This window comes from Pontibacter actiniarum (genome assembly GCF_003585765.1).
GTDB classification, from domain to species: Bacteria; Bacteroidota; Bacteroidia; order Cytophagales; family Hymenobacteraceae; genus Pontibacter; species Pontibacter actiniarum.
Genome location: NZ_CP021235.1, coordinates 4,083,030 through 4,139,854, shown reverse-complemented (window position 1 = coordinate 4,139,854; position 56,825 = coordinate 4,083,030). Strand labels below are relative to the sequence as shown.

At 54.1% G+C, this 56,825-nt stretch carries 54 protein-coding genes and 3 tRNA genes (2 of these 57 cut by a window edge); 17 read left to right on the top strand and 40 right to left on the bottom strand.

The features are described 5' to 3' along the window. Positions 1-507, bottom strand: partial view of an AsmA-like C-terminal region-containing protein gene (locus CA264_RS17860; protein WP_036777435.1) — the 5' portion only. 1,980 nt of this gene lie to the left of the window's left edge; only the first 507 of its 2,487 coding nucleotides appear in the window; the start codon lies at positions 505-507; its stop codon lies off the left edge, out of view. Between the two features lie 210 nt (positions 508-717). On the opposite strand from CA264_RS17860, the gene CA264_RS17855 reads away from it, so the two are divergent. Together CA264_RS17855 and CA264_RS17850 are read left to right on the top strand one after the other, a co-directional pair. After that, a tRNA-Val gene (locus tag CA264_RS17855) sits at positions 718-792 on the top strand. A gap of 140 nt (positions 793-932) precedes the next feature. Continuing rightward, positions 933-1,007: transfer RNA gene (locus CA264_RS17850), tRNA-Val, on the top strand. 185 nt (positions 1,008-1,192) lie between these two features. Here CA264_RS17850 and coaE read toward each other — a convergent pair. From coaE to CA264_RS17810, 8 genes are all read right to left on the bottom strand, one after another. Continuing rightward, complete coding sequence (gene coaE / locus CA264_RS17845; protein ID WP_025608758.1) at positions 1,193-1,789, bottom strand: dephospho-CoA kinase; 597 nt, start codon at positions 1,787-1,789, stop codon at positions 1,193-1,195. Then, entirely contained in the window at positions 1,789-2,727 is a 939-nt protein-coding gene (locus CA264_RS17840; protein ID WP_025608757.1) for a YbbR-like domain-containing protein, read from the bottom strand. The genes coaE and CA264_RS17840 overlap by 1 nt, the downstream gene beginning before the upstream one ends. Positions 2,728-2,768: 41 nt before the next feature. Continuing rightward, positions 2,769-3,074 carry a preprotein translocase subunit YajC gene (gene yajC, locus CA264_RS17835; protein ID WP_025608756.1) on the bottom strand — a complete coding sequence of 102 codons (306 nt, stop codon included), beginning with the start codon at positions 3,072-3,074 and terminating at the stop codon, positions 2,769-2,771. Positions 3,075-3,100: 26 nt separating this feature from the next. After that, the gene (locus tag CA264_RS17830) at positions 3,101-3,637 is read right to left on the bottom strand and encodes a DUF1573 domain-containing protein (protein ID WP_025608755.1); all 537 of its coding nucleotides are present in this window, start codon (positions 3,635-3,637) and stop codon (positions 3,101-3,103) included. Between the two features lie 15 nt (positions 3,638-3,652). Further along, positions 3,653-4,651, bottom strand: coding sequence for an isocitrate/isopropylmalate dehydrogenase family protein (locus tag CA264_RS17825; protein WP_025608754.1), 999 nt, complete (start codon positions 4,649-4,651; stop codon positions 3,653-3,655). 2 nt (positions 4,652-4,653) lie between these two features. Then, positions 4,654-4,959 carry a YtxH domain-containing protein gene (locus CA264_RS17820; RefSeq protein ID WP_025608753.1) on the bottom strand — a complete coding sequence of 102 codons (306 nt, stop codon included), beginning with the start codon at positions 4,957-4,959 and terminating at the stop codon, positions 4,654-4,656. A gap of 84 nt (positions 4,960-5,043) precedes the next feature. Next, positions 5,044-6,216, bottom strand: a complete 1,173-nt coding sequence (gene nusB, locus CA264_RS17815; protein ID WP_025608752.1) for a transcription antitermination factor NusB — start codon at positions 6,214-6,216, stop codon at positions 5,044-5,046. 194 nt (positions 6,217-6,410) lie between these two features. Further along, positions 6,411-7,511, bottom strand: a complete 1,101-nt coding sequence (locus CA264_RS17810; RefSeq protein ID WP_025608751.1) for a Glu/Leu/Phe/Val family dehydrogenase — start codon at positions 7,509-7,511, stop codon at positions 6,411-6,413. 152 nt (positions 7,512-7,663) lie between these two features. On the opposite strand from CA264_RS17810, the gene CA264_RS17805 reads away from it, so the two are divergent. Together CA264_RS17805 and CA264_RS17800 are read left to right on the top strand one after the other, a co-directional pair. Beyond that, entirely contained in the window at positions 7,664-9,448 is a 1,785-nt protein-coding gene (locus CA264_RS17805) for an ABC transporter ATP-binding protein (protein WP_025608750.1), read from the top strand. Positions 9,449-9,595: 147 nt separating this feature from the next. Further along, entirely contained in the window at positions 9,596-10,006 is a 411-nt protein-coding gene (locus tag CA264_RS17800; protein ID WP_025608749.1) for a hypothetical protein, read from the top strand. Positions 10,007-10,018: 12 nt separating this feature from the next. Here CA264_RS17800 and CA264_RS17795 read toward each other — a convergent pair whose 3' ends face one another. The 6 genes from CA264_RS17795 to CA264_RS17770 form a co-directional block, all read right to left on the bottom strand. Next, positions 10,019-10,630 carry a TetR/AcrR family transcriptional regulator gene (locus CA264_RS17795; RefSeq protein ID WP_025608748.1) on the bottom strand — a complete coding sequence of 204 codons (612 nt, stop codon included), beginning with the start codon at positions 10,628-10,630 and terminating at the stop codon, positions 10,019-10,021. A gap of 91 nt (positions 10,631-10,721) precedes the next feature. Continuing rightward, the gene (locus tag CA264_RS17790; RefSeq protein ID WP_025608747.1) at positions 10,722-11,240 is read right to left on the bottom strand and encodes a GyrI-like domain-containing protein; all 519 of its coding nucleotides are present in this window, start codon (positions 11,238-11,240) and stop codon (positions 10,722-10,724) included. After that, positions 11,237-13,006: an ABC transporter ATP-binding protein gene (locus tag CA264_RS17785; protein ID WP_025608746.1), complete on the bottom strand. Its 1,770-nt coding sequence runs from the start codon at positions 13,004-13,006 to the stop codon at positions 11,237-11,239. The genes CA264_RS17790 and CA264_RS17785 overlap by 4 nt, the downstream gene beginning before the upstream one ends. Before the next feature lie 797 nt (positions 13,007-13,803). Further along, on the bottom strand, positions 13,804-15,111 hold the full coding sequence (locus CA264_RS17780) for a cystathionine gamma-synthase family protein (protein WP_025608745.1): 1,308 nt from the start codon (positions 15,109-15,111) through the stop codon (positions 13,804-13,806). A 20-nt stretch (positions 15,112-15,131) separates the two neighbouring features. Further along, the gene (gene truA, locus CA264_RS17775) at positions 15,132-15,884 is read right to left on the bottom strand and encodes a tRNA pseudouridine(38-40) synthase TruA (RefSeq protein WP_025608744.1); all 753 of its coding nucleotides are present in this window, start codon (positions 15,882-15,884) and stop codon (positions 15,132-15,134) included. Between the two features lie 147 nt (positions 15,885-16,031). Further along, positions 16,032-17,231, bottom strand: a complete 1,200-nt coding sequence (locus CA264_RS17770) for a thiolase family protein (protein WP_025608743.1) — start codon at positions 17,229-17,231, stop codon at positions 16,032-16,034. A 66-nt stretch (positions 17,232-17,297) separates the two neighbouring features. Between CA264_RS17770 and CA264_RS17765 the strand changes: the two genes are divergently transcribed. Beyond that, positions 17,298-17,798: a DUF4293 domain-containing protein gene (locus tag CA264_RS17765; protein ID WP_025608742.1), complete on the top strand. Its 501-nt coding sequence runs from the start codon at positions 17,298-17,300 to the stop codon at positions 17,796-17,798. A gap of 242 nt (positions 17,799-18,040) precedes the next feature. Here the strand turns inward: CA264_RS17765 and CA264_RS17760 are convergent, their stop codons facing one another. From CA264_RS17760 to CA264_RS17725, 8 genes are all read right to left on the bottom strand, one after another. Beyond that, positions 18,041-18,778 (bottom strand): DUF4476 domain-containing protein, encoded by a 738-nt coding sequence (locus CA264_RS17760; protein WP_025608741.1) that lies wholly within the window; start codon positions 18,776-18,778, stop codon positions 18,041-18,043. A gap of 70 nt (positions 18,779-18,848) precedes the next feature. Beyond that, on the bottom strand, positions 18,849-19,538 hold the full coding sequence (locus CA264_RS17755; protein ID WP_157593737.1) for a hypothetical protein: 690 nt from the start codon (positions 19,536-19,538) through the stop codon (positions 18,849-18,851). 12 nt (positions 19,539-19,550) lie between these two features. Continuing rightward, positions 19,551-20,249 (bottom strand): outer membrane beta-barrel protein, encoded by a 699-nt coding sequence (locus CA264_RS17750; protein ID WP_025608739.1) that lies wholly within the window; start codon positions 20,247-20,249, stop codon positions 19,551-19,553. A 263-nt stretch (positions 20,250-20,512) separates the two neighbouring features. Then, positions 20,513-21,682: an AIR synthase related protein gene (locus CA264_RS17745; protein WP_036777243.1), complete on the bottom strand. Its 1,170-nt coding sequence runs from the start codon at positions 21,680-21,682 to the stop codon at positions 20,513-20,515. Between the two features lie 512 nt (positions 21,683-22,194). After that, positions 22,195-24,117, bottom strand: a complete 1,923-nt coding sequence (locus tag CA264_RS17740) for a CHU_0125 family OmpA-like outer membrane integrity protein (protein WP_237151138.1) — start codon at positions 24,115-24,117, stop codon at positions 22,195-22,197. A gap of 54 nt (positions 24,118-24,171) precedes the next feature. Beyond that, the gene (locus tag CA264_RS17735; protein WP_025608736.1) at positions 24,172-24,654 is read right to left on the bottom strand and encodes a hypothetical protein; all 483 of its coding nucleotides are present in this window, start codon (positions 24,652-24,654) and stop codon (positions 24,172-24,174) included. Between the two features lie 105 nt (positions 24,655-24,759). Beyond that, positions 24,760-25,542 (bottom strand): (Fe-S)-binding protein, encoded by a 783-nt coding sequence (locus CA264_RS17730; RefSeq protein WP_036777431.1) that lies wholly within the window; start codon positions 25,540-25,542, stop codon positions 24,760-24,762. 142 nt (positions 25,543-25,684) lie between these two features. Beyond that, a complete protein-coding gene (locus CA264_RS17725; protein WP_025608734.1) occupies positions 25,685-27,058 on the bottom strand; it encodes a (Fe-S)-binding protein in 1,374 nt (457 codons plus the stop codon). 170 nt (positions 27,059-27,228) lie between these two features. Here CA264_RS17725 and CA264_RS17720 point away from each other — a divergent pair. Beyond that, positions 27,229-27,304, top strand: a tRNA-Phe gene (locus CA264_RS17720). Between the two features lie 297 nt (positions 27,305-27,601). Here the strand turns inward: CA264_RS17720 and CA264_RS17715 are convergent. Then, on the bottom strand, positions 27,602-28,717 hold the full coding sequence (locus CA264_RS17715; protein ID WP_025608733.1) for a tetratricopeptide repeat protein: 1,116 nt from the start codon (positions 28,715-28,717) through the stop codon (positions 27,602-27,604). 155 nt (positions 28,718-28,872) lie between these two features. On the opposite strand from CA264_RS17715, the gene CA264_RS17710 reads away from it, so the two are divergent. From CA264_RS17710 to CA264_RS17700, 3 genes are read left to right on the top strand one after another with little or no spacing between them, the layout of a single operon-like run. Then, positions 28,873-29,253, top strand: a complete 381-nt coding sequence (locus tag CA264_RS17710; RefSeq protein WP_025608732.1) for a phage holin family protein — start codon at positions 28,873-28,875, stop codon at positions 29,251-29,253. Continuing rightward, complete coding sequence (locus tag CA264_RS17705; RefSeq protein ID WP_025608731.1) at positions 29,250-29,843, top strand: hypothetical protein; 594 nt, start codon at positions 29,250-29,252, stop codon at positions 29,841-29,843. The genes CA264_RS17710 and CA264_RS17705 overlap by 4 nt, the downstream gene beginning before the upstream one ends. Further along, positions 29,833-30,600 (top strand): phosphoglycerol geranylgeranyltransferase, encoded by a 768-nt coding sequence (locus CA264_RS17700; protein WP_025608730.1) that lies wholly within the window; start codon positions 29,833-29,835, stop codon positions 30,598-30,600. Before CA264_RS17705 ends, CA264_RS17700 begins: the two co-directional genes overlap by 11 nt. On the opposite strand, the gene CA264_RS17695 is transcribed toward CA264_RS17700, so the two are convergent. From CA264_RS17695 to panC, 7 genes are all read right to left on the bottom strand, one after another. After that, positions 30,583-31,509, bottom strand: a complete 927-nt coding sequence (locus CA264_RS17695; protein WP_025608729.1) for an AraC family transcriptional regulator — start codon at positions 31,507-31,509, stop codon at positions 30,583-30,585. The genes CA264_RS17700 and CA264_RS17695 overlap by 18 nt on opposite strands. A gap of 159 nt (positions 31,510-31,668) precedes the next feature. Then, positions 31,669-32,808, bottom strand: coding sequence for an acyl-CoA dehydrogenase (locus CA264_RS17690; RefSeq protein WP_025608728.1), 1,140 nt, complete (start codon positions 32,806-32,808; stop codon positions 31,669-31,671). A 224-nt stretch (positions 32,809-33,032) separates the two neighbouring features. Then, on the bottom strand, positions 33,033-33,713 hold the full coding sequence (locus tag CA264_RS17685; RefSeq protein WP_025608727.1) for a zinc metallopeptidase: 681 nt from the start codon (positions 33,711-33,713) through the stop codon (positions 33,033-33,035). 9 nt (positions 33,714-33,722) lie between these two features. Next, positions 33,723-34,220: a D-glycero-beta-D-manno-heptose 1-phosphate adenylyltransferase gene (rfaE2, locus tag CA264_RS17680; protein ID WP_025608726.1), complete on the bottom strand. Its 498-nt coding sequence runs from the start codon at positions 34,218-34,220 to the stop codon at positions 33,723-33,725. Further along, complete coding sequence (locus CA264_RS17675) at positions 34,204-35,250, bottom strand: lysylphosphatidylglycerol synthase transmembrane domain-containing protein (RefSeq protein ID WP_025608725.1); 1,047 nt, start codon at positions 35,248-35,250, stop codon at positions 34,204-34,206. The genes rfaE2 and CA264_RS17675 overlap by 17 nt, the downstream gene beginning before the upstream one ends. 9 nt (positions 35,251-35,259) lie before the next feature. Next, complete coding sequence (gene panD / locus CA264_RS17670) at positions 35,260-35,607, bottom strand: aspartate 1-decarboxylase (protein ID WP_025608724.1); 348 nt, start codon at positions 35,605-35,607, stop codon at positions 35,260-35,262. A gap of 95 nt (positions 35,608-35,702) precedes the next feature. Then, the gene (gene panC, locus CA264_RS17665) at positions 35,703-36,557 is read right to left on the bottom strand and encodes a pantoate--beta-alanine ligase (protein WP_025608723.1); all 855 of its coding nucleotides are present in this window, start codon (positions 36,555-36,557) and stop codon (positions 35,703-35,705) included. Between the two features lie 137 nt (positions 36,558-36,694). On the opposite strand from panC, the gene CA264_RS17660 reads away from it, so the two are divergent. Beyond that, positions 36,695-37,507, top strand: a complete 813-nt coding sequence (locus CA264_RS17660; RefSeq protein ID WP_025608722.1) for a glycogen/starch synthase — start codon at positions 36,695-36,697, stop codon at positions 37,505-37,507. A gap of 284 nt (positions 37,508-37,791) precedes the next feature. Beyond that, complete coding sequence (gene glmS, locus CA264_RS17655) at positions 37,792-39,627, top strand: glutamine--fructose-6-phosphate transaminase (isomerizing) (protein WP_025608721.1); 1,836 nt, start codon at positions 37,792-37,794, stop codon at positions 39,625-39,627. A 49-nt stretch (positions 39,628-39,676) separates the two neighbouring features. On the opposite strand, the gene CA264_RS17650 is transcribed toward glmS, so the two are convergent. Then, positions 39,677-40,297, bottom strand: coding sequence for a hypothetical protein (locus CA264_RS17650; RefSeq protein WP_025608720.1), 621 nt, complete (start codon positions 40,295-40,297; stop codon positions 39,677-39,679). A gap of 136 nt (positions 40,298-40,433) precedes the next feature. After that, entirely contained in the window at positions 40,434-41,111 is a 678-nt protein-coding gene (locus tag CA264_RS17645) for a 3-hydroxyacyl-CoA dehydrogenase family protein (RefSeq protein ID WP_025608719.1), read from the bottom strand. Between the two features lie 47 nt (positions 41,112-41,158). Here CA264_RS17645 and CA264_RS17640 point away from each other — a divergent pair, with 47 nt between their 5' ends. Next, complete coding sequence (locus CA264_RS17640; protein WP_025608718.1) at positions 41,159-41,539, top strand: RidA family protein; 381 nt, start codon at positions 41,159-41,161, stop codon at positions 41,537-41,539. A 77-nt stretch (positions 41,540-41,616) separates the two neighbouring features. On the opposite strand, the gene CA264_RS17635 is transcribed toward CA264_RS17640, so the two are convergent. Beyond that, positions 41,617-42,642, bottom strand: a complete 1,026-nt coding sequence (locus tag CA264_RS17635; RefSeq protein WP_025608717.1) for a YihY/virulence factor BrkB family protein — start codon at positions 42,640-42,642, stop codon at positions 41,617-41,619. A gap of 180 nt (positions 42,643-42,822) precedes the next feature. On the opposite strand from CA264_RS17635, the gene gltX reads away from it, so the two are divergent. From gltX to CA264_RS17615, 4 genes are all read left to right on the top strand, one after another. Continuing rightward, positions 42,823-44,364, top strand: coding sequence for a glutamate--tRNA ligase (gene gltX, locus CA264_RS17630; protein WP_025608716.1), 1,542 nt, complete (start codon positions 42,823-42,825; stop codon positions 44,362-44,364). A 131-nt stretch (positions 44,365-44,495) separates the two neighbouring features. Further along, positions 44,496-44,858 carry a hypothetical protein gene (locus tag CA264_RS17625; RefSeq protein ID WP_025608715.1) on the top strand — a complete coding sequence of 121 codons (363 nt, stop codon included), beginning with the start codon at positions 44,496-44,498 and terminating at the stop codon, positions 44,856-44,858. 124 nt (positions 44,859-44,982) lie between these two features. Beyond that, the gene (locus CA264_RS17620; RefSeq protein WP_025608714.1) at positions 44,983-45,750 is read left to right on the top strand and encodes a TIGR00266 family protein; all 768 of its coding nucleotides are present in this window, start codon (positions 44,983-44,985) and stop codon (positions 45,748-45,750) included. 65 nt (positions 45,751-45,815) lie between these two features. Beyond that, the gene (locus tag CA264_RS17615; RefSeq protein WP_025608713.1) at positions 45,816-46,016 is read left to right on the top strand and encodes a hypothetical protein; all 201 of its coding nucleotides are present in this window, start codon (positions 45,816-45,818) and stop codon (positions 46,014-46,016) included. A 161-nt stretch (positions 46,017-46,177) separates the two neighbouring features. Here CA264_RS17615 and CA264_RS17610 read toward each other — a convergent pair whose 3' ends face one another. Together CA264_RS17610 and lptB are read right to left on the bottom strand one after the other, a co-directional pair. Further along, positions 46,178-47,695: a GH3 family acyl-acid amido synthetase gene (locus tag CA264_RS17610; protein WP_025608712.1), complete on the bottom strand. Its 1,518-nt coding sequence runs from the start codon at positions 47,693-47,695 to the stop codon at positions 46,178-46,180. Positions 47,696-47,768: 73 nt separating this feature from the next. Then, positions 47,769-48,500 carry an LPS export ABC transporter ATP-binding protein gene (lptB, locus tag CA264_RS17605; protein ID WP_025608711.1) on the bottom strand — a complete coding sequence of 244 codons (732 nt, stop codon included), beginning with the start codon at positions 48,498-48,500 and terminating at the stop codon, positions 47,769-47,771. 197 nt (positions 48,501-48,697) lie between these two features. Here lptB and CA264_RS17600 point away from each other — a divergent pair, with 197 nt between their 5' ends. Continuing rightward, positions 48,698-49,522: a glycoside hydrolase family 25 protein gene (locus tag CA264_RS17600; RefSeq protein WP_025608710.1), complete on the top strand. Its 825-nt coding sequence runs from the start codon at positions 48,698-48,700 to the stop codon at positions 49,520-49,522. 129 nt (positions 49,523-49,651) lie between these two features. Here CA264_RS17600 and recJ read toward each other — a convergent pair whose 3' ends face one another. The 4 genes from recJ to CA264_RS17580 form a co-directional block, all read right to left on the bottom strand. Then, positions 49,652-51,358, bottom strand: a complete 1,707-nt coding sequence (gene recJ / locus CA264_RS17595; RefSeq protein ID WP_025608709.1) for a single-stranded-DNA-specific exonuclease RecJ — start codon at positions 51,356-51,358, stop codon at positions 49,652-49,654. A gap of 248 nt (positions 51,359-51,606) precedes the next feature. Next, the gene (locus tag CA264_RS17590) at positions 51,607-53,418 is read right to left on the bottom strand and encodes a tetratricopeptide repeat protein (RefSeq protein WP_036777234.1); all 1,812 of its coding nucleotides are present in this window, start codon (positions 53,416-53,418) and stop codon (positions 51,607-51,609) included. A gap of 164 nt (positions 53,419-53,582) precedes the next feature. Then, a complete protein-coding gene (locus CA264_RS17585; protein ID WP_025608707.1) occupies positions 53,583-55,688 on the bottom strand; it encodes a peptidylprolyl isomerase in 2,106 nt (701 codons plus the stop codon). 75 nt (positions 55,689-55,763) lie between these two features. Further along, positions 55,764-56,825, bottom strand: partial view of a hemolysin family protein gene (locus CA264_RS17580; protein WP_036777230.1) — the 3' portion only. Its footprint extends 240 nt past the window's final position; 1,062 of the gene's 1,302 nt are visible here — the last part of the coding sequence; its start codon lies off the right edge, out of view; its stop codon occupies positions 55,764-55,766.

Genomic DNA, 56,825 nt, shown 5'->3' with positions numbered 1-56,825 from the left:
CTGGTGCGCGTCCACCTCGTAGGTTTGCTTCAGCTGCTGGTCTATGTAGTGCACCGTCACTTCGCTCAGGTTTATCTCCTCCAGGTCGAAAGAGAATTCGCTGCTTTCGGAGGTTGAGGAGTCCGTAGCAAGCACCTGGTAGTTCACGGTGCCGTTCGGCAGCACCTTCACGTACACTTCGCCCTGCTCCATGTAAAACTGCTTTACGCTGTACTCCCCGCGCAGCACATCCCACAGGCTAAAGGTAAAGTACAGCTTGTCGGCCCGCGCCAGCGACTCCTCGCTCTCCGGCAGCCCCTCGTGCACGTTCACCTCGTCCAGCGTTACCGCCACCTGCGGGAACTTATCGAACAGTGAGAGCGAAATCTGCCGCACATCCACCTTTGTTTTGATGTGCTTGTTCGCCTCTGCCACAAAAAGCTCGATTATTTTATCCTGATATGCATACACCAGCGCCAACGCCATGCCCAAAGCCACCACCAACCCGGCGGCGCCATAAAATAGCATTTTTTTTACCACTCCTTTTCTCACTGGCCGAAAGTTCAGATTTATAGTGCCTTACAAAACATAAAGGTACTGCAGTAATAATGGGTGAACAATAGGGCTGCAGACTTCAGAAAACTTTTTAACATTTTTTGCACAAAAGTTTTGCAAATAGAAAAGTATGCCCCATATTTGCATCATCAAACGGGGACAAAAGGTCAACGGAGACATCAAGGGGTGTTAGCTCAGCTGGTTCAGAGCACCTGCCTTACAAGCAGGGGGTCACTGGTTCGAATCCAGTACGCCCCACAAAAGGACAACCTAAACGTTGTCCTTTTTTTATCCATACTTTTCTTGCCTTCACTCTCCAACAGAGAGCTTTGCAATCAAAAAAGTATGTCTTATATTTGCATCATCAACCGGAGGCAACAGGCCAACGGAGACATCAAGGGGTGTTAGCTCAGCTGGTTCAGAGCACCTGCCTTACAAGCAGGGGGTCACTGGTTCGAATCCAGTACGCCCCACAGAAGGACAACCTAAAAAGTTGTCCTTTTTTTATGCCCATACTTTTCCGTTCCCGCTGCCACTCCCCTCTTCTGAGCAGCACCTATACTTCAGGAACGGCTCCAGTAGAAACATAGTATCCCCTCCCGGTAACTTGTATCGTCACCGCGGCAGGCACTCTCTCTAAATTTCCGGGATTTATACTTTAAGCGCCGCGGCTGGAGAAGCTTTTGTGCAGGGCCAGCACCTGCGGGATAACCAGCTGCCGGTCGTCGTTGCAGAGCACGTGCTGGGCACGGCGCATCTTTTCCTCCTCGCTCAGTTGCTTGGCTATAATGGCTTTGATTTCAGCCTCGGTACGGTGCGCGTCGCGGTGCGCAAGCCGCTTGAGTCTAACCTCCATTGGCGCATAAACCGCAATCACCTCATCCATCTGCTTCCAGGCCTCCGATTCATACATCAGCGCTGCCTCCTTCAGGACGTAAGGCTTATCTGCGTGCGAGGCAACCCATACTTCAAAATCGTCGCGCACGTGCGGGTGCACGAGGCTGTTGAGCTGCGCCAGCCGCTGCGGGTTGTTAAAAACGACACCAGCGAGGTAGGTGCGGTTAAGCTCCCCCTGCTCCGAGAAGGTTTCCGGACCAAAGGCATGCAGCAACTCCTGCCGCAGGGCCTCGTGGTGGTGCATGACCCATTTTGCACGGCTGTCGGCATCGTACACGGGCACGCCCAGTACAGCAAACATATGCGTAACGATGGTCTTGCCAACGCCCATGCCGCCGGTTATTCCTATCTTCAGCATTACTTTCTAATTCTGGCTTTGATGCGGTTTGGCCACAGCTGTACATTGCGGATGCCGCGCGGCTGCTGTACCAGTTCCGGTACCAGCGTGGAGTCGATGGGGTTATACTTGCTGTAGTCCAGCACGACCTTAAAGGCATCGCGGTTGAGCAGCGGCACCGAGTCCTGCAGCACCTGGTAGCGCACCACGGCGATTGGCGGGCGCAGGTTTAGCCGGGCACCCTCTGGCACGTTCACGAGCTCAGGCAGCACCTGGCGCTCCTCCGGCACCAGCGTTTTGACGTTGACCTGCACCTGCGCCTCTTCCACATTGGCTTTAACCATCGATTTGTAGTCGTAGTTGATGGGCACCGGCACTTTGGCGGGTTGGGTCAGGCCTTGGCTAGGCAACTGCAGCAGGAAGGGGTTTGGCAGGCTGTCTACCAGTGAGGCTGGCCCAGTGAAGGTCACGGAGTCCGGCTTTATCTGCACCGGCCCGACAACAACGTGCTGGTTGTCTGTCAGCTTTTGGCTGGGGTCCAGGCGCAGCGCGATGCGTTTCTCCACCTTTGGGTCGAAGTCGAAGTAGACGGTGTCTGTTACCACGAAGTTCAACTGCAGGCCGTCCAGGGCGTTTACCAGGGCAGGTCGCAGGGCTGAGCCAAGCAGGTAGTTGTTGCGCGGCAGGTCCCGGATGTACACCTCGGCAGGCTGCACCTCCAGCCTCAGGCTCTTGCGCAGCAGCTTCCAGCCTTTGCCGGTTACGTTAATGGAGACCTCCTCCGGCAAAGGTTTGATGGGGATAAGCTCGTTCTCGTCGTACACAAACCGGATGGGATAGGAGGTTTGTGTGTTGTAGCTCTTATTGAGGGCGTTGAGCAGCCAAAAGGTAGAGGCCGCCACGAAACAAAGCACTACTACTCGCCAGTACTGCTTTGTCCGTGGCTGAAATGGCCTCAACAACCATAAAGCTATATTTTTGGCTCCTTCAAGCGGCAATGTTACTGTACCTTTTGCACTTTCATGGTTGCCTCCATAGAGACAGCCGACTTATCAAACACAAGGCGAACGCCTTTGTCCACCTCTAACGTAATCATGTCGTCGTCTATTGCGATCAGCTTGCCGTGCAGGCCTCCTATGGTGACAACGTTCATGCCTTTGGTCAGCTCCTCGCGGAATTTCTTCTGGTCGCTCACCTTTTTTTGCTGCGGGCGAATCATGAAGAAGTAAAACACAAGGATGATGGCTCCGAACATAAGCAGCTGTGGCAGCATGCCTCCGTCGGCCTGAAGAAGTAAAGTATTCATGTGGTGTATTTTCTAAAGCGTGTATTTTAATTGCGGCGAACCGGGCCGTTGTTACCGGCTGCCGGCACGCTGCTGCCCTCCACGTTGCCCTTCATCGATACTTTCACGATGTTTGGCTGCGTGTTAGCACGGATGGTAACCGTAGGCTGCTGCTGGCCCATTTTGCCTGTGCTGTTAAACTTAACCGCTACAGTTCCTTTCTCGCCTGGTGCAACAGGGGTGCGTGTCCACTCCGGCACGGTACAGCCGCAGGTGGCAGAGGCGTTCTCAATAATCAGCGGAGACTCGCCAGTGTTGGTGAACTCAAAGGTGTGCTCTATCGTCTCGCCCTGCTTGATGGTGCCGAAGTCATACTCCGTCTCTTCAAAGGACATCACCGGCGCATCGCCGGCAGGAACCACTTCGCTCTCGCCGGCCACGTTCGGGTTCTCGATTGGCTGGGCTGGAGCAGCCTCTACACCTGTGGTGCTCTCGGCTACGGTATCGTTGCCTGCGTTATTGTCGCAGCTGGTGGCAAAAAGAGCTATTGCCAGGCCAGCGGCCATAAACAGATTCTTTTTCATGGTATGGTACTTTAGTTAAAGCTTTGCAATGATGTTCTGCGCAAACTCCATTGTGCTGGCCTTACCGCCCAGGTCACCGGTGCACTCCTCTTTGGTTGCCAGTGTGGCTTCCAGAGCGGCCTCAATGCGGTTTGCCTCGTCTTTCAGGTCGATATGGTGCAGCATCATGATGGCTGAGCGCAGCAACGCTGTAGGGTTAGCAATACCCTTGCCAGCAATATCCGGGGCGGAGCCGTGCACGGCCTCAAAGATGGCCATCTCGTCGCCGATGTTCGCGCCAGCCACCACGCCGAGCCCGCCTACCAGGCCTGCGCACAGGTCAGAGAGGATATCGCCGAAAAGGTTGGTGGTCACGATCACGTCGAACTGCTCTGGCTTGGCCACCAGCTGCATGCACATGTTGTCGATGATTTTATCGTCTGCCTGGATGTGCGGGTAGTCTTTGGCAACCTCGCTGAACACGCCCAGGAACATAGCGCCGGCGCTCTTCAGGATGTTTGCCTTGTGCACCGCTGTTACTTTTTTGCAGCCATGCTTGCTGGCGTACTCAAAGGCGGCACGGATGATCTTCTGGCAACCTACGCGCGTGATGCGGGCCACAGAGTCGGATATCTGCAGGCGCTCGTCGAACATCTCCAGGCCAGAGTAGAGCCCCTCGGTGTTCTCGCGGAACAGCACAGAGTTCACGTTTTCGAAGCGCGTCTCGATGCCTTTGGTGGTTTTGGCCGGCCTTACGTTTGAGTACAGGTCAAACATCTGGCGCAGCTGCACATTCACACTCTTAAAGCCTTTGCCCACCGGTGTGGTGATAGGGCCTTTCAGAGCCACTGTATTTTTTTGAAGAGAGGCTATCAGCGTGGCAGGAATCAGCTCACCGATGGCGTCAAAGGTAGTTTGGCCAGCGTTTTCCACTTCCCAGGAAACGGGAACGTTCGCTGCACTAAAAATAGCTTTTACAGCTTCTGTAATCTCAGGGCCTATCCCGTCGCCGGGTATAAGGGTTACTTGTCTCATACTTATAGTTCTTTCCTGCTATTGATTTCGTTGATAAGGGAGTCTACATCGCCGAGCAGCTTCTCAGCCTTCTCCTTTGCGTCCTGGATTACCCGTTGCCCCTCAGACTTGGCAGTGGTCGGCAGGCCGTCGCCTTTGGCAACCAGCTGCTCCAACAGGTCAGAGAGCGTGTCGCGGTATTTCTCCAGGCGATAGCTCAACCAGTTGCGCGTTTCTCTTCCTTTCTCGGGGGCGAAAAGTAAACCGGCCGCGGCACCTACGGCAGCGCCAGACATAAAAGCCAGTAACGTGTTGGTCTTTTTGCTCATAGTTTATGTGTACTTAAATCGGGTACAAAATTTTCTCTACTTCTACGGAGAACCCGGTACAAAGGCCGGCGCAGGCGCTCTGGATTATTTGTTGTCTATCAAGCCTCGGCCCGACTTGCGGATCTCGCCGCTTGTGGTCAGCTCCTGTGCCATTTTGTCCAGCACGCCGTTGATGAACTGCTTACTCTTAGGGGTGCTGTACAGCTTGGAGATCTCGATGTACTCGTTGATGGTTACCTTAACCGGTATGCTGCGGAAGATGTGCATCTCGCTGAGCGCCATCTTAAGGATGATCTTATCGAGCAGGGCCACGCGCTCCACGTCCCAGTTCTTCACACTGGCCGCGATCATGGCCTCGTACTTCTCGTCCTGCTCTACCGTCTGGAAGTATAAATCCTCAAAGAAGGCTCTATCGTCCTCCCAGTTTGCAGACAGGTCCAGCAGCTGTATCTCTCCCTCGGCCTCCTCGCCAAAAATCTTGACGGTTTTGTTCACCAGGCTTCTTACAATCGATTTGTTCTCTACCCAGTTCAGGTCTTGCTCCTCAAACAAAGATTGTAAGTTTTTTTCTTTAAAGATAATGTTTTTGAAAATATGTTTCACCGCCTCTACGTCCTCTTCCAGGGTGTGCTCCGGCTGGCTCAGGTAGGTCAGGAAGGTCTCGTCCTTCTTCAGGATGTTCTTGTAAACGGCGCGGATCTCGCTGATATCGGAGCCCCAGCTTATGTTCCGGCGGATAATGCTGTCCTGGTAGGATTTGCTCTGCAGCAGGCGCTGCACCACTTTGTTGCGCAGGAAGGCGGTGGCGTCGGGGCCCTCGGCGGCGGTAAAGCGGTTGGCCTTCTTCTCTTCCTCCTCCTCGATCAGGCTCACGATTACCTCCAGTATCTGCAGGGTGCCCAGGTAGTGGTCGTAAATACGCTCCACGGCACTCAGCATCTGGTTGCCGTAGTACTTAAAGTCCTTCTTGGTGGCGTTGTTGTAGAACACCGTGGCTCTGTTTACCGCATCGATCACCTCTTTGCCGGCGCCTTCGGCGTCGTACTGCTGCGTTTCGTACCACTCCTTAAACAGCAGGGTGGCCATTTGCTTCTGGCCTTCGAGCAGTTTCCTGTCCTGCACCTCCATCGAGTTAAGGTCTGGTGCGAAGTCTTCGCCTATCTGGTCCAGCGCCAGCAGATAGTCTGAACCTACGGCTTGCTGATAGGCATAGATAGCCTGCATGGCCTTAATTCGTAGTGTTCTGCGGTTGAGCATAATCTTATCGTAAAGAACGTTGTGTTGGTAAATTCTAACTTGGTGGGCTGATGCCCGGTAACTCTTGTTTTTGCCTATTGTAAAAGCGGATTAGGCAGGCTATAGTTCCGCAGTGGCCGTGTATGTAAAGCAAAAGTGCCACAGGTCAATGCAGCACTTTTGTCTTTAACGGTAGCTATACTTTGTGGCCCGCCCTAGTAGGTGGAACGAACCTTGCCGATGCTCTCGATGCGCTGCTTGGCCATCTGCATGGCGGCAGCCTGGTTGTGGATGTTCTCACGCTCCGCGAGGTTGAAGATATCCAGCGTGTAGCCGTAGATACGCTCTGTCTGCGCGTAGGCGCTCTCGCGGTTGTAGCCGATCAGCTCGGAGTACACGTTGATCAGGCCACCGGCGTTGATCAGGAAGTCTGGCGCGTACACGATGCCTTTCTCTACCAGTGCAGGGCCATGCACCTGCTCATCGCGCAGCTGGTTGTTGGCCGAGCCGGCGATCACCTGGCACTTCAGGCGGTTCAGGGTGTTGTCGTTGATGGTGCCACCAAGTGCACACGGCGAGTAGATATCCACGTCCAGGTCGTAGATCTCATCCATGCTCACCACCTTAGCGCCATACTTGTTTGACACCTCACGCAGGCGATCCTCGTAGATATCGGTGATGAAGATTTCGGCGTTCTCTTTGGCGAGCAGCTCCACCAGGTAGCCACCCACGTGGCCAACTCCCTGCACGGAGATTTTCTTGCCCTCGAGCGAGTCTGAACCGAATGCCTTCTTAGCGGCAGCCTTCATGCCCATGTACGTACCGTAGGCTGTTACCGGAGACGGGTCTCCGCTACCGCCCATAGACTCAGGAAGACCGGCTACGTGCTCTGTCTCCATGCGGATGAACTCCATGTCTTTGGTCGTCGTGCCCACGTCCTCTGCCGTGATGTAGGCACCGTTCAGATTCTTAATGAAGCGGCCGTAGCGGCGCAGGAATGCCTCGTTCTTGTCTTTCTTGGCGTCACCGATGATCACGGCCTTACCGCCGCCCAGGTTCAGACCAGAGATGGCAGCCTTGTAGGTCATCCCTCTTGACAGACGCAGCACGTCGTCAAGGGCCTCAGCCTCAGAAGCGTAAGACCACATACGGGTACCGCCCAGCGCAGGCCCCAGCACGGTGTTGTGAATGCCGATGATGGCTTTCAGACCAGTTTCTTTGTCGTGGCAGAAAACAACCTTCTCGTGGTTGTGTTCTGATATTTGATCAAAGACTGACTTGTCTTTTTTCAGTTCAACTTCTTTTAATTCGACCATTTATAGTTTTGATTAGGGGTTGTTCTATCTTTGTGAAGAGGAGGCTAATGGCACCCTCCCGGTTTCGCGCTGCAAAATTAGTTCTTTTTTTTATTATTTCAATTTGTCCGCGGTAACTCTACGTAAAAGCCAGCGGGCTACAAGTTCTGACTGTGAAATCGTTACGATATTTAAATAAATACCTACTCAAGTATAAGTATAGGCTCTTGCTGGGGCTTATCTTCACCATTATCTCCAACTTTTTTCAGATTCTGCCGGCGCAGGTAGTGCGCTACGCTTTTAACCTGATCAAAGAGGGTATAAACCTGCACGGCCTCTACAAAGGCATGGCGCAGCAGGAGGTGGTGTATGATGTCTTCACGAGAAGCATTCTGGTGTACGGGGTGATTATCCTGCTGATGGCGCTGCTGCGCGGGGTGTTCCTGTTCTTCGTGCGCCAGACCATCATCGTGATGAGCCGCCTGATCGAGAACGACCTCAAAAACGAGATATACGACCATTACCAGAGCCTGCCGCTCAGCTTCTACCGCAGAAACAACACCGGCGACCTGATGGCGCGCATCTCCGAGGATGTGAGCCGCGTGCGCATGTACGTGGGCCCGGCCATTATGTACGGCATGAACCTGGTGGTGCTGTTCCTGATGGTGATCCCGTACATGCTGTCTGTTAACGTGAAGCTCACGCTTTACACGCTGATTCCGCTGCCGGTACTGGCGATCAGCATCTACTACGTCAACAACATTATCCAGCGCAAGTCTGATGAGATCCAGCGCAGCCTGTCGGGCATCAACACCTTTGTGCAGGAGGCTTTCTCCGGTATACGGGTTATAAAGTCCTTTGTGCGGGAGGAGGACTCGCACAACAACTTCACCACGGCCAGCAACACCTACAAAGACAAGTCGCTGGAGCTGAACTTCGTAAACTCGCTGTTCTTCCCGCTGGTGCTCTTCCTGGTGGGCCTCAGCACCATCATTACCGTGTACATTGGCGGCCAGGAGGTAATCAACGGCAGCATCACCACCGGTAACATTGCCGAGTTTATCATCTACGTGAACATGCTGACCTGGCCGGTAACCTCGCTGGGCTGGACGGCCAGCCTCGTGCAGCGCGCCGCCGCCTCGCAGGAGCGCATCAACGAGTTCCTGCACACCAAGAACAACATCGTGCCCCGCGAGAATATCAGCAAGGAGCTGGTCGGCGACATCCGCTTCGAGAACGTGGACTTCGTTTACCCGGATACGGGCATCCATGCGCTCAGGCAGGTATCGTTCAGCATCCGGCACGGCGAAACCCTGGCGGTAATCGGCAACACCGGCTCCGGCAAAAGCACCATCGCCAACCTGCTGCCGCGCATGTACGACGCCACCGGCGGGCGCGTGCTCATCGACGGGGTGGACGTGCGCGACTACAACCTGCACAGCCTGCGCAGCCAGATTGGCTACGTGCCGCAGGATGTGTTCCTGTTCTCCGACTCCATCCGCAACAACATCGGCTTCGGCCTGCCAAGCATAACCGAGGAGCAGATGGTGCAGTCGGCCAAGGACGCCGATGTGTACGAGAACATCATGCGCTTCCCCGAAAAGTTCGACACCAAGCTGGGCGAGCGCGGCATTACGCTCTCCGGCGGGCAGAAACAGCGGGTGTCTATCGCCCGGGCACTGGTGCGGGAGCCAAGCATCCTGATCCTCGACGACTCGCTCTCGGCCGTGGACACCAAAACGGAGAACGCCATCCTCAACAGCCTGCGCCGCATCATGAAAGACCGCACCAGCATCATTATCTCGCACCGGGTATCCTCTGTGAAACTGGCCGACAGAATACTGGTGATGGAGGACGGCGAGATCGTGCAGCACGGCACGCATGAGGAGCTCATTAGCAGGGAGGGCCTGTACAAGCAGCTCTACGAACGGCAGCTGCAGCAGGAAGACTCCGAATAAGCTTGCCAACTTTTACGTGCCGTTGGCCATTTCTAAGGCTGCTTACGCATGCCAACCGCGGGTTGAGGGATTTTTTTAGTGCAGATTCTGTTATGCTTACGTACAGCAAATTTACTATCACTTAAAACTCACTAAAACTCTTTGCGTATGGCCATCGACTTGCAACAAATAGGTAAACGATTCAGGTTTTACACCAACCTGAAAGAACTGGAAATGGAAGACCTTCTCTCCATGACCGGCAGCGACGAGGAAACCCTTGACCACATTATCCATGGCCGTAACATCGTACTGGATGAGTTGGTGACGATTATCAAGAACTTTAAAGACCTGAACCCGCAGTGGCTTATATACGGCGAGGGCAGCATGTTCAAAGCGATGGACGAGGACGGCAACTGCCACGATCACCAGAAGGGCTGCCTGAAGAAAGACAAGGCCGCCTATCTGAGGCAGATGCAGGACATGCTGATTGAGCTGGATGCGGCGGAGGTGGCCAAAGGGCACAAGCCGGATGTAGAGGCCCTGAAGGCAAAGCTAGATGAGTACAAGGCGACACAGTAAGTGTCGCTTTTTTTATGGCTTGGCCGCAATGCCGTTCAGGATGAGGTTGATGGTGTACAGCACATCGCGCTCAATCTTCTCAAAGTCGATGGAAGGGAGCTGGTGGAAATCGGCGCGCTGGAACTCCTCAAACTGGATCAGGTCCTTCACCACCATCATTGAGTAGCCCACACGGTCGGCCTCGCAGGAAATGAAAACCTCTTTGGCGATCCCCTCTTTGATAACGGCGGCGTAGTAGTTCGCCTCCTTGCCCCTGGACGTCCGGAAGAGCTCCTGGAACATGGCGCGCGTCTCGATCAGTACTTTGATGGAGATGGTGTGCTCCGACACGATTTCCTGGTAATAGCGAAGCGAGGACTGAATGTAGAGCAGCAGGCGCTTGTGCGGGTTGGGCTCATGCTCTGCCAGCTTCTTGATGTGCGACAGGCGGTCTTTCCACTCCTGCGAGAAAGCCTCGATGTAGAGCAGTTCCTTGCTTTTGTAGTAGTAGTACAGCGAGGGCTTCTTCATGCCAATGGCCGCCGCAATGTCGTCGAGGGTGGCCTTGCTGTAGCCTAACCTGCCGAATACGTTCTTTGCTGCCTCCAGGATCAGCTCCTTCTTGGCCTCTGCTTTCTTGCTCAAAATACGGTAGCTATGGTTGCCGGGATCAGTGGCCGTGGCAGCCTTCCCTTCTCCCAAAGATATAGTATTAATCTATACTTCCAAGTATGGCCTACTGCTTTACAGGCACCTCCAGCACGCCCTGGTCTTCCTCCGGGAACCACTCTACGTAAAACTCCTCCAGCTTCAGCTTCTCCTCCTTGGCATAGTCAAAAACGGCCGCATACAGCTTCCGTGGCGACATGGCCACACTGGCGTTGACCTCGGCGTGCACTACCTGGCGCCCGCCGGGCACGGTGCGCAGCGTGTAGCCCGGCGGCAGGCTAGCCGTAGAGTCAGGGATAACCACGCCGATAAAGGCGCGGATGCTGTCGCCGCTCTTGTCCGGGTCGTTGTAGTAGATGTTGCCCAGCATGCCCTCCAGCTCTCCCTGCTCCAGCACCTGCGAGGCCCGCTGAAACAGGTTGCCCATGGCCTCATCCTCTACAGAGCCTTCGAAGGGCTGCCCGGCCACATACATGGGCTTGGAGGTGGTAAGGGTTACATCCGGCGCTGTGAAGCCGCCGATATAGGTATAAAACACCAACAGGAGAATGGCGAAGCCTGCCATTACGTAGAGTAGTTTTTTCATAAGTCGATCATGTTCTTGTACTGCATCTGGTACAGCTGGGCATAGTAGCCATTGTGGCGCAGCAGCTCTTCGTGGTTGCCCATCTCCTTCAGCTCCCCGCGGTCCAGCACGATAATCTTATCGGCTTTCTGGATGGTGCTGAGGCGGTGCGCGATTACAATGGAGGTACGGCCGTGCATCAGCTGGTCTATCGCATACTGTATCAGCTCTTCGGTTTCGGAGTCCACGCTGGAGGTGGCCTCGTCCAGGATGATGATCTCCGGGTTGTACACCATGGCCCGCACAAACGAGATGAGCTGGCGCTGGCCTACTGACAAGGTCGCCCCGCGCTCCATCACCTGGTAGTGCAGCCCGCCCGGCAGTCGCTCTATAAACCTGCGTGCCCCCACCAGGTCGGCGGCGTGCCAGATCTGCTCCTCCGTGATGGCTTTGTTGCCTAGCGTGATGTTGTCGGCTATGCTTCCGGAGAAAAGGAACACATCCTGCAGCACCACGCCGATGTGGTGGCGCAGCACGCTCAGGTCATACTCCTGCAGGTCGTGCCCATCAATGATAATGTGCCCTTTGTTGATTTCGTAGAAGCGGTTGAGCAGGTTGATAACAGAGGTTTTACCGGCACCCGTTGCCCCCACAAACGCGACAGACTGGCCAGCTTTCACATCAAAGGAAATATCGCGCAGCACCCAGTCCTCGTCTTTGTAGGCAAACCACACGTTCTCGAAGCGCACGCTGCCCTTTATCTTTTCGGGGGCATAGCTGCCGTTGTCCGGAATCATTTCTTTGCTGTCGAGCAGGCGCATGAGGCGCTCCGTGCTCACCACACCCAGCTGCAGGGTGTTAAAGCGGTCGGCAATCTGGCGGATGGGGCGGAAGAACATCTGGATGTACATGATAAAGGCCATCAGCGTACCCAGCGTTGTGTCGTCCTCTATTACACCGTAGGCCCCGTACCACACCAGCAGGCCCAGACCGGCCGCCCCGATGATCTCTGCAATTGGGAAGTACACCGAGTAGTAGAGCACAGACCGGACGTTGGCGCGGGTGTGCTCCTTGTTGATCTCCTGAAACTTCTCCATCTCGCGCTTCTCGTTGTTGAAGATCTGCACGATGCTCATGCCCGTAATATGCTCCTGCACGAAAGAGTTTAGCCGCGCCACCGCCGTACGCACCTCCTGGAAAGTATTTTTGATCTTCTCCTTAAAAATATAGGTACTGATGATCATGAGCGGGAACGTGGAAAGACTCACCAGGGCCAGTTCCCAATCGATGTAGAACATGAAGCCCAGGATGAACACCAGCTGCAGGATATCGCCGATCATGGCCGCCAGGCCCTCGCTAAACACATCCGACAGCGTCTCCACGTCCGACACGTTTCGGGTAACCAGGGTACCTATCGGTGTTCTGTCAAAGAATTTGAGGCGCAGGTCCAGGATGTGGCGGTAGAGCTTAATGCGGATATCGCGCACCACGTGCTGCCCCAGCCAACCCGCAAAGTACGTGTGCAGGTACTGCACAATGGCATGCACCACCAGCAACACGCCCAGGATCACAAACATGCGGTTCAGGCCCTCCCAGTCGCTGTTCAGAATCTCGTGGTCTACCGTGTACTGAATCAGGAACGGGCGCAGGGCCGCCAGTATGGCCGAGGCGAAAGTCAGGAATATGATGAAGTAAAACGTCTTGACGTAAGGTCTCACGAACGTGAACAGTCGCTTTAACACGTCAGAGTCGAATACTTTACCGCTATTTTTAGGTTTATCTTCCAAAGGGTGTTTCAGCTTAAATGGGCAAAATATGAACGCAGCTTTGCACAGTTTCTTCTTTACGTGCGTCTATGTTTAACCGATTGTAAAGTTAATGGTTTTGGATCAGGATTTTCAGGATTTGAGAATGAACAGGGATGATACTTTTGAATAGTGGGTACCTTTCCGCTATTAGTTCCCCTTTCGCCTTCATGGACTTTCATGGCGCAAGTCTTTAGACTTGTGTCTAACTATGATGTTGAGTCTGTGACTCAGCTGGCTTGAAAAGCCATACTTGCAGCTGATGCTTGAAACAGCTTCTCTGGCGCAAGCGTCCGCTTGTGCCTTAGACTGCCCCTGCTTATACTTCCATTGCCTTAGTTCTTTGCATCTCCAACCAAGCTATCCTTTCTAGCCACTGCTCATCCTCCAGCTCTCAAATACCTACTGTTCCACTTTATACTTTGGAGCGCTCACGGCCGCGAGGCCTCGTCCTTGGGCATCGCGCTGTGTGCCTGAAGCTGCCCTCGCTCCGTTGCGGGCTGCCCTTACGGGCACCGCAACATGCACAAGGCGCTCAACCCAAGGGCTGAGAATAAATCAGTTAGCCACTGTTAACGGAGCTTATACTAATTTCCCTCTCGGGAGGGGCAGGGGTGGGTTCACTTGATTAGCTCTAGCCAAAGCGCTTATATCACAGCCACAGCACCTTCTTGGGGTATAAGGCAAAGAGAACAGACCAAGTTTCGTTGTATTTGCCAAAACAAAAAAGGCTGGAGCTATACGTAGCCCCAGCCTTTCTATACTTTCATACTTATACGTTAAGCTTCAGCTGCTGCGGCTACCGCTACTTTAGCCAGCGCTTGCTCAATATCAGAGATGATATCTTCTGGGTGCTCTACGCCTACTGAGATGCGTACCATACCTTCCCCGATGCCCATTTTGGCTCGGTCGGCGAGGCAGATATCAGAGTGCGTCATGGAGGCAGGGTGCTCGGCCAGTGATTCGGTGCCGCCCAAACTTACTGCCAGCTTTATCAGCTTCAGGCTGTTCAGGAACATGAAGGCGTCTTTCTCACCGCCTTTCAGGTCGAAGGAGATCATGGAGCCTGCAGCGGTGCATTGCTTGTTATAAATAGCCTGTTGCCGTGGGTTGTCCTGCAGGTCGCCGAGGTAGTAGATCTTCTCCACTTTCGGGTGTTGTTTCAGGTAGGCAGCTACAGTTTCTGCACCTCTTGCCTGCGCTTCCATGCGTATTTTCAGGGTCTCAAGGCTTCGCATCAGCATCCAGCCGGTCCAGGGGCTAGCCATGGAGCCTGCGAAGGTGCGCATTCCTTTTACCGCTTTCATCAAGGCAGCGGAACCGGCACAGGCACCAGCAATCAGGTCGGAGTGACCGCCGATATACTTCGTAGCTGAGTATAGCACCAGGTCTGCCCCATGCTTGAGCGGGTGAGAGAACACTGGCCCCAGAAAGGTATTATCTACGGCAACTACTACTTTCTTTTCTTCGGTGGAGTGTTTTCTGGCCAGCGCTACACACCCCTCAATATCCACCAGGTGGTTGGTTGGGTTAGCCGGCGTTTCGAGGTATACCATCGCCAGTTTATCTGCTACACCAGATTCTTCTAACAACTGTGCTACTTCTTCGGTGGTGGCACATGCCTGAAAGCCTATACTTTGAATACCGAACTTAGGAAGGATATTTTTGATGTAGTAATCAGAGCCGCCATAGATAGGCTCGCTGTGCAGGATAACGTCGCCGGGTTTGAGGAGGGCAAGAAGTGTGGTGCTGATGGCGGCCATACCGCTGGCAAAAACGGCCGCGTCTTCGGCCCCGTCCCAGAAGCGGAGGCGGTTCTCCAGTATCTCCAGATCGGGATTGTTGAGGCGGCTGTAAATTAGCCCTAGTTGCTCTTCAGCGTTCTTTTCGCGCAGGCCGTATGCCAGTTCGAAAAAGGCCTTGCCTTCTTCCGCGTTTTTAAAAACAAAGGTGGAGGTTTGATAGATAGGAGCTTTCACAGCCATCTCTGACCATTCAGGGTTGTACCCGTAGCTCATCATTAAGCTTTCTGGCCGCAGGTGTTTACCATTTAAGTGCGGCCCCAGGTGGTCCTCTTCTAGTTGCATAAGTATGATTAGTTTTTAGGTTAGGTTGATCGCGCTATAATATGAGGCGGATACTCGACCCTCGCCAGGTATAAACCCTCTGAAGGAGCCGCTCCGCTCGATTTACTTCTATTTTGGCTTGCCACCACCTGCTCAAACTCCTGCACCGTCAGCTTTCCTTTTCCAACATCCACCAGCGTACCCACAATCAGCCGCACCATACCTCTCAGAAACCTGTTTGCCCGGATAGTGAATACCAGCTCCTCCCCTTCCTGCCGCCATACAGCCTCATACATTTCGCAGCGGTAATGCTTGGTATCGCCTTTTACTTTGCTGAAGGTAGTAAAATCCTCGTACTTAAGTAGTATAGCTGCCGCCTCATTCATCTTTTCTACATCCAAGGCGCGACTGTGGTACCAGGCATAGTAGCGTTTAAATGGATTTTTATGCAGCGCAATGTGATAATGATAGGTGCGGGCAAAGGCATCAAAGCGGGCATGCGCCTCGTTGGGTACCAAGTATAAATTTCTTACAGAGATATCATCCGGAAGAATACGGTTGAGGCGATACACTACCTGCTGCGGATCCAGCTGCTGCTCTGAATCGAAGTGCACAAACTGCTCGCTGGCATGCACACCCGTATCTGTTCGGCCGCTGCCTGTGGTGTTGATCTTCTCGCGCAGTACCTTACTTAAACAATCTTCCAGCACCTCCTGCACCGTGAGGGCATTGGGCTGCACCTGCCATCCATGAAATCTGGTTCCGTCGTAAGCTATCTCTAAAAAATACCGCATAAAGCAAAGGTATGATTTTGGGATAAAAGACACAGGATAATCAGCTCCCGCGGTGATAAAATGAAAGCGGCTGCCCCGGTGAGGGACAGCCGCTTTTTATACTTGCCTCAGCCGTTCGCAGGAACTGCGCACGCTGTGATGTGAAGCCTATACTTTCTCGTAGATTATGGCTGCGCCTTGGCCTACTCCCACACACATCGTGGCTAAGCCATACTTTGCGCTGGCTTGGCGCTTCATTTCGTGCAGCAAAGTAGCAGAGATGCGGGTACCACTTGCCCCTAGCGGGTGCCCAATGGCAATAGAACCGCCGTTTACGTTTACTTTGGCTGGGTCTAACTCCAGCTCACGCATACACGCTACCGCCTGTGATGCGAACGCTTCATTTAATTCTATCAGGGCAATGTCGTTTATACTTAGGCCGGCACGCTTCAGAGCTTTTTGTGTGGCTGGCACAGGGCCGATGCCCATGTGGGCCGGGTCTACACCTGCTACGGCAGCAGAAACCACACGCGCCATCGGCGTCAGGTTATAGCGCTTCAGCACCTCTTCGCTCACGATGATAGACACCGCAGCACCATCGTTTATACCTGATGAATTTCCTGCCGTAACAGAGCCACCTTTTTTGAAAGCTGGGCTAAGCGAGTTTAGTTTCTCTACTGTTGAAAGTCGCGGATGCTCATCAGTGTCAAAAATAATGTCATCGCCTCTGCGCTGTGGTATCGCCACCGGAATAATCTCGTCCCTGAACTTGCCTTGCTCCGCCGCCTCTTTATACTTTACCTGCGAGCTATGTGCAAACTCGTCCTGAGTTTCACGTGAAATGCCGTAACGCTCTGCCACGTTCTCCGCCGTCTCACCCATCGCAAAAGGGTAATGCAGTTTAGACAGCTTATCGTTGATAAAGCGCCAGCCGATGGTGGTATCGTAAATCTCTGCTGTACGGCCATAGGCTGTTTCTGACTTGCCCATCACAAAGGGAGCACGGGTCATACTTTCCACGCCACCGGCCAGGTATACCTCACCGTCACCACAGGTTATAGCCCGAGACGCATCCATGATAGACTGCAGCCCTGACGCACAAAGCCTGTTCACCGTAACACCGCCTATCTCCTGTGGCAAGCCTGCCAGCAAAAGCGCCATACGGGCTACGTTGCGGTTATCTTCACCTGCCTGGTTTGCCGCTCCCATCACCACATCTTCTATCAATGCGGGGTCCAGGTTTGGATTGCGGGTAACGATTTCGCGCAGCACCAGCGCGGCCATGTCATCCGGGCGGACACTGCTGAGCGTGCCCCCAAATTTGCCGACTGGTGTTCTAAGTATATCAACTATATAAGCAGTATGCATCTTAATTTTAGTTTTACAGGTCTTTGTCTAATTTTGCGTCTTATTGCAAGTTAAATTAACCACTCTATGATACAAAGAATTCAATCCGTATTTCTGTTCCTGCTGGTGCTGGCCATGGTAGCCATGCTGTTTCTGCCGCTCTGGTCTAAAACCGACGCCACCACTGGCGAAACGGTGGTGCTGACTGCCTGGAACCTTAAGTCAGTTATTCTGAATGCCGAGGGAGAGCCAACCACCGCCGGAAACATTCCGCAACGCGGCACCATTGCCATTGGCATGCTGGCTATCGCCGCCGCCGTTGTTGCCCTTTACGAGATTTTCCAGTACAAGAGCCGCCTGAACCAGATGAAGCTGGGCCTGCTGAACACGCTGGTGCTGGCCGCACTGCTGGGCACCTCCTTCTACTACGCCATTTACGTGGGAGCCGAGCTGGTAACCGGGGTAGATAACGGCTCCTACGAAGCGGGCTTCTTTATGCCGGTGCTGGCCTTGTTGCTCAATGCGCTGGCCAACCGCTTTATCAAGCGCGACGAGGACCTGGTAAGGTCTGTAGACAGGCTGAGATAACTTTGAACCACTGAATTTGAGGGAGCAACTATTCTAAAGGCACTCCTCACCCAAAAGCCGCTTTAGACCTGGCTCTAAAGCGGCTTTTGCATTTTCAGAAACGGATAAGAGTTGTTGGAGCACACTGCTGCAGCACTTCATGTTGAAGGGGGCTTTGCCTCGTGGCCTACAGTACAGCAAAAAAAGAGCGGTGCAGGCAGCACCCGCACCGCTTCTGTGGCAGCTAAATAAACTTTAAAAAATTATCTTCTTCGGGAAGTGTATTCCTCCAGTTCCCGCACACTGACATCAAAGCGGAAAAGGTCGTAGATGTAGTAGAAATGCTCCCGGTCGCAGAGGTAGTCATAGGCGTACTTGGCAAACTCAATGCGGGAGCTTTCATACTCAAACTGCTGCAGCAGACGCTTGAGGTCTTCGGCCATAAGGCTGCTGTTGCGGATGGCATCGCGGGCAATGCTTAGCCTGGTGCTCTCGAAGTCGCGGCTACGGATCGTTTCGAGCAGGCGGTCCAGCTCACGGCCCGTCAGCAGGTTACGGCAGCGACCGTATTCATCGTTGTATCGTGGCGGGGCCGGTTCGTAATAGTCGTGGCCACAATAGGCATCGTGGCGGTGCTCCGGGTAGCGCGGCACAATTACCGGCGGGGCCAGCGGCACCTCGCTAACCAGGGCAAGATAGGCTTTGCCGCTACGCCCAACCGTCCGGACGCCATAATTGGCCTCCACCCTATCAGGCACAAATATCTTCTGCCCCATTTTATACATCCCATGGCGGCTTCTTACCCGCAGCTCTACATAGTGCTTGCCCGGGCGCACCGTATTTAGGCGCACATAGTTAGAGGCGGTCCGGTTAACGATTTGCCCATCTACCTCTACCTGGAAGAACTCGCCACGCTCGGCGGTGAAGGTAAGTACAGAGGCTTGCGCAAACACCGGCAGCGCAAGCAGCACAAGCAGGAGCGGTAGTAGATATCTTTTCATCGCAAGTATAGGTTTTTGCTTATACTTACGATGAGCCAATTATTGTGCCAGAGTGGTTTTAGCTGCTGATTTACTTCTTTCGTTTCAGGGTAAAGTTATAGTCCAGGCCTAGTGCTAGTGAGCCTGGGTAAGGATATTCATCCTTTCTTCGTAAACGCCTGTTAAAGCTGCGGCTGAGAAAGTAGTAATTGCCATAAAGATCAAGCTTTGTGCTAATTGGAATACAAAGTCCGAAGCCAGCAGTTATGTATGCGTTTATGCCAGACGCTTTAGATTTAGAGGTCACGGTAGTAATGTCTTCCCTCCGCTCTAAGGTTTTGTGATTCGTTACGCTGAAAATAGGTGTAAACATTGCTGTGCCGTACAGTTGCAGCCTCCTGAAAGGATACAGCAGCACATAATCTAGCACAAGAGGTGCAGCCACTCCTTTAGTATTAGATATTTCTTCATAGTGCACCAGCCTGTCTTCTGCCTCTACAAGCGTTGTTTCATTGTTAAACTTAGCGCCACCATACGTAATCCCGACCTGAACTCTCGCTCTTTTATTTAGCCAATAGCCGACGTTCAGCACTCCGTAAGTGTAGATATCTCCACCCCTAGGCTCTCCTTTATATTGGAGGTTATAGCCCATGGTAGTGGCAGTAACTCCAATAAAGACGCGAGAAGAAGGTATCACGGTAGCGGAATCAGGAGTGTACACTTGTGCCACAGCGGCAAACGAGGAAAGCAGCAGCAAAAGGGTGAGAAGGTTTGCTTTCATGAGAGGGTGCTTTTATTTGTTTCGATTCAGGTTGAGGTTGTAGTTTAGGCCAACAGCCACTGATCTAGCTTGCTTAGCATACTCGCTTTCCCGCTTCAACTCCTTGTAAAGCAGGTTTGCCTTGCCATAAACATCAAAACGCCTGCTTATCTTGTAGTTTAGCACAACTCCAGCGGTTGCAATAGTGTAAATGCCCGAATCATAGGCGCTGTACTTAATGTCTGTTTTCCCGTCAAGTGTTTCGGAGCGCTGATCACGCACCTCACCTATTATAGGAACGAGGGAAGCCGTGGCATAGAAGTTCAGCCGCCTGCCAGGGTTAAATGGTGTCAACTGCAACGTGAGCGGTATTGCTAGCCCACGGTTACTCAGCCTGGTGCTCCTGTAAATGGTGCTATCAGCTGCCTTATAGTAGATAGACTCGAAATTATCATCCGTTGCACCGTAAGCAAGCCCGACTTGAAGGCTTGCTCTTTCGCTCAACCTATAGCCAACATGCACATGCGCCAAAGGAGTGAACGTCCCGCCTACTTTTTTATAGTGATCAGCCACAACATAAGAGACTGAGCTCAACTCAACACCTATATAAAACTTGCTTCTAGTTGAGTCGGGCGTTGCGGGGCGCTGCATCAAGGCTGAGCCAGGTCTTACCTGCGCAACTGCAGCAAGAGTGGCAAAAGACAAAAGAAGAGACAATAAGAATGTTTTCATGAGAGGTGTGGTAACGGGAGCATAAATGTTTGTCAATTTCAAATATATCTATCTTAAAGTATAAAACAAGGTAGTTCCCACTGCTTTTACCCTATCAGTTTTAACCAATTCTCACTCCTCCCTTACTTCAAGAAGTAGCGCTACTGCCGTAAAAGCTATTTTCTTAGCGGTATTTCATCTGCACGCTGTAACATCGGTCCCTAGAAAAAAGAAGAAGCCACAGGTGCTCACCTGTGGCTTCTTCAAGCGAAAGTATATGCGGCTTATCCCTCATAGTGAAACTCACCGTACTTGCTCTTGATGGTGAGCTCGTTGCCTTTGCTCTTCTCCACCCGGCCAATGATTTGTGCGTCTACACCAAAGCTCTGCGAAATATCAATCAGGTCCTGGGCGTGCTCCTCTGGCAGGTAGATTTCCAGGCGGTGGCCCATGTTAAAGACCTTGTACATTTCTTTCCAGTCGGTGTGGCTCTGCTCCTGTATAATGCGGAACAGTGGCGGCACCGGGAACAGGTTATCCTTTACGATGTGCACCTTATCGGTAAAGTGCAGCACCTTGGTTTGGGCTCCGCCGCTGCAATGCACCATGCCGTGTATGTGCTGGCGGTGCGCCTTCAGTATCTCCATTACAATAGGCGCATAGGTGCGGGTTGGCGACAGCACCAGTTTACCTATCTCCATGCCCGTTTCCTTGTCTATATCCGTCAGGCGCTTGTTGCCGGAGTATACCAGGTCTGCTGGCAGTTCGTGGTCATAGCTCTCCGGGTAAGAGGCGGCCAGGTACTTATGGAAAACATCGTGGCGGGCAGAGGTAAGGCCGTTGCTGCCCATGCCGCCGTTGTACTCGTCCTCATACTTTGCCTGCCCGTAGGAGGCAAAGCCGACAATCACGTCGCCTGGCTGGATGTTATCGTTGGAGATTACCTCATCACGGCGCATGCGCGCTGTGACAGTGCTATCCACAATGATGGTGCGCACCAGGTCGCCCACGTCGGCGGTCTCCCCACCGGTGCTGTAAATCCCCACGCCGTTGTCGCGGAGCATCTGCAGCACTTCCTCGGTGCCGTTGATGATGGCTGCGATCACCTCACCCGGAATCAGGTTCTTGTTACGGCCGATGGTGGAGGAAAGCAGAATGTTATCTGTGGCGCCGACACACAGCAGGTCGTCGGTGTTCATCACAACGGCATCCTGGGCAATGCCTTTCCACACGCTCAGGTCGCCGGTTTCTTTCCAGTACATGTAGGCCAGCGAGGACTTTGTCCCGGCCCCGTCGGCGTGCATAATGGCGCAATAGTTTTCGTCCCCGGTCAGGATGTCTGGGATAATCTTGCAGAAAGCTTTCGGGAATAGTCCTTTGTCAATGTTCTTGATGGCGTTGTGCACATCTTCCTTGGAGGCGGATACACCGCGGCGCAAATATCTATTTTCCATAGTTCCGGATCATTTGCCTACAAATTTAACAAAGGGAATGGCATTAGCGACAGCAGCGGCCTTTTTATTGCTTCATAAAATTACGGAAGCAGCGCCTGCCAACTGGCTTGTTACCTGTCTGTTTAAGCCGGGCGTTTCCTCCGGGTGCTTCCACAGCACTGCGCCCGCACCGCTCTTACTCGCTGGCTTGCAGCACTTCCAGGGTTAACGGAGTCTTTGTACAGAAGTATAACGATAAAAGAGCATTGCCGCCACGCCATGACTGGCCTCAGCACCGGTATTTCCCAACACCGCGGCTACTCCAGCAGGAACAACGTTGGGATAGGGTGGAAATACACCTTCGGCAAATAACTGCTCCCGGCTGCCTGCCTCTGCCCGGACTGCTAAAAAGCCCTTCCTGCGCAGCGGCAGGGCAGCCTACCGCGCATTACCCTCCGCCCTATAACCCGCAACAGAAAGAGCCGCATAAGCTTTATACTTATGCGGCTCTTTCTGTTGTGGCGCTACACTGATTACTCCTGTATACGCACCACTTTAAATTCTGTACGGCGGTTTCGCTGGTGCTCTTCTTCTGTTTTAGCGTTTCGCACCACAGGCCGGCTCTCGCCATAGCCACGGGCCGTAATGCGGGAGCGGTCGATCCCCTGCGAGATGATGTATTCCACGGCGGACTCGGCACGGCGCTGCGACAGGTCCTGGTTGTAAGCCTCGGAGCCGCGGGCATCGGTATGGGAACTCAGCTCTATGGAGATTCCCGGGTTATCCTTTAAAATCTGCACCAGCTTATCCAGCTCCTGCGCCGCATCCGGGCGAATGTTGGCCTTATCAAAGTCGTAGAAGATGTTTTCCAGCACAATGGCCTTCTCCTTCACAATCTCGTTGAGCACGAGCGTAGCGTTCAGGCGTACCTCGTTCACCTCATCGGCGAGCGCCGTTTGCGCCGGCATTTTACCAACCGTGCTCACGCGCTGTCGGGCTGTAAAGAACCCGGGCTTTTCGGCAACCAGAAAATAGGTAGAAGCAGAGTCCAGCGGGAAAGAGAACTGCCCGTTGGCATCCGTTGTAGTAGTCCGCAACTGCTTGCCGGCCTCGTTCTGCAGCGCTACCGTGTGGTTCGGTACTGCGGTGCGCTGGCGCGCTCCCTCCCGCAGTTGGTACAGCGTACCGTCCACAAAGAAGTTAACCTGCTTGCGGGCGCTCTTGGCGAAGCGGTACAGGTCGTCGCCGCCTTTACCCCCCTCTCGGTTAGAGGAGAAGAAGCCGTACTGCCCGTTCACGAAATAGATACCGAAGTCATCACCCGGCGAGTTTACCGGCTGGCCCATGTTAACGGGTTTGCCGTTTTCGATGCGGAAGAGGTCGAGGTTCCCAAGCCCTGGCAGGCCGTCGGAGGCAATGTAAAGCGTTCCGTCAGGCCCCACCGACACAAAGCTCTCGTTACCGGCTGTGTTAATGCTTGGCCCGAGGTTCTCCGGCTGCGAGAAGCGGCCGTTATCGTCCAGCGTTGATTTGTAGATGTCCGTACCGCCCAGGCCACCCCTGCGGCTGGAGGAGAAGTATAAAGTGCGGCCGTCCGGCGAAAAGGCGGGGGAAGAGTCCCACGCTTCGCGGTCGTTGATGCTGAGCAACTTTGGCTCTGACCACCCGCTGGCGCGCCGCTGCGAGATAAACAGGTCTACGTTTTGGCGGCCCTTCTTCGTGCCTTCGTTGCCACGGGCAAACACCATGGTGCCGCCGTCGTTGGTAAAGGTAGGCAAGGCATCATGCAGGTCCTCCACACTCACGCCATCGTACTTGTGCACTGCTCCGCCCATTTCTGCGGCAGAGTCCGTCAGGGTGGTCGAGAAGATATCCAGGAAGCCCTCTCCGTTGCCCAGGTACTCTTTCCCAGGGCCGCGTGTAGAGGAGAACACCAGCTCGTTGTTCAGCACGTAGGGGGCAAATTCGGAGGCATCGGTATTCAGCGCCTCCAGGTTCTGCACCTCGTAGCGCTGCCCCTTGGTCAGGATCTCATCCAGCTGCTGCAGGTTCTCCAGCTCACGCGCCGCCATCGACTTGAGCTGCGGGCTTGTGCCCACGCGCACGTAGTCCTGCATCCAGCGCAGCGCCTCCTCATACTTGCCGTTGGCCTTCAGGGCCAGCGCATAGTAGTAGTAGGCGTCCTCTTTGCGGTAGTTGGCGTCCAGCGCCGCCTTATAGTACGGCTCCGCCTCCGAGATGCGGTTAGACAGCCGGTAGGCCTCTGCGATCTTATAGTTTACCTCCCCCGGGTTGTCGGCATTGCCCAGGGCCTGCTTGTAGTACTCAATAGCCCGCTCATACTCCTCCTGCCCGAAACGCTTGTCGCCTTTGCTCAGGTACTTACCGGCACCGCAGGCGCCAAGCATCAGCAGCAACAGCAAAAGTACCCCTGTCTGTTTCAGTTGTTTAGCCAAAGGCTTGAGTTGTAGCGTTGGGAGCATGAACAAGTATGTTAGGTTTCAGCCTGATTAGAAATATCGGGAGAGCCAGCTGTTGCCGGCCGGCCGTGGCCATGCCTGCTGCAGTTCTCCGTAGTTATTCACTAAAGTATCGAAGTATAGTGTATCCTTATCAATTTCGCCGGCTGCCACTTTGCCCTTCAGCTCCTGCATCCCCACCAGGCTCACCTCCCCGTCTCTCAGGAAGGCCAGCTGTGTTCGGTCGAAGAACGAGACGTTAAAGCGCTGCTCCAGCTCCCGCACAAACCCGACGGACTTATCAATGGAGCATCCGCTGGCGGCGGTTTCATCCTCGTTGTTGGCCAGCACTAAAAACTGGTCGTGCAGCAGCTCCGCCGAGGCCTGCAGGCCTTTGCCGTGGCTGCTCCACTCAGTAGCAAAACGCTCCAGAAGCGGTTTTATTTCAGCCTGTTCCGCCTCTGTGAGTGCGCGGCTTGCCTGGTAAATCCAGAGGCGCGCCTGTGGCGGCAATTCGCTAAACGGAATATACATGGTAATGGTTGAATAGATAAATATTAGTTGTTGATTGCCTGCGGCAAACCGCTGCCCCTAGAGACAGGACAAGGCCTTTTACCGCCGGCAACCCACAAGCAGCTACTATTTGCTCAGGCCTTCGGCCTGGGCGATGAGTTCGGCAATATCAAAAACTTTTACGCTTTCTTCCTGCTCCTTGTTCTTCACGCCGTCGTTCATCATCACCATACAGAAAGGGCAGGCAGTGGCGATTACACCGTTGCCGGCACCCAGGGTAGCCAGGGCCTCTTCCGTTCTTTCGATGTTGATGTCCTTGTTGCCCGGCTCCGGCTCTTTAAACATCTGGGCACCACCGGCACCGCAGCAAAGTCCGTTTGCCCTTACCCTTTTCATCTCCACCAGGTCCGCATCCAGAGCGGCCAGCACATCGCGCGGCGCCTCGTAAATATCGTTGGCGCGGCCCAGGTAGCAGGAGTCGTGGTACGTGATCCGCTGCCCTTTGAAGGCCTCTCCGCCTTTTACGTGCACCTTGCCCTCGTTTATAAGCTGCTGCAGGAAGGTGGAGTGGTGGATCACCTCGTAGTTACCGCCCAGGTCTGGGTACTCGTTCTTGATCGTGTTAAAGCAGTGCGGGCAGGCCGTAACAATCGTCTTGATGTTGTAGCCGTTCAGCACCTCAATGTTGGTAAGCGCCTGCATCTGGAACAGGAACTCATTACCGGCACGCTTGGCAGGGTCGCCGGTGCAGCTTTCTTCCGTACCCAGCACGGCATACTTTACCCCCACATGCTCCAGTATCTGCACAAACGCGCGGGTTACTCTCTTGTAGCGGTCATCGAAGGAGCCGGCACAGCCTACCCAAAACAACACTTCCGGTTCTTCACCATTAGCTGCCATTTCAGCCATGGTGGGCACTTTTACTAATCTCTTATTCTCTTCCATCTGATATTTTAAAAGGACAAAGGGCTACTTGACCAAAGACAAAGGATTGAAATTTACACCCCTAGCACCTTAAAGTCTTTTGTCCTCTGTCTAAAAACTCTTTCGTCTAATTTTTTGAAGGTACATACAGTTCATCGGCCCAGTTAAAGCGGTCGGCCGGCGAGAAGGCCCACGGCGCACCGTTGTTCTCGATGTTGGTGAACATGGCGTTCAGCGATGCCGGCGCAGCAGACTCTTCCAGCACCAGGAAGCGACGCAGGTCCATGATGGTAGACAGCTGGTCGATATTTACCGGGCAGGCCTCTACGCAGGCGTTACAGCTGGTGCAGGCCCAGAGCTCTTCCGGCGTGATGTAGCCGCGCAGCAATGTTTTCTCTTCGGTCACCTCCACGCGCTCCACGCCCATCTCCTTGTAGTGGTTCGGCGCAAAGATAGCCGGGTGCTCGCCTTTCTCTTCCATCCTGTCGCGGGTATCCATCACGATCTTACGCGGCGAGAGCAGCTTTCCTGTCATGTTGGCCGGGCAAACCGATGTACAGCGGCCGCACTCCGTACAGGTGTAGGAGTCCATCAGCTGCTTCCAGGTCAGGTCTTCCACATCTTTGGCGCCAAAGCGCTGTATCACCGGGTTTCCTTCCGCGTCTACCTCAGGGGCTGGCGGCTGGTAGCTAGGGTCCAGCATGGCCTTGATCTCGTGCGTGATGGCCGGGTTGGTGGTAAACTTACCCTTCGGCAGCAGCTTGGAGTAGTACACGTTCGGGAAGGCCATGATGATGTGGAAGTGCTTGGAGCTTGGCAGGTAGTTCATAAAGGCCAGGATGCCCAGTATGTGGAACCACCAGCCCACGCGGCCAATTACATGCAGCGTCTCCGGGTCGCTGCCCAGGGCGTTCACAAACAGCGAGCTGATCGGGAAGGCTCCGGCAATGTGCGCACCCCGCAGCTGCGCCAGCTTCAGGTCGGATATGTTAAAGGCAAACAGCGCCAGCATCAGCACGATCTCCGTGATCAGGATCAGGTTCGCGTCCAGCTTTGGCCAGGCGCGCATCTCCACCCCGTTCCAAAGGCGCGGCACGTGCGTTACGTTTCGGCGCCACAGGAATATCGCACAGGCGACAATCACCAGCGCGGCCAGGATCTCGTTTATGGCCATCAGGCCACTGTACAGGATACCGGCGAAGCCCAGGATACGGTGCGTCCCGAAGATACCGTCTATAAGGATCTCCAGCACTTCGATATTAATTACCAGGAAGCCTACATACACAAACAGGTGCAGCACGGCGGGCAGCATGCGTTTAAACATTTTCTGCTGCCCAAAGGCCACCAGCAGTGTTTTGTTGATACGCTCAGATGTGTTGTCAGCCAGCTCCAAATCCCGGCCCATCAGCACGTTCTTACGGATTTTGCGGATCTGCCACACAAAGAGGCCAATCCCAATGGCGGCCACAATCAGAAAGATGATGTTCTCTAGTCCTATTATCACGGCAATTTATTCGTTATACATACTAATTAGTAGATAAAGATAGTAGAATAATGAGAAAGATGTACACCAACACATTTTTTAAAAAATTTTTGCGCCGATTGTTTGCTACTTAAAAGTTAGTTGCTACTTTTGCATACCCTTTCGAAACAAGGGGCACAACAAGAGCTGGTGATGTAGCTCAGTTGGTAGAGCAAAGGACTGAAAATCCTTGTGTCGTTGGTTCGATTCCAATCATCACCACCAGCTTAAACCCTCACTTTAACCAGTGAGGGTTTTTTGTTTCTACCCTCTCCCATCTTCTTTAACAGGCACTTTTATACTTTGTTTCCACACCGACAGTTGCCCACGGCAGCCCGGCCCACACATCCCTGAAGCTTACCTTTATACTTATTCATACTTAGCAACCCCGTGCTTGGGGCCAGCTGTTCGCGCGCAAACAACAGGGGCGCTGTTTGTTATGTGCACGGCGCGCTCTATCTAACGCGAGGCATGCCAGAGGCCGGAGCCGGCACCTTTACGCAGCACTGGCACAGCACCTCGTTAGGGCTGGCACCTGTCACGCAGCTCCAGTACGGCTGCGGTATACCCCTGCTGGTAGGCCCGGTAGAAGTGCGCGCAGGCCGAGTCAGGCTGCTGTTGCCCCAGCGCAGTGCGGCCCAGCAGGTAGTACAGGCGGCCGCTGCTGTCTTCGTCGCCCTTGGCCAGGGCCAACGCGGAACGATAGTCCTGCTCCGACCGCGCCCACTGCCCCTGCTTGTAGTACCCAAAGCCACGGAACGTCAGCGCCTCCACCTGCTCCGCACTGGCACTGCCATGGTTCAAAAAGGTGGTAAAGTCTTTTATAGCCGATTTGTAATCCTTGAGGTAGAACAGGCGCACTTCTCCCCGCTTCAGGTGCGCCTGCCAGAAATTCTTGTTGAGCTTCAGTGCCCGCGTCAGGTCCTGCTCCGCCTGCTGGTAGTGCGCCAGCTGCTTATAGCTGCACCCGCGCATGTAGTACACCTGCGCCGATGGCCGCTCCTGCAGGGCTATGGCCTTGTTCAGGTCCCGTAACGCCGAGTTATAGTTTTCGTACACATCCAGCTCAATCATGGCGCGCGCCTCGTAGGCCGCCGCCTTGTCGGGCATAAACTGGATGGCATCGGTCAGTAGGCGATGCGCGCTGCTATATTTACCGTCTGCTATATACGTCAGCGCTGTTTTATACTTATCTTCACCGGTGATGTGGTCCATAACGGTTTTCAGCAGCAGGCTGAAAAACAGAATCCCTCCCACAAAGGCCAGGGTAATGTACCAGTCTTTGCGGGAGAAGCGGTTATTGTTGGGCTGGCGCGTTTTATAATGCCGCTCCGACACCCCGGCTGGCTGCCGGGTGCGGTAGTGGCGCTCCTCGTAGCGCCGCGGCTGGTGCTGCATAACGGCACGGTGGTGCTGTTCGCGCTGGTACTGCAGGCGCATGTCGTAGAGGGCGCGCTTACTCGGGTTAGACAGCGTCTGGTAGGCGGCGTTAACCACCTTGAAGAGCTCCTCGGCAAGCACGTTGCCCGGGTTTTTGTCCGGGTGGTACTTGATCGCGAGCCGCTTGTACGCCGCCTTCACTTCCTGCGCCGAGGCCGTCTGGCTAATGCCTAAAACGTTGTAGTAATTTTTGTTCAAACAGGTGTCAATCTCAAGAAAGATCAGTCTTAAATTTAACTAAATCCGGACAATAAACCTCAAATTTCGTACTACAGTTCTAATCAGTTATACTTTGCGTAAATTTTTAACCCTAACCTCGTATACAGAAAAAGCATAAAAAAAGCTAAAAACATATGGCTATTCAAGACAACGGAACACGCGAGCAAAACCCAAACCTAATAGAGAACCTCATGGGGTACATTGATACCCGCATAGATATCATACGGCTGGAGATACAGGAGAAGCTGAAAGCAGTTTTTGTAAGCACCATCCACGCCGTGCTACTGGGTGTGGTCGGCTTAATGTTCTTCCTCTTCCTGAACCTTTTTATCGGTTTGCTGCTAAACGAGCTACTCGACAGCAGCTTCTGGGGCTTTGGCATTGTAGCTTTGTTTTACGCTATAATTCTGGTTGTGCTTGTGGTAGGGCTGGATAAAAAAGTATTTAACAACGTGGCTGACAAAGCATTTGACAACACCATCTATAAATCTGACAAACGAGAGAAACACGTATGAGCGAATTAAACAACCCACTGTTTGATAACGAGCGCGACTTTTTGGAACGCCAGAAAGACGAGTACAAAAGGGCGCTGATGGGCGATGTGGACCAAATCAAATCGCAGGGGCAGGAAATCGGGAAGAAAGTTGCCGTAGCGGGCGGCGTGCTGCTGGCCGGCTGGCTGGTGAAGCGCATGTTTACGGGCGGCAAAAAGAAGGTGAAGGAGGCAAAGGCCAAGAAGAAACACAAAGGGCATAAAGCCACCACGGTTACCGCCCTTGACCCGGTGCACACCTCCACCCCGCTTATCGACTACGACTCCTACGTGCACGAGCAGGAGGACGGCTACACCATTTCCTCGGAGCGCATGCACCACGCCGACCACAGCAGGGGCACAAAAAAAAAGTCTAAAGGCTTTATGAAATCCGAAATGGGCAAAGCGCTGCAGCAGCAGGTTATGGCCCTGGTAATGATGTACGCCACCAAAAAGCTCGAGGAATACTTACACAGTGTCTCCGAAAATAACGATATTGCAGCTGAGCCTGTAGTAGAGGTTACTGAGGTAGAGACAACTGAGTATATCGTTCCGGAGAAGGATGCCATTTAACCAAGACCGCCCGAAATCACAACAGCATATAACAGGCAGGAAGCACTTCGCAGTACTGCTCGACCCCGACAACCTGACGGAGGCATCCTGCCTGAACATCATCGCCCTTAGCGAACAACACCCGGTCGATTTCTTTTTCGTTGGCGGCAGCCTGATCACCACCCAAAACCAGGCAGGCATTATCCGGCTCCTAAAGGAGCACAGCCAGTCCCCGGTTATACTTTTCCCGAGCAACAGCCAGCACATAGACAGCCAGGCAGACGGCATTCTGCTGCTCTCGCTCATCTCGGGCCGCAACCCCGATTTCCTGATCGGGCAGCACGTTATCTCGGCTCCGGCCCTGAAGGCCAGCGGGCTTGCCGTGTACCCTACCGGCTACATGCTGGTCGACACCGGCCTCCAGACAACCGCCTCCTACATGAGCGGCACCACCCCTATTCCCTATAACAAGCCCACTATTGCCGCCTGCACGGCCATGGCCGGCGAACTGCTGGGCCTGCAGTACGTCTATCTCGACGGCGGCAGCGGCGCGCAAAAGCCTGTTTCCGCAGAGATGGTTGCAGCGGTGCGCGAGGCCGTGGAGCTCCCCCTGATCGTGGGCGGCGGCATCAACACCGTTGAAAAGGCCGCCGAAACGCTGGGCGCTGGCGCCGATGTGATCGTGATAGGCAACCACATAGAAAAAAACCCCGGCTTTTTGGCCGAGGTCTCTTCCCTTGTTGCTTCGTATAACGTTGCCTTAGATGTTCGTCGCTGATTCGCGGCGGCGCATCTTTCCGGCAGGGATACCAAACATCATCTTAAAGCGGCGGCAGAAGTAAGCGGTATCTTTGTACCCCACCTCTTTGCCGATCTCGCGGATGCTTTTCTTCGTGGTGCGCAGCAGGAACACGGCACGCTCCATACGCTGGTACTCAATGTAATCCTGCGGGTTAATACCGGTCAGCATTTTAAAGTACTGCCCTACATAATCCTCGGACACGTTGGCCACGTTAGAGAGCACCTTGTTAGACAGGTCGCCGCCCAGGTTCTCCTTAATGTAGTTGAACAGGTCAATCAGGCGAGGATCTTTAAAGTAGGTGCTGTTCGTTGCCAGCTGCTCCACAAACATTCTGTTCTTCAGGATGTGGCGTACGATCTCCACCACAACCTGCTCTGTGTACAGGTTGATCAGGCGCTCCTTGCCCGGCAGCTCCTGCATGCTCTCCTCCACCACTTTGATCACCAGGTTGGCGAGCTTCGTGTTGTTGGAGATCAGGAACGCAGGCAGATCCAGCGATGCGAAGAAGTTAACTGAGTCGAATACCTTCGCCTCAAAGCTCACGTAGCTGTGGCTCTCTTCCGCGTCACCGATCAGGTCCAGATCGTTATTGCTTCTAAAGAACTTCTCTCTGTTCGTAATCAGGTCGTCGTTCGTGATGGACTTGCCTTCACCAGACGGACCAAAGGTAACCTTTGTGCTTCGGCCACCCGGAATGAATAGAAGTTCCCCTTCTTCTACCATGTGCTCCTCGTCACCGAAAAAGATGCTGCCCTTATGGAGCAGGATCAAATTGTTACCAACATCGTAGTAGTTGCGCACCGTAAACGGCTGTTGCAACACCAGATTTTTAGCCTTAATGAACCGCACCCCAAGCGATTCAATAATCTTATTGTAATCTTCCATGTGTGTTACCAACTAACTTTATTACTATAAACCCTTTAATTTTGGCCTAAAGCTAATGTTAATCTTTATAAAATTCAAAATAAATTTTAAATTTAATTTTAATTCAAGAAAGACTATCTATAGCTCAATTCACATGGAAACAGCAATTTAAGGCGCTATCTACTTCAGGAGTTCTCTCGAAATTACTATTTTCTGAATCTCAGAAGTTCCTTCATAGATTTGTGTGATTTTGGCATCACGCATTAAGCGCTCCACATGGTACTCTTTCACGAATCCGTACCCACCGTGTACCTGTACTGCTTCCACTGTTGTTTCCATAGCCACTTTGGAGGCGAACAGCTTGGCCATTGCTCCAGATTTGCCGTAGTCCTGATGTGTGTCTTTGTCATAGGCGGCCTGCAGGCACAGCAGGCGGGCAGCTTCAATGTTAGTGGCCATATCGGCCAGCTTAAACTGAATAGCCTGGTGCTTCGCAATTTCTACTCCAAAGGCTTTGCGCTCCTTCGAGTACTTCAGAGCCAGCTCCATCGCGCCAGAGGCAATACCAAGCGCCTGTGCCGCGATACCGATGCGGCCTCCAGCCAATGTTTGCATGGCAAACTTAAACCCGAAGCCGTCTTCCCCGATTCTATTCTCTTTTGGTACTTTTACGTCAGTAAACATTAAAGAGTGGGTATCAGAGCCGCGAATTCCTAATTTATTTTCTTTTAATCCAACTTCAAACCCTTCCATACCGCGCTCCACGATCAGGGCGTTGATGCCGCGGTGGCCTTTCTCAGGGTATGTCTGTGCAATTACAAGGTACACGGATGCCGTGCTGCCGTTCGTAATCCAGTTTTTTGTACCATTCAGCAGGTAGTAGTCGCCTTTGTCTTCGGCAGTTGTGCGCTGCGAGGTGGCGTCAGAGCCAGCCTCCGGCTCAGAAAGGCAGAAGGCGCCGATTATCTCGCCGGTAGCCAGCTTGGTCAGGTACTTCTGCTTTTGCTCTTCTGTTCCGAAGTGCTCCAGGCCCCAGCACACAAGCGAGTTGTTTACTGACATCACCACAGAGGCAGAGGCATCCACTTTGGAGATTTCTTCCATGGCCAGCACGTAAGAAACGGTGTCCATGCCGCCGCCGCCGTACTTAGGGTCCACCATCATACCCAGAAAGCCGAGCTCTCCCATCTTCTTAACCTGCTCTGCCGGGAACTTCTGGTGCTCGTCGCGCTCAATCACGCCTGGCAACAATTCTGTCTGAGCAAACTCGCGGGCAGCAGCCTGTACTGCCAGCTGCTCCTCTGTTAATTGAAAGTCCATATGTGTTATCTAAAGGATGATATTTTAACTAGTTTTTAATTCCGGTACAAAACTATGAAATTCAGTTGCATTAATTCAACCTGATATTCTAATAATTGTTGTGCTTTGCCACCGATTTGTACATCTTCGGTTCGCTTTAGTTTCAAAAAGGTGCAAAAAAGAAAGCGCCGCCCGTGCCAGAGCAGCAGGCGGCGCTAATTTAATCAGGCAGATTAAATGCAAATTTAGTCACGGCGGCCCATCAGCAGCGATACATAGTACAGCAGTGTGGCCAGTGAGCCAAGCGCCGCCACCACATAGGTAAGGGCAGCCCATTTGAGGGCGTCTTTTGCCATGTCGTGCTCCTGCGTTGTCACAATGCCGCGGCGGTCAATCCAGGCAAGCGCGCGCTTGCTGGCATCAAACTCCACCGGCAGCGTAACAAAGCTGAACAGGGTGGTAAGGCCGAACAGCGCCACGCCTATCGCCAGCGGCACCGGCGTTGTCTGTATCATCAGGATACCGATCAGGATGATCCACTGCATGTAGCGCGAGGCGATGCTCAGCGCCGGCACCATAGCCGAGCGGAACTTCAGGAAGCTGTAGGCCCTGGCGTGCTGCACGGCGTGCCCGCATTCGTGTGCGGCCACGGCGGCGGCGGCGGCGCTTCTCGCCTCGTACACGTATTCGCTCAGGTTCACGGTCTTGTCGGCCGGGTTGTAGTGGTCCGTCAGGCGGCCTGCCACCGACATTACCTTTACATCCGTAATGCCGTTGTCGTGCAGCATCATCTCCGCCACCTCACGGCCGCTCAGGCCAGAGCTCAGCGGCGTCTGGGAGTACTTCTTGAATTTGCTTTTCAGCCGGGCGCTCACGCCCATACTGATGAGCATAAAGAGGATACCGATAAAATATATTCCGAGCATGGTCTTAGGTTAGCTTTTGTTTAGGTTTCTGTTGTTCTCTATTTTATTTACGATGCTGGTAGTGGAATAGCCTTTTACGAGCGGCACGGTTTTAACCGCCCCGCCGCGGGCCTGCACCACCTCGTGCCCCACGATTTGCTCTACCGCGTAATCATCGCCTTTCACCAGAATGTCCGGTTGCACGGCCTGGATCAGGTTGAGCGGTGTGTCCTCGTCGAAGAGCACTACTGCATCTATAAACAAAAGGGATGCCATAACGCGCGCGCGTGACATTTCGTCCTGCAACGGGCGGCTCGGGCCTTTTATACGGCTGATAGAGGCATCCGTATTTAGGCCCAGAACAAGCTTATCGCCAAGTTGTCTGGCCTTTTCCAGATAATCGACGTGGCCCAGGTGCAGCAAGTCGAAGCAGCCGTTGGTGAAAACGATTTGCTGGCCCTGCGCGCGCCATTTTTGCACCTGCTCCAGCAGCTGCGGAAGGGAGTAGATTTTATCTTTTGAGTTCATGGGTTCTTGCGTTTGTCTGGCTCTGCCGCACCACCGCCCTGTTGGGCCGCCGCAGCATACCTGCCATAAAACTAAGCACTCCCATTACAACTACCAAAAGTGTTTGCGAAGTATGCGCCAGCAGCGCGTAGGCCATCCCGGCCTCCTTAGGCACACCGTAAAGCAACAGGGTTGCCTGCACCAGCAGGTGGTACACCCCTATGCCGCCCTGCACGGGTGCGGCCATGCCCAGGGTTCCCACCAGCAGCACGGAGAGCGCCGCCCCCCAGCCAAGGTCGGCGGTAGCCGGCAGCGCGTAGAACACGACCAGGCTCATGCCATAGTACATCAGCCACACGAACACCGTATGGCCCCAGAAAGCCAGCTGGTTGTCCAGCTTCGTGATGCTGAAGACGCCCTTTAGCATGCCGCGCACAAAGCCCACCGCCTTACGGAAGAAGGTGTTCTGCCGGAGGCGGCTCAAGTAGCGCAAAGCGAGGAAAAGCACCACGACCACTGAGCCGAGCATCACCCAGAACACCCAGTAGAAGGAGCTTAAGCTGTGCTCCAGGTTGGCATACTTATCAGAGAAAAGGCCGAGGAAGAAGTCGCGGATGCGACCGAACTCAATCAGGAAGGTTAGCCCTACCACCAGCAGCAGCATGAGCATATCGATGATGCGCTCCGCGATGACGGTGCCGAAACCGGTGTTTACCGGCAGGTGGTCGGAGCGGCGCAGCATGCTGCAGCGCACCACCTCCCCCATCCGTGGCAGCACCAGGTTGGCCAGGTAGCCCACCATCATGGCGTTGTAGGTGTTCCGCAGAGGCGGGTTGTAACCGGTGGGCCTGATCTGCATCTGCCAGCGCACGGCACGGCTAACGTAGGCCATCACCCCCATCACCACCGACACCATCACCCAGCCATAGTCTGCGTTTTGGAGCTCTGCCCACATTTTCTCAAAGTCTAGCTCCTTCAGCGCGAACCACATCAGAAATGCGGATACGCCCAGAAGCAGTGCATACTTCAGAAACGAGAACAGTTTTTTCATGCAAGGATGTTACACCAGGCGGTTGTGCTGGTCCGGGAACACAAGCGTAGGCGTATGGTTTTTAGCGTCTTCGAACTTGATGCTGCAGTAAGAGATCACGATCACCACATCGCCGACCTGCACTTTGCGCGCCGCCGGGCCATTGAGGCAAACGGTGCCGGAGCCGCGTTCGCCTTTGATCACGTACGTCTCGAAGCGCTCACCGTTGTTGATGTTAACGATCTGTACTTTCTCGTTCTCCACGATGTTGGCGGCGTCCATCAGGTCCTCATCAACAGTGATGCTGCCTACATAGTGCAACTCAGCCTGGGTTACCTTACAACGGTGGATTTTGGATTTTAAAACCTCAATATACATGGTTTACTTTTGTAATAGAGCGCAAAGTTAGATAATTGGCAGCACATTAGCTACCGAGGCCATGGCGCTTAAAGCCTTCTGTTTGGCCGAACAATCTATCCTTCATTTAAATTCACCAGAATATTATCAATCAGACGAACAGAGCCCACAAAGGCGGCAATGCAAAGCGCCACCTCCTGCTGTGGCCCCACCTCCTGCAGCGGCTGCAGGGTGTCCGGGTCAGCTACCTCGAAGTACTCCAGCTCCACCTGCCCCGTACCGGCCAAATAAGCCTCCACAGTTGCCTTTATACTATAAACCGGTTTCTGGCCCAGCTGCTCTTTTGCCAGTTGCAGGGCATGGTGCAGCACCGGCGCGATCTGGCGCTGCTCCGGGTCAAGCCTTTTGTTCCTCGACGACATGGCCAGCCCGTCGGCCTCGCGTATGGTAGGGTAGCGCACCAGCTCCACGTCGAAGCTCAGCGTCTGCACCAGCTGCTTCACAATCGCCACCTGCTGCAGGTCTTTCTGCCCGAAGTAAGCGCGGTGCGGCTGCACAAAGTGGAACAGCTTGCCCACAATGGTGGCCACGCCGTTAAAGTGGCCCGGCCGGTGCTCTCCCTCCATTACCGTCTCCAGCGGGCCGAAACTAAACTGCAGCAGCGGCTGTTGTACATATACCTCCTCTGCATGCGGGGCAAACAGAATGTCGCAGCCGACTGACTCCAGCAGCGCGATATCTTGCTCCATTGTGCGGGGGTAGAGCTTGTAGTCGTCCGGGTTGTTGAATTGCGTTGGATTTACGAAAATACTGCAAACGGTAACGTCGTTCTCCTGAGCGGAGGCCCGTAGCAGTTGCAGGTGCCCCTCGTGCAGGGCACCCATGGTGGGTACAAAACCAATGCGTTTGCCGCTGCAGCGCAAGGTCTGCATGCGCTCCCGGATTGTACCAACCAGCTCTATAACTTCCATGTCGGTGGTGTGTCTGTGTTAAGCGAATGTAAAGCCGGCAAAAGTAAGTTATAACGTTTTAAATTGAAAATCAGAATAAAAAATACTAATTTTGCACGTCCCATTACTGTTGCTTATTAAATTTTAACTTCATACCCATGTCAAAATTGCGAATCCTGTACGCCGCCACCGAAATCAATCCCTTCTTACAGACCACGAAAGTAGCCGAATTCTTACAGACGCTGCCACAGGGTATGCAGGAGCGGGGGATGGAGATCCGAATCTTTGTTCCGCGGTTCGGCCTGATAAACGAGCGCAAGAACCGTTTGCATGAGGTGGTACGCCTTTCCGGCATTAACATCGCCGTGGGCGACGATGAAAAACCGTTGGTAATTAAAGTGGCTTCCATTCCGAACGCGAAGCTACAGGTTTATTTTATTGATAACGAAGACTACTTCCATAGAAAGTCAGTTTTTGTTGATAAAAACAACAAATTCCACCAGGACAACGACGAGCGCGCGATCTTCTTCTGTAAAGGAGTGCTCGAGACGGTGAAGAAACTGGGCTGGGCCCCGGACATCGTGCATTGCAACGACTGGATGACAGGCCTGATCCCGATGTACCTGAAGACAACCTATAAGAAGGACCCGATCTTCAAGGATGCCAAGTCCATGTTTACAGTGTATAACAACAACTACTCCCACAAGTTTAGCGAAGACCTGCTGGAGAAAGTGAAGATGCTGGACATTGAGGACAGCATGCTGACGCAGCTGCAGTCTGCCGACATCGATGGGTTTATCAAGTGCGGCATGGAGTACGCCGACTCCGTTATTAAAACGAACGAGGACTTCAGCGAGAACATCAACGCCCTGTTCAACGACTTCATGAAAAAGAAGACCATCAACACGGTGTCTGCCGATGACACTTTGCTGGACAATTACTATAACCTGTATAACGAGTTGGGTAAGTAATTCTCTTCCCCTTACTGTCTTTTCTTGCACTTTTCGTAAAGTATAAGAGGCAGGCAGGCTCCGACGCTTACGGCGTTATAACATAAAATTACAAAAGGCTGCCGCTTAGACAACATTTCTATGTTTAAGCAGCAGCCTTTTTCAATTATATGCAATTACCTTACTACCTGCTACTTACATAATCAGACCGAACTAAAACGCCCCGGATGCAGTAGCCTGTTTGTACAGGTATTAAAGAAAGGAGTAACTTTGTGTGTACCTATGAGAATTTACTAAGATAACCTATGTGTGGAATTGTAGCTTACGTTGGGCATCGGGAAGCGAGCCCAATCATTATTAAAGGCCTGAAAAGGCTGGAGTACCGTGGATATGACAGCGCAGGCATTGCGCTGATGAACGGCAAACTGAACATCTATAAGAAAAAAGGCAAGGTGGCGGAGCTGGAGGCGTTTATCGCCACCCAGGATACCCACAGCAGCATTGGCATGGGCCACACCCGCTGGGCCACCCACGGGGAGCCGAACGACGAGAACGCGCACCCGCACTACTCTACGTCCGGCAACATCGCCATTATTCACAACGGCATTATTGAGAACTACGCCTCTCTAAAGAAGCTCCTGATGGAGAAGGGCCATACGTTCAAGTCGGAAACAGACTCCGAGGTGTTCATCAACCTGATCGAGGACATCCGCACCAACAACAACTGCACCCTGCCTGAGGCTGTGCGCCTGGCGATGCACGAAGTGGTGGGTGCCTATGCCATTGTGGTGCTCTCCCAGGATAGCCCGAACCAACTGATTGCGGCCCGTAAGGGAAGCCCGCTGGTAGTTGGCATCGGCGAGGGCGAGTACTTCCTGGCTTCGGACGCTACCCCGATTATTGAGTACACGAACGAGGTGGTATACCTGAACGACTTCGAACTGGCCATTATCAACAACGGCCAGCTGGACATCCGCACCAAAGAAGACGTACAGCAGACGCCTTACGTGCAGAAGCTGGAGATGGAGCTGGAGTCGATCGAGAAGGGCGGCTATGAGCACTTCATGCTGAAGGAGATCTTTGAGCAGCCGCGCTCCATTCTGGACAGCATGCGTGGCCGTATGATCGCCGAAAGCGACCACCTGATGATGGCCGGTATCCGCGAGTTTGAGAACAAGTTTGTGAACGCCAACAGGATCATCATTGTGGCCTGCGGCACCTCCTGGCACGCTGGCCTGGTGGCCGAGTACCTGATCGAGGACCTGGCCCGCATTCCGGTAGAGGTGGAGTACGCCTCAGAGTTCCGCTACCGCAACCCGATCCTGAACGAGCGGGACATTGTTATCGCTATTTCACAGTCTGGCGAGACGGCGGACACACTGGCAGCCCTGGAGCTAGCCAAATCTAAAGGCGCCACGATCTTTGGTATCTGCAACGTAGTGGGCTCCTCTATTGCCCGTGCAACGGATGCGGGTGCCTACACCCACGCCGGGCCGGAGATTGGCGTAGCCAGCACCAAGGCCTTCACGGCACAGGTAACCGTGCTTACGCTTATCGCCATGATTATTGGCAGTAAGCGCGGCACCCTGGAAACAACCAAACTGCGCGAGCTGATGGTGGAGCTGGAGACGATCCCGAGCAAAGTGGAGGAGGCTCTGCAGCTGAACGAGCAGATCGTGCAGATATCGGAGCAGTACAAGGATGCCACCAACTTCCTGTACCTGGGCCGTGGCTATAACTTCCCGGTAGCCCTGGAAGGTGCGCTTAAGCTAAAAGAGATCTCTTACATCCATGCGGAGGGCTACCCGGCCGCTGAGATGAAGCACGGCCCGATCGCGCTGATCGATGAGCAGATGCCGGTGGTGGTAATCGCGACCAAGGATAGCTCTTATGAGAAGATCGTATCGAACGTGCAGGAGGTGAAGGCCCGTAAAGGAAAAGTGATCGCCGTTGTAACCGAAGGCGACACCACTATCCCGGCCATGGCTGACCACGTCATTGAAATACCGGAGACGAGTGAGCACCTGATGCCGCTGCTGTCCGTGATTCCGCTGCAGCTGCTGTCTTACCACATTGCGGTTATGCGCGGCTGTAACGTAGACCAGCCACGCAACCTGGCTAAGTCCGTAACAGTTGAGTAGCCTCCGGGCAAGTATAAAATAAGAAGGGAGCCAGAGCGGCTCCCTTTTTTTATTTGCGCTTGTACGCCAGCGTGTCCAGGAACATCTGCACCACTGTGTCATCCTCGGAGGGTTGCTCGGTGTTCAGCATGGTCATAAAGATGATGCCTTCGTTTTTACCGCCCAACGCCGCCACGGTGTAGCGCTGTACATCGCTGCCGTACCGCAGCATCACGGACTTTCCTACTGCCTTCTGCCCCGTCACGAGCTTTAGCTCGAAGGGCTCCTCGGTTTTGCTGTAGCCAAAGCTGACCTCCTCGTTGGTAATCTCCTTCACCATCAGGTCCACCAGCTCGGTGGGGTCAACAGTTTTATACTTCTGCACCAAAACGCCGTTCCCGTTGGCCGTTAGCAGCGTCATTTGCTCCAGGTCCGGGTCGGGGGTGGCAAAAGCCGGGTGCAGGCCCTTGGGGTACTGCAGCGAGATCCAGTCGTCTTGGTAGGTAAGCACGTTCTTCTGCCGAACGGCCACCGTCACCTCTCTGCCGTTGGCTAATTTCATCTTGTACTCTTTGCCCAAGGCCACATCCATGGCTTTCCCATCGATGGTAACCTGGTAGTTGGCGGCCTCCTGGGCCTGAGCCGTAGCTCCTACCAGGCAAAGTATAAATGCGAGCAGCGTTGTTTTCATCGGATAAAGTATAAGTGGCACATGTTCGTTTAAGATAGTAAAAAAGGAAGGCAATATATAGTTAAAAGTCTATTAAAAAGAAAGGAGCAGCACCCTGCATGGGCACTGCTCCTCTTGCTCGCATTTATTTATACTTCTAAAAGCTCTCCCGCTTCAGGCACTTTGTCTTCAGCAGCGGGCATACCTTGTAGCGCTCTTCCTTGGTGTCTTCGTACACAGCCCGCAGCACACGGTACACATTCTCCACCCCCAGTTGGTTTGCCCACTCAAAAGGGCCTTTGGGATAGTTGGTGCCGAGTTTCATGCCCTGGTCGATGTCGGTTATACTTGCTGTTTGCTCCTGCAAGGTATAGCAGGCTTCGTTAATGATCATACAGATCATGCGCGGCGTCACCATACCCACGCGGTCCTCCACCAGCAGGTAGTCCGTACCCAGCGCCTGGCAAACCTGCTGAAGCTTTGCCTCATCCTGCGCATGCAGCAGGCTTACCTCCAGCACCTCGCGGTTAAACAGCGTCGGCAGGCCGTTAAAGCCAATCAAGGTGCACACCTGCTCCGTCTCGGCCTCCCTGACCAGCGCGGCCAGCTGCACAGTAGCGGCGTTGCAGAACACCACCTGCTCCGGCGCGTAGAGGCCCAGGCGCTCCGGTTGCTCATGCAGCAGAAAGTCAAACACGATACCGGCGGGGCGCAGCTGCTCGTCCTGCAGGCGGTGGTTGTGCAGGAAAGTATAGGTGATGCCCTCTTTCCCCTCCGGAAACTTTTGCTTGAACTCGGCGGCCATTTCTGGGCCTGACAAAACAACTATGTGCATATTTCTGTACTTTTGATGGTAAAGATACAAACTAAAACGAATCCTCTATGGCACATACCCTCATCAACTCGCCGAAGGCACCAGCCCCTATCGGCCCGTACAGCCAGGCCACTTTAGCAAACGGAACGCTGTATGTATCCGGGCAGATCGCGCTGGACGCGGAGAGCGGCAACTTGGTAAACGACAGCATCGAGAACGAGACGCACAAGGTGATGCAGAACCTGCAGGCCATCCTTGGCGAGGCTGGCATGGACTTCAGCCACGTGCTCAAGTGCACCATCTTTGTAAAGGACCTGAACAACTTCGGCCGCATCAACGAAACCTACGGCAGCTACTTCAGCAGCAACCCTCCGGCCCGCGAAACCGTGGAGGTGAGCCGCCTGCCGAAGGATGTGAACGTGGAGATTTCCTGCATCGCAGCCAAGTAAGAACCCTGCCAAAAGACGAAGGACAGAAGAACACTCTTGTTTCTCCCTGTGTCCTTCGTCTTTTGTACTTTCCCGTATCAGATGTTGGCCCCTTTGGCCGCGTCGTTCTCCTCAGCCGGCCCCGGCTCCTCTTCCGCCTGCTGCTCTCCGTAAACCTCTTTCTCGTGCTTGCCGGGCTCCGCGTTTACCGCCGAGTTGCCCACCTCCACCTCCTGCCGTATCACCCGCACCGCATAATCGGAGGGGTAGATGTTAAAGCCATACTTGCGGGAGTACACAAAGGTGAAAACGGCGCCGAAGAAGATGATCTGCGAGGTGAAGAACACCCACGTCAGGATGACCACAATGGAGCCGGCCGCCCCGTACACCGAGCCTACGTCGTTCTTGCCCAGGTAAAAACCGATGAGCCCGCGCAGCAGCACAAACAGCAGCGAGGTAACAAAGGCCCCCACCCCCACATCACGCCACCTGATTTTGGCGTCCGGCAGAAACTTATAGATACAGGCAAACAAAAACGACATCAGCAGAAAGGCAGACAGGAAGTTGGCCAGGTGCAGCAGGTAAATCACCCAGCCCGAGAAACGCGCCGTCAGGAAATCCCCGATCACGACGAGAAGCGTGTTGGCCAGCAGTGAGAGCAGCAGCACAATGGCGATGGCCAGGATCATCCCAAAGGAAAGCAGGCGGTCCACCACCAGCTTCACGTACCCCCGCTTGGGCACCGGCTTTACGTACCAAATCTCATTCAGGGAGTTCTGCAGCGAGATAAACACCCCCGTGGCGGCGATAAAGAGGGCGATAATGCCGACCAGGGCCGCCAGATTGAAGTCGCCGAACTCGTTTACGTTTTCCACCATCTTCTGCACCGCGTAGGCCCCCTCCGAGCCGATGAGCTCTTTTATGCGGTAGTATATCTCGCCCGACACGGCCTGCTCCCCGAAAAAGTACCCGGCCGCACTGATGATGATAATGAGCATGGGCGGCAGCGAGAAAATGGTGTAGTACGCCAGCGCAGCCCCTTTCTGGAAGGAGTTGTTATCAATAAACTCAAGGTAGGCTTCCTTTAGCAGGTACCACACCATGTAAAGACGCTTACGTACCATCGCCTGTAGCTTTAGGATGCTATACTAAGCCCATACGGATTTATCTCATTATGTTTATACTTTGCCTTGCCCGCAGCGGCCTCACCAGCCACGCTTTATGAGCGGCGTTGGCATTATCTAAACAAACTTTATTTCGTACCTTTGCAGCAAACCAGATTAGTTCTGTAGAGATAACCATACATGGAAAGAGAAGTTAGAGTACGATTTGCCCCAAGCCCGACCGGGCCTCTCCATATCGGTGGTGTGCGCACTGCCCTGTATAACTTTCTGCTGGCCAAAAAGACCGGCGGCAAAATGATCCTGCGCATCGAAGACACGGACCAGAACCGCTTCGTGCCGGGCGCCGAAGACTACATCCGCGAATCGCTGGAGTGGTGCGGCATTGAGCTGGACGAAAGCCCGTGGAGCGGCGGCCCGTACGCGCCGTACCGCCAGTCGGAGCGCAAGCCAATGTACATGCAGTATGCCCTGCAACTGGTAAACGACGGCCACGCCTACTACGCGTTCGACACGGCGGAGGAGCTGGAGGAGATGCGCGAGCGCCTGAAGGCCGCCAAAGTCGCCACCCCGCAGTACAACGCCATCACCCGCGCCACCATGAAGAACTCGCTCACCCTGCCGGAGGATGAGGTGAAGAAGCGCCTGGAGTCCGGTGACCCGTATGTTATCCGCCTGAAGGTGCCCCGCAAGGAGGAGGTACGCCTGAAGGATATGATCCGTGGTTGGGTAATGGTGCACTCTTCTTCTATTGACGATAAAGTACTGATGAAGTCAGACGGTATGCCGACATACCACCTGGCGAATATCGTAGACGACCACCTGATGAAGATCACGCACGTGATCCGTGGGGAGGAGTGGTTGCCGTCTGCGCCGCTGCACGTGCTGCTGTACCGCTACCTGGGCTGGGAAGACACCATGCCGGAGTTTGCCCACCTGCCGCTGCTGCTGAAGCCGGACGGAAACGGCAAGCTGAGCAAGCGCGACGGCGATAAGCTGGGCTTCCCGGTGTTCCCGCTGCGTTGGCAGGACCCCGTTACAGGCGAAATCTCCTCCGGCTACCGTGAGAGCGGCTACCTGCCAGAGGCCTTCATCAACTTCCTGGCCTTCCTGGGCTGGAACCCGGGCACTAGCCAGGAGATTTTCTCGATGGAAGAGCTGGCAAACGAGTTTTCAGTGGAGCGCATCGGCAAGTCCGGCACCCGCTTCGATATTCAGAAGGCCCGTTGGTTTAACGAGCAGTACCTGCGCGCCAAGCCCGACAACGAACTGGCTGGTTACCTGATCAAGGCACTGGCAGAGCACAACATCACTACCACACCGGAGAAGGCAGAGAAAATTGCCGGCCTGATGAAGGAGCGCGTATCGTTCCCGCAGGATTTCTGGCAGGAAGCCAAGTATTTCTTTGTAGCCCCGGAGGAGTACAGCGAGAAAGTAGCCTCTAAGAAATGGAACAGCCAGTCGGTTGCCGTTTTCGAGGACTTCAAGAATGAGCTGCCTTCACTGGAGAACTTCAACGCCGACACCGTAAAGGAGCTGCTGATGAGCGTGCTGGAGCGCCACGGCATGAAGATCGGCCAGGTGATGCAGGCCCTGCGCCTCGCTGTTACCGGTGCCGAAGCCGGTCCGGACCTGATGCACATCATTGAGGTGATCGGGCGCGAGGAGACGATCAAGCGCATCGACACCGCTACTAGCAAGCTGAGCAGCTACCTTAGCGCTTAACGGCTAAAACATATTTCAGCAGGAAAGGCTGGCCCAACGGGCTGGCCTTTTTTGTTGCCCTTTGGGCCCGGCCTGCAACAAATTACCCCCGCCTCGCTTATACAACTAAGTATAACCACACGAGAAACACCATGGCTAAAAATAAAAAAGAAGGTAAAAACGATAAGAAGAAGTCGCGGGTGCACAAGGACCTGGAGGGCTTTGAGATCAAGGTGAACGAGCACGGGGAGATCATCTCCAACTACAGCATAGACAAGATCAATGAGTTCCTGAACCGCAACGTGGACGATAAGAAGCTAATGAAGCGCGATGCCGCCGAAAAGGCGAAGCGTGAGGAGGAAGAGGAGTACCATGTAGAGGAGAACGAAGAGACCGAGGAGACGGATGAGGATTTCGTAAAGAACACCAACTCCACCTCGGACGAGGAAGACGATGAGAACCTGCCGAAAGCCCGCCGCCGCAAAAAGGGCGAGGACGAAGATGAAGAGGATTAGCGCCCGGGGCACCGGCGTAAGAGGTACAAAAAGGCAGAAGCAAAAGCAGCATAGGAATGCGCTCCCGCTTCTGCCTTTTTCATAATTTTTGCTAACTTTCTACTGTCATAAACCACATAAAACTATGAGAAACTCACACGAGGTAGACTACAAGATCTTTGGCAACGACATTCAGGTACTGGAGGTAGAGTTGGACCCGAACGAAACGGTTATCGCCGAGGCCGGCGCCATGGTGTACATGGAGGAGGGCATCGACTTTGAAACCAAAATGGGCGACGGCTCAAACCCCAGCCAGGGCTTCCTGGGCAAGCTCGTTTCAGCGGGCACGCGCATGATTACAGGCGAGTCGCTGTTTATGACGCACTTCACCCACCGTGGCCACGGCAAGAGCCGCGTGGCATTTTCGGCCCCCTACCCCGGCACCATTCTGCCCATAGACTTGAGCAGCATGCGCAACAGCAGCCTTATCGCGCAGAAAGACGCTTTTCTGGCGGCAGCCTTAGGCACCAAGCTCAGCATTCACTTTAACCAGAAGTTGGGCTCCGGCTTTTTTGGCGGTGAGGGCTTTATACTGCAGCGCATGCAAGGCGACGGGCTTGCCTTTGTGCATGCTGGCGGCACCATTGTGGAGAAGCAGCTGAACAACGAAACCCTGCGCGTGGACACCGGCTGCGTAGTGGCCTTTGAAGAAGGCATTGACTTTAGCGTACAGCGGGCCGGTGGCCTTAAGTCCATGATCTTCGGTGGCGAGGGCCTTTTCCTGGCTACATTGCGCGGCACTGGCCGTGTGTGGCTGCAGTCCATGCCGGTGAAGAAACTGATCGAGGCCCTGATGCCACGCGGCGAAAACAGGAACAAGGAAGGCGGCTTTATGAGCAGCTTCATGGAGTAGCGGTCGCTGCGCGGCCCGTTACAGCAAGGGTGCACCCTTTACATCTCCTGCCATAAACTAAGGCGATGACTCTAAAACTCCATAACTCTTGGAAGGCCGTGAGCCACGTGCTGACAGTGGTGAACCTGGTTTTGCTGATGGTTCTGACAGGCCAGGGCTTTAACTACAGAGAAGCCCGTGGTAAAAAGGTGCCTTTCGCAGCGAACATGTTGCTCTTACTCGTCCTCTGTGTGGCCGTGGCTGCAACAGTCTACGGGGTAATGTAAGCCTGGCATTCAAAAAGACGAGGCTGCAGCATGCGTACCAGCTGAAGCCGCAAAAGCAAAGCCCCGGCAGTTTATACTTGCCGGGGCTTTGCTTTTACTGTCATATATGATCAGGGAGAAACAGGATGGATAAAGCACCCGCTCTGAGTGCGTCTCATGCTCTACAGCCCATTTACCTGCATGATCTCCTCCAGGTACTCCCGGGTGTTGCTGAGGCGGGGCACCTTGTTCTGCCCTCCCAACTTGCCTTTATGGCGCAGCCAGTTCATAAACGTGCCGTTTGGGGCAGCGTGTACCACGGGCTTCTGCAGGGCAATATCGTTCTGGCGCTTGGCATCGTAATCAGAGTTTACCTCGCGCAGCGTTTCATCCAGCACCTGCGTGAAGCGCTGCAGGCTATGCGGCTCCTTCTCAAACTCGATCAGCCACTCATGGCCGCCGCGCTTGTCGCTCTCCAGGTAGATAGGGGCCGCCGTAAAGTTGGAGATAACGGCATCCGTTGCATAGCAGGCCTTGGTGATGGCTTCCTCCGCATTCTCCACGATTACCTCCTCTCCGAAAGCATTTATAAAGTGCTTGGTGCGCCCCGATATCTTGATGCGGTACGGGCTAAGGCTGGTAAAGCGAACGGTGTCCCCGATCTTATAGCGCCACAGGCCGGCATTCGTTGAGATAACGATGGCGTAGTTCTTACCCAGCTCTACCTGTTCCAGCGTTAGCACTCTGGGGTTCTCCTCCTCAAACTGGTCCAGGGGTATAAACTCATAGTACACGCCGTAGTCCAGCATCAGCAGCATTTCGTCTTCTGTGCCCACCTGGTCCTGAATGCCAAAGAAGCCCTCGGAGGCATTGTACACCTCCAGGTAGTTCATCTTGTCCGACGGGATGATCTCGCGGAACAGCTGGCGGTACGGCCCGAAGGCCACGGCTCCGTGCGTGAACAGCTCCAGGTTCGGCCATACTTCCATGATGTTGCTCTTGCCCGTTACCTCCAGTATCCGCTTCAGCAGCACGTACGTCCAGGTGGGTACGCCGCTCAGGCTGGTGACGTTCTCCGGCACGGTTACCTCCACCATTTTCTCGATCTTCTCTTCCCACTTGTCCATCAGGGCGATTTTAAGGGGAGGAGTGCGGATGGCCTCCGCCCAGATCGGCAGGTTCTGCATGATCACTGCCGACACATCGCCGCAGGAGACCTTTGCGTTCAGCTCGCTTGGCTGGTGGCTGCCCCCAATGGAGAGGCCCTTGCCGGTAAACAGCTTGGTTTCCGGGTAGAGGTTCACGTAGATGGAAAGCAGGTCCTTCCCGCCTTTATAGTGGCAATCCTCCAACGACTCCGGGCTGACAGGTATAAACTTGCTGCGCGCATTGGTGGTGCCCGATGATTTGGCGAACCAGTCGATCTTGCTCGGCCACAGCAGGTTTTGCTCCCCCTTCATGACGCGCTCGAAGTACGGGTACAGGTCTTCATAGGTGCTAATGGGCACCCGCTCCTGAAACTCCCGCACACTTAGGCTGTCGCGGTAGCCGTACTTCTTACCCCACGCTGTGCCCTTTGCTGTGCTGATCAGGTCCTGAAACAGCTCCTGCTGCACCTCATGCGGGCGCTCCCGAAACAGATCAATGTCCTGAATCCGCTTCTTCATCACCCACGTTAGGATTGAATTGATTATCTCCAAAGCTGAAATGCTAAATGTTAAACCCCTCTACTTACTGATACCGCACCTATTAGCCTTGTCATATAATCAGCAACTAGATTTTCCGCTTCAGCTCGAAATGCTTGCCCAGGTACACGCGGCGCACCTGCTCGTCGGCAGCCAGCTCCTCCGCAGTGCCCGCCTTCAGTATCTTCCCCTCGAAGAGCAGGTAGGCGCGGTCAGTAATGGAAAGGGTCTCGTTTACGTTGTGGTCTGTAATGAGGATACCGATGTTCTTGTTCTTAAGCGTCGCCACAATGCCCTGAATCTCCTCCACGGCGATTGGGTCTACCCCGGCGAAGGGCTCATCGAGCAGCACGAACTTTGGGTCAACGGCCAGGGCGCGGGCGATCTCCGTCCGGCGGCGCTCCCCTCCCGACAGCACAATGCCCTTGTTGTTGCGCACGTGCGTAAGGGAGAACTCCTCCAGCAGGGCCTCTACCTTTTCGCGCTGCTCCTTTTTAGGCAGGTTGGTCATCTCCAGCACCGATAGAATGTTCTCCTCCACCGTCAGCTGCCGAAAAACAGAAGCCTCCTGTGCCAGGTACCCCACGCCGCGCTTGGCGCGCTTGTACATGGGCAGGTTGGTGATGTCCTCTTTATCCAGGAAAATCTTACCGGCATTCGGCTTCACCAGCCCTACGATCATGTAAAACGATGTGGTTTTGCCGGCACCATTAGGCCCCAGCAGGCCAACAATCTCGCCTTGGTTTACCTCCACGCTCACGTCGTTTACAACGGTGCGCGACTTGTACTTCTTTATCAGGTGTTCTGCTCTCAGTATCATCGTGGCTAATTTACGCATAAAGCCATCATCCTGCAACGGGTGTGCCAACCGCAGCCGCACCGGCAATTAGCTTCTAATATATTAGAAATATACTATTAAAAATAATTCAACAAACTGTATAATCCTTAAGGCTGGGTATTGCCTGGCGCCTGATTAATAGCTAATTTGTAACACGCTTTAATCTACACCCTTACCATATGCCGTTTACTTTACTTTCTTTAACGCTCCAGAAGCTCGCCTTCTCAGGGTTGTTGCTTTACTCCAGCCTTGTGGGCGTAGCCCCAACCGGCACGAGTGCAACTACGGATAACAACGACCCCAAGGCTGCCACAGCAGCTAACAACAATGCGGCCGCCGTTGTGAAGGGCATCGATGTGTCGAGGTGGCAGAAGGAAGTGGACTGGTCTTTGGTGAGGGAGTCGGAAGTGTCCTTCGCCTTTGTGAAGGCCACGCAGGGCGATTTCAGGCTGGACCCGTACTTTGCCCGCAACTGGGAGGAAACCAAGCGCCACGGCATCAAGCGCGGCGCCTACCACTTCTATAAGCCGGAGGCCCCCGTGAAGGACCAGATCAAACTGTTCACGAGCACTGTAACGCTCGAGGCCGGCGACCTGCCGCCTGTGCTGGACATTGAGGTATCGGACCCGAAGGTAAGCAGCGAAAACCTGCGCCGCGACATCCGTGAGTGGCTGGAGGGCGTAACCGTGCATTACGGCGTAAGGCCGATCATCTACACCAGCCAGAACTACTACCGCCGCTACCTGCAGGGCCACTTTCCGGAGTACCACTTCTGGATTGCCCGCTACAGCGCCGTAAAGCCGGAGATACACCACACCGACAGCTGGATGTTCTGGCAGTACACGGACCGCGGCTCCATCTCAGGCATCAACTCGGCGGTGGACATTAACTTCTTTGCCGGCGATTTTGAGCAGCTTAGCTCCCTGTGCCTGCCGCAGTTAACCTCTTACTCCGATCTGGGCAGCCCTTTAAAGCAACTAAAGCACCTGCAGCCACTGCCATAGCCGTGTTGCACCGGCGCTTATACGCTGGTTTTCGCCACCGCAGCGAATAGTTGCCCCTGGCTGGCTACTTATTGTGGCAACAGAATAGATAATTTGGAAAAGAAAAGGCTCCTTTACCCGGAGCCTTTTTTATTTAATGCGGATGTCTTTGATGCGCAGCTGCAGCGTAATTACTCCCCGGTAGATGTTCTCCTCCACCGTATAGCACACATCAAACGGAATACCCTTGGATATTGCCTTGTAGTAATCGCCAAGGCCAAAGCCAATGGCGTCGATGCTGGTAAAGCCGTCCTGGGTCAGGCGCAGCTTCAGGTGCGAATCACCGACCACACGTACGCTGCCGGTGTCGTACACGCACTCCGACACAAACACCGGGCGCATGTTACCGGGGCCAAACGGCTCCATCTGCCGAATGATGTTGTAAAAGTTGCGCGTAATCTGCTTTAGGTTGATGGGAGCGTCAATCTCGATCTGGGGAATCTTCTGCTCCTCTGTAATGGTATCCGTCACCACCCGCTCAAAGCGCTCTATAAAGGCCGGCACGTTCTCTACAGGCAGCGTAAGGCCTGCGGCATACATATGCCCCCCAAACTGCTCCAGCAGGTCTGAGCAGCTCTCTATGGCGCTGTGCACGTTAAAGCCGTGCACCGACCTGGCCGAGCCGGATGCCTTGCCGTTAGACTGCGTCAGGATAATCGTGGGCCGGTAGTAGTGCTCGATGCAGCGCGACGCCACAATACCAATCACGCCCTTGTGCCAGGTTTCCTTGAACAGCACCGTGGAGTTGGCAGTACGCAGAAACTCGTCCTGCTCAATCATCTGCAGGGCCTCTTTGGTGATGTTGGTGTCCTTGCTGCGGCGCTCTTTGTTAGACTCGTTAATGATATCGGCCATTTTAAAGGCCTCCTCCTTCGTCTGGGCCAGCAGCATGCGCACAGAGTTCTTGGCATCCCCCATACGGCCAGCGGCATTGATACGTGGCGCAAAGCCGAACACAATGCTGGTGATATCCATTTCGCTGCGGATGTCGGCCAGCTCCTTTAGGGCATCTAGGCCTGGGCGCATCGGCTGCGGCCCGTTTAGGTGCTGCAGTCCGAAATAGGCCAGGATGCGGTTCTCGCCGGTGATGGGCACAATATCGGCCGCGATGCTTACCACGAGCAGGTCCAGCAGCTTGTAGGCCTCTTCCTGCTCAATGTTATTCTGTATACAGAAAGCCTGCAGCAGTTTGAAACCCACCCCACAGCCCGAGAGCTCTTTGTACGGGTAAGGGCAGTCAACGCGCTTGGGGTCCAGCACCGCCACTGCCTGTGGGATATCCTCGTCCGGCAGGTGGTGGTCGCAGATAATGAAATCGATGCCCTTCTCCGAGGCGTAGGCCACCTTATCGGCAGACTTTATGCCGCAGTCAAGGCTTATAATCAACGTGAACCCGTTTTCTGCAGCCCAGTCTATGCCCTGGCTCGACACGCCATAGCCTTCTTTGTACCTGTCCGGGATGTAGAAGTCAATGTTGGAAGTATAGTTGCGCAGGAAGCCGTACATCAACGCGACGGAGGTGGTGCCGTCCACATCGTAATCGCCATAAACCAGAATCTTCTCGTTGCTGTGCAGCGCGTTGTTCAGGCGGTTTACGGCCTGGTCCATGTCCTTCATCAGGAAGGGGTCGTGCAGGTCCTGCAGGGAGGGGCGGAAAAAGTGCTTGGCTTCGTCGAAAGTGCAGATGCCGCGCTGGCAAAGGATAGAGGCCAGTGTAGAACTAATTTTCAGCTGCTCTGCAAGCTGCTGCACCACCTCCACCGGTGCCTCCTGGCTAATTACCCACCTTTTCTCCATAAACTTACTGCACTATACTTGTTCTCCCGCAAAGGTAGCTAAATTAACATGATTTCGGGTAGCGGCCTCTTTCCGGGCGCGCACGCTTTGCGGTTATTTTCGTACTTTTGCCTGGTATAACAGGAACAGCAGTGAAACGATTCAGACAGTTTTTTGAAAAGTATAAGAATTATTCGCTGGACCTCATTATGTATGGGTTCTTCATCGTTTTCTTACTTATACTCTTTATCTTTTTTGGCTAGGCCGGCCTAGTTGAGCGCGTCTCCGCGCAGCTTCCGGAAGCGCTTGCGGGCCTCTGCCGCGTAGATGCTGCCCTGGTGCTTTACCAGCAGGTCGTTATAAAGCTGCTGTGCTTTCTCCTTCTCCTTCAGGTTCTCCTCATAAATATAGGCCATACGGTACAGGGCGTCGTCGCTCAGGATGTCGTATTGCGGGTTGCCTACTATTTGCTGCAGGTTCTCGACGGCTTTGCCAAACTCCCCCCTCCGTTCATAAATGGAGGCTTTTTGGAAGTAGATCTCGTCCGTCAGGCTATGGCCGGGGTATTTCTGCAACATGACGTCCAGCGCGGTTAGCGCTTCCTGCATTTTATTCTGGAAGATGAGCAGGTCAATGGCGGCGTACTCTTCCATCGCTACCGTGGAGGTGTCGAGGCCGGTGTTATCGGTGATGAGCAGGCTCAGGTCCATGGCGTCGTTGGCGATCTCACGGCTGGTGGCCAGCTTCAGGATGTCCAGGTGAGCCTGGGCCAACTCAAAATCACCCTTATAGTAGCTTAAGCGGGCATTGCGCAGCTTCGCCTCATGCCCGATCGGCGTTTCCTTCTGTGACTTCTCTACCTGCGAGTACAGCAGCGTGCTTTCCCAGGGCTCCCCCTTCAGCAGGTAAATATCGCCAAGCGTCAGCTTGCTGTCGGCCACCAGGGCCGGGTCAGCGCGGGGCATGCTGATGGCCTCCTGTAGCAGCGCAATGGCTTTCTCCTTATCATCCAGGTAAAAGGCGTAGAGGCCGGCCATGTGCTGTAGCACCTCCACCGTCTCGGGTCTCCGGCCCACCTCGTTCAGCAGCGCTTCGTAGTCAGCGATCAGCGCCTGGATTTTCGCCTGGCTCACCGGAAAGGTATTCTGCACCTGTGCCTCCCGCGCATTTATCAAGCGTTGCCGTGCCGGCAGGTAGTACGGTCCCTCCGGATACTCCTCCACAATGTACTGAAAGGCCTCGATGGCTCCCTGGTAATCATCGTTCTTCAGGCTGATGGCCCCCAGATCCATCACACGGGTGCCGCCGCTACGGGTGCGTTTGTCCACCGCGCGCGCCTGCATGAGGGCACTGTAGAAGTCCTTGCGCTGAATGTAGAGCCAGATGAGCATTTCGTTGTAGGCAAGCTTATCGGGGTTCTGCTGCACCCGCAGGATCAGCTCATTCTCCAGCAGGTCGAAGTTCTTTTCCTCCTGCAGGCTGTTCTGCAGCCTGCTTTGCACGTAGCCCAACTCGCTCTCGTTCTCCTGCAGCAGGTTCAGCACCTCGGGTATCAGCTTATCTGTTTTCTGCCGGTAGGCGTACAGCGCAATCAGGGGGCGGGTATAGGCCGCTTGGTCGTTGCTGAGCTGGCGCCCGCGTTGGTACGTCTTTTCAGCATAGTCGAACAGGTCGTGCTGCATAAACACGTTCGCTACCGCGATCACCGCTTCCGGGCTTATATTCTCCAGTAGCCTGTCAAACTGCTTTTCGGCGGCCGCCTTATCGCCGCTCGCCTGGTACACCAGCCCCAGGTCTACTTCGTAGCCCGGGTTGCCGGGGTAGCGCTTCATCGTCTTCCGTACCAGCTTCTCGGCCTCTTTGTAGTCGCGCCGGGCCAGCAGGGTCTTCAGGTAATCCGGGTACACCACGTGGAACAGCCGCTGGTCGTTGATCAGCTTTGCATACAGCGCCTCGGCCTTGGCGTAATCACCCTGGCTGAAATACTCCCGCGCCAGCTCCAGGTCCTGTTGCTGCGCCTGTGCCGCCGGAACCGCAAACAGCACCAGCAGGGAGAGCAGTAAGCTATAAAGTATCTTCATCCGCATAGTTCTCTAACAACGACAGGCCCACCATCTTTTGTGTGCCTTACCTCTTAACTATCAATATACTGATTCAGTTTGTTTTTGGGGGTGATTTATACTTTGGCCATAAAAAAAGAGCCACTCTTTGCAGGAGCGGCTCTTTTTGCGACAGCGCGTGTGGACTAGAAGAATCGCACGCGGTTATCTGTAATGTCAGACTTTTCTTTGATAGCCTCGAAAGCGTTGCTCTCTGCACGGCCGGAGCGCGTCATGCGCATCTGCTCCTTCACGTTAGAGAAGTCGTTGATCTCCGGTGCCGGGGTCATGTTGGTCAGCTCCACGATCATCACTCCGCCCTGGCCTTCGAATGGGGCTGTGCGGCCTCCTTGCTTCAGGCCAAAGGCTTTACCTACTGCCACTGGCTCTACACCCAAACCTGGGATGGCGGCAGAAGCGAAAGTTACGTTGTCAGCAGACTTCACCATGGCATCCGGACCGTAAGCCGCGGCAATCTGATCCAGCGATCCTTTCTGGCCGTTCAGCTTCTCCATGATCTGCTTCGCCTTCAGTTCGCTGCGCACAGCGGCAGTCAGCTCATCTTTAACGTCTTTGATGTCGGCATAGCCTTTCTCACGCTTGCCAGTCAGGGTGGCTACCACAAACTGGTCGTTGATCTCGTACACTGGCGACACATCGCCCACCTCGCTATCTTTTGCATAGGTCCAGCGCACCAGCTCACGTGCGTTTGCCAAGTTGTTTACCAGCACCTGGTTTTTACCGATGTTGGCAGACTCCTCTTTCACCAGGCTCTTATTTTGCGCTACATTCTCGCGGAACTCCTCCGTGCTGCTGCTTGTACCGGCCAGCTCGTCGGCGATGGCATAGGCGGCATCACGTGTGGTTTCGCTTGGCTCAATGGTGCGTACCACAGAAGCCACTTTGTAGGTGTTGTTCGTCTTTGGCTCGGTTACCTTCACAATGTGGTAGCCGTACTCTGTCTCTACCAGGTTGGGCAGCAGGCCTGTACCGTTAGAGTTGAAGATAGCCTTCTCGAAAGCAGGCACCATCTGGCCTTCCGGGAACCAGCCCAGGTCGCCACCGCGGGAAGCAGTGCCGTCTGTGCCATACTGTGCCGCCATCTGGGCAAAGTCAGCGCCGCCCTTGATCTGGTTCAGCACGTCCTGCGCTTTTTCCTTAGCAGCAGCTTTTGCCTCTGGCGTGTCGTTTTCCGGGCGGATCAGGATATGGCTTGCTCTGGCCGCGCTCTTATCAGCCTCTTTGGCATCTATCACCTTGAACAGTGCCACAGAGCCGTTGTTGTTGTACGGCCCGTATACCTTGCCCTCCTGCAGCGGCAACTGCTTGCGCAGCTCCTCCGGCAGTTCGCCCGGTGTGCGGTAGGTGCCGTCATAGGCCACATCAGAGTTCGCATTCACAAACGCAGAGTCGTTTGGTGCGCTGGCAAACTGCTGTGTGATGGTGGCGATTTCTTCGTTATAGTATGTGCTGTCTTCCTTAGAGGCTGCTACCGGAATGGTCACGAACTCGATCGTGCGGCCATCCTCTACCTTATACAGCTCTTTGTTGCGCTCGTAGTAATCCTTCAGCTGGGCGTCTGTAACCTCTACCGCAGAGTCGGAGATAGTGAAGAACGGCACGTACAGCACCTTCATGCTTGCAGCGGCGTTCTGCGCCTTGTAGTAGTTCTTCGCCTCGGCATCTGTGATGTAGACAGTTTTGCTCAGCAGGTTGGCATACTTGCCCTGCAGGCGGTCTGCGGCGATGCTCTGCTCGAAGTTCACCCACATCGGACGCGTGCCGGTCTGGTCCAGGTTCTGCAGGTACTGCACCACCTGGCTGCGGTCAAACTCCCCTGTCTGTGGGTTTGTGAATGCCTGCATTACGGCCGGGTGAATATTATTACCCTGCACCATGTCGGCCAGCTCTTCGTCTGTTACCTCCAGGCCCAGGCGGTCATACTCCTTCTGTAGGGCAATCTTAAAGATCAGCTGGTTCCAGGCCTGCTCACGCAGCATCGCCAGTTCACCTTCGTTGGCGGCGCGGCCTATGCGGTTCTCGTAGTCTGCCTTTACTTGCTGCAGCACAGCGTCAAACTCCTGATAGTCGATTTCTTCGCCGGCTATCTCGCCTACTACGTTCGCATCGTTACCCAGCAGCCTTGAGTTTGGCCCAAGCAGGTCACCGCCTACTATGAAGACACCAAGGCCTAAGGCAATAACGCCCACAGCCCAACCAGACTTCTCTCTAATCTTGTTAATTAATGCCATTCTTTATTTAACTTATAAAAGGATTGTGCAAAATAAGGTTAATCAGGCTAAAATTCAAAATTTTTATCCCTTCGTTTAGCTTTTGGCATCTGCCTGAAAATCTGCGTTTTTTAGCAGCTTCACAGCGTCGATGCGGTTCTCGTCCATCGTCAGGACAGTGATGGTGAAGGGAGGCACCTCTACTTTATCGCCCGGCGTCGGTATTTCCCCTATTTCTGAAAAGATCAGCCCTCCCAGCGTTTCGTAATCGCCCTCGGGCAGGCCCAGTTCATACTTTTCGTTCAGGTAGTCTATCTCATGGCGGGCGCTCAGAATGTAAAGCCCCTTCTCCGGGATAATCTGCTCCAGCAGCTGGTCGTTTACATCGTACTCATCCTGTATCTCCCCAAAAATCTCCTCTATCACATCCTCTACAGTAACTATGCCAGAGGTGCCGCCAAATTCGTCCACCACCACGGCCACGCTGCGGTGCTCCGACACAAACTTCACAAACAGCTCACTGGCCAGCATACTCTCCGGCACCATACTAACCGGCGACAGGATCTCTTTTATACTTTGCGGCTGCTTAAACATGGCCAGCTGATGGCAGTACCCGATGATGTTATCGATGCTATCCTCGTAAACCAGGATTTTGGAGTGGCCCGTACTGATAAACGCCTCCCGCAGCTCCTCCACCGAGCTCTCCACATCCACGGCCTCCACCTCGGTGCGGGGCACCATGCACTCGCGCACCTTCACGGTCTTGAACTCCAGCGCGTTGTGGAAGATCTGCGGGTCTACCTCCGGGGCGTGCTCCTGCTCCGGGTGGTAGAGGCGGTTTTTGATGAACGCATTAAGGTCTGTAAAGCCGAACACTGGCTTCTCCTCCGAAAACTCGATCTTGAACACCTTCTCTGCCATCCATTTGCTCAGGCCCACGATCAGGTACACCACCGGCCACAGCAGGTAGTACATCAGCAGGATAGGCACGGCCAGCACCTGCAGCATTTTGTTGGGGTTGATGGCAAAGAGGCTACGCGGCAGGAACTCCGCTGTAAGCAGCACGACCACCGAGGCAACGGAGATCTGCAGCACCAGGATCAGGAGGTTGAACTGCAGCGGCTCGGGCAGGTAGAGCGTGAGCAGCTGGTGAAGCAC

Excerpts from the sequence above, each read along its gene's own strand:
- CA264_RS17690 (WP_025608728.1), bottom strand. The coding sequence starts at position 32,808 with ATGGACTTTCAATTAACAGAGGAGCAGCTGGCAGTACAGGCTGCTGCC.
- CA264_RS17710 (WP_025608732.1), top strand. The coding sequence starts at position 28,873 with ATGGCTATTCAAGACAACGGAACACGCGAGCAAAACCCAAACCTAATA.
- CA264_RS17645 (WP_025608719.1), bottom strand. The coding sequence starts at position 41,111 with ATGCACATAGTTGTTTTGTCAGGCCCAGAAATGGCCGCCGAGTTCAAG.
- glmS (WP_025608721.1), top strand. The coding sequence starts at position 37,792 with ATGTGTGGAATTGTAGCTTACGTTGGGCATCGGGAAGCGAGCCCAATC.
- CA264_RS17765 (WP_025608742.1), top strand. The coding sequence starts at position 17,298 with ATGATACAAAGAATTCAATCCGTATTTCTGTTCCTGCTGGTGCTGGCC.
- CA264_RS17640 (WP_025608718.1), top strand. The coding sequence starts at position 41,159 with ATGGCACATACCCTCATCAACTCGCCGAAGGCACCAGCCCCTATCGGC.
- lptB (WP_025608711.1), bottom strand. The coding sequence starts at position 48,500 with ATGATACTGAGAGCAGAACACCTGATAAAGAAGTACAAGTCGCGCACC.
- panC (WP_025608723.1), bottom strand. The coding sequence starts at position 36,557 with ATGGAAGTTATAGAGCTGGTTGGTACAATCCGGGAGCGCATGCAGACC.
- CA264_RS17800 (WP_025608749.1), top strand. The coding sequence starts at position 9,596 with ATGGCCATCGACTTGCAACAAATAGGTAAACGATTCAGGTTTTACACC.
- CA264_RS17685 (WP_025608727.1), bottom strand. The coding sequence starts at position 33,713 with ATGCTCGGAATATATTTTATCGGTATCCTCTTTATGCTCATCAGTATG.
- panD (WP_025608724.1), bottom strand. The coding sequence starts at position 35,607 with ATGTATATTGAGGTTTTAAAATCCAAAATCCACCGTTGTAAGGTAACC.
- nusB (WP_025608752.1), bottom strand. The coding sequence starts at position 6,216 with ATGCTCAACCGCAGAACACTACGAATTAAGGCCATGCAGGCTATCTAT.
- CA264_RS17735 (WP_025608736.1), bottom strand. The coding sequence starts at position 24,654 with ATGTATATTCCGTTTAGCGAATTGCCGCCACAGGCGCGCCTCTGGATT.
- truA (WP_025608744.1), bottom strand. The coding sequence starts at position 15,884 with ATGCGGTATTTTTTAGAGATAGCTTACGACGGAACCAGATTTCATGGA.
- CA264_RS17625 (WP_025608715.1), top strand. The coding sequence starts at position 44,496 with ATGGCTAAAAATAAAAAAGAAGGTAAAAACGATAAGAAGAAGTCGCGG.
- CA264_RS17635 (WP_025608717.1), bottom strand. The coding sequence starts at position 42,642 with ATGGTACGTAAGCGTCTTTACATGGTGTGGTACCTGCTAAAGGAAGCC.
- coaE (WP_025608758.1), bottom strand. The coding sequence starts at position 1,789 with ATGCTGAAGATAGGAATAACCGGCGGCATGGGCGTTGGCAAGACCATC.
- CA264_RS17590 (WP_036777234.1), bottom strand. The coding sequence starts at position 53,418 with ATGAAGATACTTTATAGCTTACTGCTCTCCCTGCTGGTGCTGTTTGCG.
- CA264_RS17620 (WP_025608714.1), top strand. The coding sequence starts at position 44,983 with ATGAGAAACTCACACGAGGTAGACTACAAGATCTTTGGCAACGACATT.
- CA264_RS17615 (WP_025608713.1), top strand. The coding sequence starts at position 45,816 with ATGACTCTAAAACTCCATAACTCTTGGAAGGCCGTGAGCCACGTGCTG.
- CA264_RS17755 (WP_157593737.1), bottom strand. The coding sequence starts at position 19,538 with ATGAAAGCAAACCTTCTCACCCTTTTGCTGCTGCTTTCCTCGTTTGCC.
- CA264_RS17585 (WP_025608707.1), bottom strand. The coding sequence starts at position 55,688 with ATGGCATTAATTAACAAGATTAGAGAGAAGTCTGGTTGGGCTGTGGGC.
- CA264_RS17600 (WP_025608710.1), top strand. The coding sequence starts at position 48,698 with ATGCCGTTTACTTTACTTTCTTTAACGCTCCAGAAGCTCGCCTTCTCA.
- CA264_RS17760 (WP_025608741.1), bottom strand. The coding sequence starts at position 18,778 with ATGAAAAGATATCTACTACCGCTCCTGCTTGTGCTGCTTGCGCTGCCG.
- CA264_RS17695 (WP_025608729.1), bottom strand. The coding sequence starts at position 31,509 with ATGGAAGATTACAATAAGATTATTGAATCGCTTGGGGTGCGGTTCATT.
- CA264_RS17820 (WP_025608753.1), bottom strand. The coding sequence starts at position 4,959 with ATGAGCAAAAAGACCAACACGTTACTGGCTTTTATGTCTGGCGCTGCC.
- CA264_RS17830 (WP_025608755.1), bottom strand. The coding sequence starts at position 3,637 with ATGAAAAAGAATCTGTTTATGGCCGCTGGCCTGGCAATAGCTCTTTTT.
- CA264_RS17705 (WP_025608731.1), top strand. The coding sequence starts at position 29,250 with ATGAGCGAATTAAACAACCCACTGTTTGATAACGAGCGCGACTTTTTG.
- CA264_RS17790 (WP_025608747.1), bottom strand. The coding sequence starts at position 11,240 with ATGAAAAAACTACTCTACGTAATGGCAGGCTTCGCCATTCTCCTGTTG.
- CA264_RS17745 (WP_036777243.1), bottom strand. The coding sequence starts at position 21,682 with ATGGAAAATAGATATTTGCGCCGCGGTGTATCCGCCTCCAAGGAAGAT.
- CA264_RS17770 (WP_025608743.1), bottom strand. The coding sequence starts at position 17,231 with ATGCATACTGCTTATATAGTTGATATACTTAGAACACCAGTCGGCAAA.
- CA264_RS17700 (WP_025608730.1), top strand. The coding sequence starts at position 29,833 with ATGCCATTTAACCAAGACCGCCCGAAATCACAACAGCATATAACAGGC.
- CA264_RS17730 (WP_036777431.1), bottom strand. The coding sequence starts at position 25,542 with ATGGCTGAAATGGCAGCTAATGGTGAAGAACCGGAAGTGTTGTTTTGG.
- CA264_RS17810 (WP_025608751.1), bottom strand. The coding sequence starts at position 7,511 with ATGGTCGAATTAAAAGAAGTTGAACTGAAAAAAGACAAGTCAGTCTTT.
- yajC (WP_025608756.1), bottom strand. The coding sequence starts at position 3,074 with ATGAATACTTTACTTCTTCAGGCCGACGGAGGCATGCTGCCACAGCTG.
- CA264_RS17825 (WP_025608754.1), bottom strand. The coding sequence starts at position 4,651 with ATGAGACAAGTAACCCTTATACCCGGCGACGGGATAGGCCCTGAGATT.
- rfaE2 (WP_025608726.1), bottom strand. The coding sequence starts at position 34,220 with ATGAACTCAAAAGATAAAATCTACTCCCTTCCGCAGCTGCTGGAGCAG.
- CA264_RS17750 (WP_025608739.1), bottom strand. The coding sequence starts at position 20,249 with ATGAAAACATTCTTATTGTCTCTTCTTTTGTCTTTTGCCACTCTTGCT.
- CA264_RS17675 (WP_025608725.1), bottom strand. The coding sequence starts at position 35,250 with ATGAAAAAACTGTTCTCGTTTCTGAAGTATGCACTGCTTCTGGGCGTA.
- recJ (WP_025608709.1), bottom strand. The coding sequence starts at position 51,358 with ATGGAGAAAAGGTGGGTAATTAGCCAGGAGGCACCGGTGGAGGTGGTG.
- CA264_RS17650 (WP_025608720.1), bottom strand. The coding sequence starts at position 40,297 with ATGAAAACAACGCTGCTCGCATTTATACTTTGCCTGGTAGGAGCTACG.
- CA264_RS17660 (WP_025608722.1), top strand. The coding sequence starts at position 36,695 with ATGTCAAAATTGCGAATCCTGTACGCCGCCACCGAAATCAATCCCTTC.
- gltX (WP_025608716.1), top strand. The coding sequence starts at position 42,823 with ATGGAAAGAGAAGTTAGAGTACGATTTGCCCCAAGCCCGACCGGGCCT.
- CA264_RS17780 (WP_025608745.1), bottom strand. The coding sequence starts at position 15,111 with ATGCAACTAGAAGAGGACCACCTGGGGCCGCACTTAAATGGTAAACAC.